The sequence below is a fragment of the Pseudomonas sp. Irchel s3f10 genome (genome assembly GCF_900187515.1).
Taxonomy (GTDB): Bacteria; Pseudomonadota; Gammaproteobacteria; order Pseudomonadales; family Pseudomonadaceae; genus Aquipseudomonas; species Aquipseudomonas tensinigenes.
In genome coordinates this window covers 1-56,887 of sequence record NZ_FYDZ01000010.1, presented here as the reverse complement: position 1 = coordinate 56,887, position 56,887 = coordinate 1, and the positions used below count along the sequence as shown (strand labels likewise).

Genomic DNA, 56,887 nt, shown 5'->3' with positions numbered 1-56,887 from the left:
TCGGTCAGCGAGTACATGAACCGTTCCCAAGCGCTGTGCGATCGCCACAGCGCCAACCAATCCCTGCAAGACAAGAGGTCCGCATGAGATCGATCAAAACCCTGCTCGGCACTTCGCTGCTGGCGTTGAGCCTGAGTGTCGGCGCTGTTTCGGCGGCGGAAAAAACCGCGCCGATCCACTTCGGCGACATCACCTGGGAAAGCGGCAGTTTCATCACCGAAGTGCTGCGCCTGATTGTTGAAAAAGGCTACGGCTACCCGACCGACACCTTGCCCGGCAGCACGGTCAGCCTGGAGGCTGCACTGGCGAAAAACGATATTCAGGTGATCGGCGAGGAATGGGCCGGGCGCAGTCCGGCGTGGGTCAAAGCGGCCGCCGAGGGCAAGGTGTTCGGTTTGGGCGACACGGTCAAAGGGGCCACCGAAGGCTGGTGGGTGCCGGAGTATGTGATCAAAGGCGACCCCGAGCGCGGCATCAAAGCCTTGGCGCCGGAGCTGAAATCGGTGGCCGATCTGCCGCGCTACAAAGACGTGTTCCGCGACCCGGAAGATCCGTCTCGCGGGCGTTTCCTCAACAGCCCGACCGGTTGGACTTCGGAGATCGTCAACAGTCAGAAGCTCAAGGCCTATGCGCTGAACGACAGCTTCGTGAATTTCCGCACCGGTTCCGGTGCGGCACTGGATGCCGAGGTGGCGTCGTCGATCAAGCGGGGCAAACCGGTGCTGTTCTACTACTGGTCGCCGACGCCGCTGCTGGGGCGATTCAAACTGGTGAAACTGGAAGAACCGCCGTTCGATGCCGAGGCCTGGAAGACCTTGGCCGATGCCAACAATCCGAATCCCAAAGGCACCCGTTCGATGCCGGCGAGCCTGGCGATTGGCGTGTCGGCGCCGTTCAAGGCGCAGTATCCGGAGTTGGTGGCGTTCTTCGAGAAAGTCGATTTGCCGATTGATCTGTTGAACCAGACTTTGGCGGGGATGAGTGAAAAACGTTTGCAGCCGAGGTTGGTGGCGGAAGCGTTTTTGCGTGATCAGCCGCAGGTCTGGAAGCCTTGGGTGCCTGCTGAGGTGGCGACCAAGGTGAGTGCAGGTTTGTAGATTTTTCCTGATGTTTTGGTAGTGCGACGACTATTGCTATCGCGAGCAGGCTCACTCCTACATTTGATCGTGTGAACATCGCAGATCAAATGTAGGAGTGAGCCTGCTCGCGATGGCCATCCCCCGATACAACGCCCCGCGCTGAACCGTTTCTTGTGCAAAAAGTGCCAGATACTGGCCGACTAGTGGCCTTGCGCAGGTCTTTGCACTGGCTATGCTTCTCGTAACTAACTATGTCGACCGTCATGTCAAAACATGGCTGAAACACATTGTTGGTCCGTGAATTCATGCTGCCAGAGTGCGCAACCCAAGGCACCGACACTGAACCAACAAGGAGCGTCGCTTACATGGAAGTTCTTCAACGCGTTAGGGCTGGCCCGCGTGCGGGCTATCAAGAGAAGGATGTCTTGATTAGAGCGTTGCTGCATGGACGCTCCGATTGATCATCATTTATCACCTGACAACTTCCTCCCGTGGAGGAATGCGTGTGCCTGTTCTGTGGAACGTAGTGGTGGATCGTGAAAGAACTGAACTTTCATCAAATCAAAAGTCCGCGCGGAAGGTGATACAACCATGTTCAACCTACATCACAAGGCTGACCTGCAGCAGATCGAGCGATTCAGCTGCGCGTTGACCGAGGCCAACGCCAAGCTGGAAGCGATCAACCGTTCGATGGCCATGATCGAGTTCAGCCCTGAGGGCATCGTTCTGGATGCCAATGAAAACTTCTGCAAGACCATGGGCTACAGCGCCGATGAAGTGCGTGGCAAACATCATCGGGTGTTTTGTGAAGAGGCTTTCTATCGCAGTGAGGAGTACGCCAGATTGTGGCGTGACTTGGCGCGCGGTGAGCCGATCAGCGGGACTTTCCTGCGCTTGAACAAGGCCGGCAGGGAAGTCTGGCTCGAAGCCAGTTACATGCCGGTGTATGGCCCGGACAAGCAAGTCCAAAGTGTGATCAAAGTGGCCGCCGACATCACTGCACGGGTGAATAAAGAACACGAAGAAGAAAGCATGCTGGCGGCAATCAGTCGCTCCATGGCGGTAATCGAGTTCACCCCGGAAGGCAATGTCATTACCGCCAACGACAACTTCCTGAAGACCATGCAGTACTCGCTCAACGAAATCGTCGGCCATCATCACAGCCTGTTCTGCCATCGTGCCGAAGCCGAGTCTGCGCAGTACAAGGCATTCTGGGCCTCGCTCAATCGCGGCGAATATCACTCGCATCGTTTCGAACGCAAGAACAAGTCGGGGCAGATGGTTTACCTCGAAGCGTCTTACAACCCGCTGTTCGATGCCAAAGGGCGACTGTACAAAGTGGTCAAGTTCGCCAGCGACATCACCCATCAAATGACCACCTTGCAGAACGCTGCCGAATCGGCCCACAGCACTTCGGTACAAAACGACGCCTGCGCGCAAAAAGGCTCACAAGTCGTGCAGCAAACCGTGCAGATCATTCAGGACATCTCCCGCGACCTCAACGAAGCCGCAGCGAGTATTGATGCGGTGAGCAAACAATCGGACATCATCGGCACCATCGTGCAGACCATTCGCGGGATTGCCGACCAGACCAACCTGCTGGCGCTCAACGCCGCCATCGAAGCGGCGCGGGCCGGTGAACACGGACGCGGTTTTGCCGTGGTAGCGGACGAGGTGCGCAGCCTCGCGGCGCGGACCAGTCAGGCGACCTTGGAGATTGTCGATGTGGTACGCAAGAACCATGACCTGTCGCTGAGCGCGGTGTCGAGTATGCAATCCAGTCTGAGCCGCACTGGGCTCGGGGTTGAGCTGGCGAATGAGGCGGGGGAGGTGATTCTGGAGATTCAGCAGGGCTCGCGGCATGTGGTGGATGCGATCAGTCAGTTCAATGAAACCCTGCAATTGAACTGAAAACGCAGCCAAACCTGTAGGAGTGAGCCTGCTCGCGATAGCGGTATATCAGTGACATCTTCGGTGACTGACTAGCCGCAATCGCGAGCAGGCTCACTCCTACAAGGGATTTTCATTTAGACCCGAGATCACAGCGCAGCGAGAAACTTGTCCGCCTGCTTGTCACTGTCCTTCACGTCGTTGTCTTTCTCCGCCTGTGCCAATTTCATCTTGTCCTGCAAGCGCTCGGCGATCTCCTTGCCGATGGCCTGTTGTTTCTCCGGCGGCATGGCTTTGATGTCATCTTCGGTCAGCCCCATCGACTGCAGGATACTGTCGCGCAGACGCTGTTCCGGCGTCTTGCTCATGTAGTCCTTGAACTCGTCGGTGGCGGATTTTGCCGAGGCCGTGGTGGCATCGGTGGCTTGCAGGTTGACGCGGGTCTTGGCGAACGCTTCGTCGACGTTGTCGCTGATACGCGAGGCTTCGCTGACTTGCTGGGTCGCGATCTGCGTGGCCGAGTCCTGCACCTTGGCGGTGGCTTCGGCGGTTTGCGCCTGGGTCTGGTTTTGCAGGGTTTGCAGCATGGCGCCGTGCAGGCCACCTTGCAGACCGGCCGCAGCGGTGGACGTCGCATCGTCATTCAGCGCTTTGGGCAGATGAATGATTTGCTGTTGTTTGGCACTGATCAACATGATGTGTGGACCTGTAGGTAATTGCTGACTGGCGTAGCGGAGCAATTACCGTGCCTTCTGAATAAATCCTTTTATTTCAATAAGTTGATCGGCGGTCACGTGTTGGCGGCGGTCATCCCTTGCCGATAAGCGGCAGAGGATGACCGTAGCCAGCCTCAGCGATGGGCAATGTTCTCCAGCGCCAGATTGCGTGTGCGTGGGCCGAACCAGCCGATGGTCAGCATCACGATCAGCATGCTGCTGACGATGAACGCCAGTACGCCCGGCGTGCCGAAGTTGTCGAGAAACAGACCGATCAACAGGCTGCTGAATACCGTCGACAAACGACTGAACGAATAGCAGAAACCCACCGCGCGGGCACGGATGTTGGTCGGGAACAGTTCGCTCTGGTACGAGTGATAACTGAAGCTCAGCCAGGCGTTGCAGAAGGTGATCATCACCCCGCAGAAAATCAGCCCGAACGCGCTGGTCTGCAAGGCGAACAAGGTGCCGAAGGTCATCGCGCCGAGGGCCGAGCCGACGATCTGCCACTTGTTCTCGAAACGGTTGGCGAACTTGACGAACAGCAACGGGCCGAGCGGGTAGGCGAGGGTGATGATGAAGGCGTACATCAAACTGTGGGTGACGCTGACGCCCTGGCCGGACAGCAACGCCGGCAACCAGTTGCCGAAACCGAAGAAACCGATCGCCTGGAAAATGTGGAAGACAATCAGCATCAACGCGCGACGACGATACGGCGGCTGCCAGATATCGGCGAAACGACCCTTGCCTTCGACGTCGACCGGTACGGCTTCGGGAGCGTCCAGCGGTTTACCGTGATCCCTCTCGCAACGAGCCTCGATAGTGTCGAGAATTCGGCTGGCCTCATCAAAGCGGCCATGCTGCGCGAGCCAGCGTGGCGATTCCGGCAGACGCTTGCGCAGCCACCAGATAAACAGCGCAAACACCGCGCTGGTCAACACCACCCAACGCCAGCCGGACACGCCGAACGGCGCTTGCGGCACCAGCCACCACGACATCAGCGCCACCGCCGGCACCGACAGGAACTGTATGAAAAACGCGAAGGCAAAGGCCGAGCTGCGCATGCGTTTGGGTACCAGTTCCGAGAGGTAGGCGTCGATGGTCACCAGTTCGATACCCAGACCGATGCCAACCAGAAAGCGCATGCAGATGATGCCCAGCGCTGAGGTTTGAATGCCCATCAACACCGTCGCCACCGTGTACCAGACCAGGGCGAAGGTGAAGATCGCGCGGCGGCCAAAGCGATCGGCCAACGGGCTGAGCAGGCTGGCGCCAAGGAACAGGCCGAGGAACGTCGCCGAAGCAAACGCAGCCTGATCGGAGAAACCGAATACGCCCTGATTGCCAGTGGCAAAGATGCCGTCGCGGATCAGACCGGGGCTGATGTAGGCGGTCTGGAACAGATCGTAGAGTTCGAAAAATCCACCGATCGACAGCAGCGCCACCAGCCGCCAGATTGTCGCGACCGCCGGAAGGCGATCGATGCGGGCGGACACCTGTGCGGCGCGGATCGGGTCGATGCCGTCGCTTTGCGCGGCGGCGGGGGCGTGTGCAGTCATGGGCTGATCCATTTTTTATTGATGGAAAAGCTTAGCCTGCTATCGGAGTTGACGGATTGTGAATATCGGCGGTTTACGCAGTTAAACCGCTGAATTCTCGCAATATCTGCTTACGAATTAACGATTTATGCCGCAGCCGCCGAATCCGGTAGCGCCGAGGCTGGCAGCCCGAAAATCCGGTCAAACAGCCAATTGAAGGCAAACGTGTAGCACGGGATGAAAATGATCAACGCCAGATCCAGCAGGAAGGCTTGCACCAGACTGATGTTCATCCACCACGCAATCAACGGAATCAGGAACACGATCAGCGTCAGTTGAAAGCCGACGGCGTGAGCAATGCGTCGTTTCACCGTGCGGGTGCGCGATTGCTGGCGGCTTTCCCAGTGCTCGAACAACGAGGTGTAAATGAAGTTCCAGGTCACGGCGATGGTGGTGATGATCACTGCCAGCGGCCCGGTGCTGCCCGGGGAGGTGCCGGACAACAGCGCCAGACCGAGGGCGGAGAAGGTCATGCCGATCACTTCGTAGAGCGATACATAGACCAGTTTGCGTTTAACGCCTTGCATGGGGATTTGCCTCTTTCTTGCCGTTTGTTGGCCAGTGGGACTGGCGAAGACGGCGAAAGATAGCTTCAATGGGGCTGACAGAAAAAGTCAGCTACTTTCAGTTCTGGTGATAGGTGTGCGAAGTGAATTTCAACAGCGACAGCATTGAGCTGTTTCTTGCCGTGATCGAACGCGGCTCGTTTTCGGCGGCGGCGCGTGCGTTAGGTCGGGTTCCTTCGGCCGTCAGCATGAGCATTGGCAACCTTGAGGCCGAACTGGGTTATCTGCTGTTCGACCGCAGCCATCGCGAACCGCAACCGACGGCAATGGCGTTGTCGTTGGTGCCGCATGCGCGGCTGATTGCCGAGCAGCTCAAGCAGTTGCAAGTGCATGCCGTGGAATTGTCGTTGGGGTTGGAGAGCAAGTTGTCGATCGGCGTGGTCGCGGACATCGACCGCCGGCGTTTATTGGCTGCGATCAAGGTGATCGCCGAGCGTCATCCGCTGCTCGATATCGAGGTGCTGACCGCGCCGCAGGATGATGTGCTGGCGATGCTGCACAGCGGCCGGGTCAGCGTGTGCCTGGCGTTTGCCGGGCTGAGCATGAATGTGCTGGAGCGTTTTCAGTTTGTCGGCAGCGAACGGATGATCGCCACGCTGGCGGCGGACAGTCCGCTGTTGCAGGGGCAGGATGTGTTTCTCGAAGATCTGGTACATGTGCGGCAGATCATCGTCGCCAGCCGCGACTTGCCGATCAGTGAAACGCGACCGTTGGTGGCGGAGTCGTACTGGCGCACCGACAGCCTTGAGACGGCGATGGAAATGGTCGAGGCTGGATTGGGTTGGGGCAATTTTCCGCTGTCGGTGGTGCAGTCGCGGCTGGACAGCGGACGGCTGAAACGGCTGAATTTCCGCAACATCGAAAACGGTCTGGTGATGCCGGTGCATGCGGTGTGGCTCAAGAGCCAGCCACTACAGAAAGGCGCGCTGGCCCTCGTCGACTTGCTCAGCCACTGAGCCCAACACAAAACCCCTGTAGGAGTGAGCCTGCTCGCGATAGCGGTGTTTCATTCAACACATGCGTCGCCTGGCACACCGCTATCGCGAGCAGGCTCACTCCTACAAGGGTTGTGTTTCAACTCAGCATTTGTGAGCACCACATAAAAACTGTAGGAGCTGCCGAAGGCTGCGATCTTTTGATCTGTTTTTAAGAGCAAAATCAAAAGATCGCAGCCTTCGGCAGCTCCTACGGGGGGCAACAGCGTCAGGTGCTTTCGCGGATCTTCAGTTCAAAGCCCATGTCTTCAACCGGGCGCGCTACGCTGTTACCCGCCATCAACGTCAGCATCTGCTCCGCCGCGCGCCGGCCAATCGCTTCACGCGGGGTGTTGATGCTGCTCAGGCGCGGCACCATGTGTTCGGACATCGGCAAGTCGTTGAAACCGAGAATCGCCACCTGCTCGGGAATCCTGATGCCATTGCGCAGCGCTTCCAGCAACGCGCCCTGCGCCAAATCGTCGTTACCAAAAAAGATTGCATCAACATCCGGATGCGCCGCCAGCAACTGCAAAAACAGTTCCCCGCCCAAGCCCACCGATGAAGAGCGCGGCGTCAGCACTTCCAGATCCGGGTCATAACGCCCGGCCTTCTGCAGCGCTTTGCGAAAACCTTCACCACGCAACAAGGTGCGCTGATCGAGCTGCGCGCCAATGTAAGCCAGACGCTTACGCCCACGGGAGAGCAAATGCTCGGCCGCCGTCTCGCCAGCACTGAGCTGCGAGAACCCGACGCAATTCACCCCGGCGGCACTGTCCAGCTCCATCATGTACACGCAGGGAATATTGCTGGCCTCGATCATCCGCCGCGAACTTTCCGTGCGATCAAACCCGGTCAGCAAAAATCCACGTGGCTGATAGGCCATGTAGTTGCGCAGCAGGTTTTCTTCTTCATCGCGCGAGTAGTGGAAATTGCCGATCAGCACTTCGAAGCCTTTGGGCGTCAATACCCGATGAATGGCTTCCAGCGTATCGATGAACAGCAAGTTGGATAACGAAGGCACCAGAACCACCACCGAATGGCTCTGCGCCGAGGCCAACGCGCGGGCAGCAGGGTTCACCACGTAGTTGAGTTCGAGGGCGGCTTTCTGCACTTTTTCCACCAGTTCGGTGGCGACCGTGCTGACCCCACGCAAGGCGCGAGAAGCGGTAATCGGGCTGACACCGGCCAGGCGGGCAACTTCATTCAGGGTGGGACGGCCGGTGGTGCGGGTATTTTTATCGTTTTTAGGGGTGGTCATCGACGGCTTGCCAAACAAAAATCAAGGCACTAAGGTAGCGCTGTCCTGATGCAGCTGTAAATGCGTAAGCGAGGTCCTGCCTGATCTTCGCTTTTTGGTGTTGGGAACAAACCTGCTGCAACCCAAAAAAACGACAAGAAGGCGTCGGCAACTTCTGCCTGTGCACTAGAGTCATAGCTAGCAAAGGTAGCGCTGTCTGCGCGCTGAGGTGTTATATGAGTCATCCCATCACCGCCCTGGTCATCATGGGCGTTGCCGGTTGCGGCAAGACGTGCGTCAGCGAGGCCTTGTGCCAATTGAGCGGCGCCACTGCCATTGAAGGCGATACTTTCCATCCGGCCGCGAACATCGAAAAGATGAGCGCGGGGATCCCCCTGAACGACGACGACCGTGCCGGCTGGCTCGACAGCCTGTGCGATGAACTGCGTCGCGTTGATGCATCGGGCAAACGCCCGGTGCTGACCTGCTCGGCCCTTAAACACAGTTATCGCGAAGTGTTGCGCAGTGCCTTGCCAGGCCTGGGCTTCGTGTTTCTTGAATTGACCCCTGAAGTTGCCGCTGAGCGTGTGTCCCATCGTCCGGGCCACTTCATGCCGGCCACGTTGATCGAAAGCCAGTTCGCCACCCTCGAATCGCCCAAGGGCGAGCCGTTGACCTTGGCCCTGAATGCTTCGATCCACAGCGTTGAAGAACTGGCGTCCCAGGCTCATGTCTGGTGGCAGGCCCACGGTCTGAAGCAGGCGGTATGAGTGTGTTGAAAGAGATAGCGCTGTCCTCCCGACTTCTGTTTAACCCGCTTTAATAACAACAACAATCCAGGAGACACCCCCAATGTTTGGCATGTCCCATGAGACGTTCCTGCTGCTCGATGCAGTGGTCACGGTAATCGGCCTGATTATCCTGATCACCAAATTCAAGATTCACCCGTTCATTTCCCTGACCATCGCCGCCGCGTTCCTCGGCCTGACGTCGGGCATGCCGATCGGCACCATCATCAAAGCGTTCCAGGACGGCTTCGGTGGCGTGCTCGGTTTCGTCGGCATCATCCTCGCGCTGGGCACCATGCTCGGCAAAATGATGGCCGAGTCGGGCGGGGCGGATCAGATCGCCCAGACCCTGATCCGTGCGTTCGGTAAAGACAAAGTCCAGTGGGCGATGATGTTCGCCGCGTTCCTGGTGGGCATTCCGCTGTTCTTCGAAATCGGCTTCGTGCTCCTGATTCCACTGGTGTTCATCGTTGCGCGTCGCACCGGTGTGTCGATCATCAAGATCGGTATCCCGCTGCTCGCCGGTCTGTCCGCGGTGCACGGTCTGGTGCCACCGCACCCGGGTCCGCTACTGGCCATTGGCGTGTTCGGCGCTGACATCGGCAAGACCATTCTTTATGGTCTGATCGTTGCGCTGCCGACCGCGATCATTGCTGGTCCGATCTTCGGTACGTTCATCGCCAAGCACATTCCGGGTCACCCGAATCAGGAACTGGTCGATCAACTGGCCCGCGAAAATGACGACTCGACCACGCTGCCGAGCTTCAGCATCACCCTGATCACCGTGCTGCTGCCAGTGTTCCTGATGCTGCTGAAAACCTTCGCTGACGTGGCGTTGCCGGACGGTCACTTCTTCCGCACCTGGATGGACATGATCGGTCACCCGATCTCGGCACTGCTGCTGGCGTTGCTGTTGTCGCTGTACACCTTCGGGCACAAGCAGGGTATCGGTTCCCAGCAAATGCTCAAGTGGCTCGACGCAAGCCTGGCGCCAACCGCGGCGATCATTCTGATCATCGGTGCCGGCGGTGGCTTCAAGCAGATGCTGGTCACCAGCGGTGTGGGCGATGTGATCGGCCACATGGCGGTCAGCGCACAGATCTCGCCGATCCTGCTGGCGTGGCTGGTGGCGGCGGTGATCCGTATCGCGACCGGTTCGGCAACTGTGGCGACCATCACTGGCGCGGGCATTGTTGTGCCGGTGGTGGGGATGATTCCGGGCGTTAACCGTGAGCTGCTGGTGCTCGCCACGGGTGCCGGTTCGCTGATCCTGTCGCACGTGAACGACGCCGGTTTCTGGCTGGTGAAGCAGTACTTCAACATGACCGTGGCTGAGACGTTCAAGACCTGGACTGCGATGGAAACCATCCTCTCGGTGGTTGCGTTGGGCTTTATCCTGCTGTTGTCGCTGTTCGTTTAAGCGGCTTCTTTCAGGCACAAAAAAACCGCAGCGATGCGGTTTTTTTGTGGGTGATCGTTCCCACGCTCTGCGTGGGAATGCCTCAATGGACGCTCTGCGTCCGCTTTGGGACGCGGAGCGTCCCGGGCTGCATTCCCACGCGGAGCGTGGGAACGATCAGATAGGTGTCAGGCGGAAGTTTTTGGACTCAGGCCATCCGCCCGGAACATCCCGCGAATCCCGCGTACCGCCTGACGAATCCGGTCCTGGTTTTCGATCAGCGCAAAGCGCACGTGATCATCGCCATACTCACCAAACCCAACCCCCGGCGAAACACAGACCTTGGCCTCAGCCAGCAATTTCTTGGCAAATTCCAGCGAACCCAGATGCGCGTACTGCTCAGGAATCTTCGCCCAGACATACATCGACGCCTTCGGATTCTCGACCATCCAGCCCAGTTCATGCAGGCCTTTGACCAGCACATTACGACGCTGGCGATACTGCTCGGCGATGTCGCGCACGCACTGCTGATCACCTTCCAGCGCAGCAATCGCCGCCACTTGCAGCGGGGTGAAGGTGCCGTAGTCGTGGTAGCTCTTGATCCGCGCCAAGGCGTTGACCAGTTCCGGGTTACCGACCATGAAACCGATACGCCAGCCGGCCATGTTGTAGCTCTTCGACAGGGTGAAAAACTCCACCGCGATGTCCTTGGCGCCCGGCACCTGCATGATCGACGGGGCTTTCCAGCCGTCGTAGACGATGTCGGCGTACGCCAGGTCGTGAATCACCAGCACGTCGTACTGCTTGGCGAGGGCGATCACTCGCTCGAAGAAATCCAGCTCCACGCACTGCGCGGTCGGGTTCGACGGGAAGCCGAGGATCATCATTTTCGGCTTCGGGATCGAGCCGCGGATCGCCCGTTCCAGTTCGTCGAAGAAGTCCACGCCCGGCACCAGCGGTACCGAACGCACCTGGGCGCCGGCAATCACCGCGCCGTAGATGTGAATCGGGTAGCTCGGGTTCGGCACCAGCACGGTGTCGCCCTGATCGAGGGTCGCCAGCATCAAGTGCGCCAGGCCTTCCTTGGAACCGATGGTGACAATGGCTTCGCTTTCCGGGTCGATATCGACCGCGTAGCGATCCTTGTACCAGTTGGAAATCGCCCGGCGCAGGCGCGGAATACCCTTGGACGTCGAGTAACCGTGGGTGTCCTCGCGTTGGGCAACTTGTACGAGTTTTTCGACAATGTGCGGCGGCGTGGCGCCGTCGGGGTTACCCATGCTCAAGTCGATGATGTCTTCACCACGACGACGCGCGGCCATCTTCAGCTCGGCGGTGATGTTGAAAACGTAAGGGGGGAGTCGATCTATGCGCGCAAAGCGGCGCGGCGAACCTTGTTCGGCCATTGTTGCCTCGGATAACGTAAGCGCCCGGAACCGTCCGAGCGACGCTGGTCACTGCGGTGACCTGTGGCGGAAGATAAGGTCAGTGATGGCATACTGTCCAGCCCGTTTGTAAACAATTTTGTCCCAAGGAAATCGGTAGATGGAATTCACCAGCGGCTTCTTGCTGAGCCTTTCGCTGTGCCTGGATATCGGCGTGGCCAACATCGCAATGATCACATTGGCGATGCAGCGCGGTTACTTTCAGGGCTTTGCGCTGGGCCTCGGCACCTGCGTCGGCGACCTGATTTACGCGGTGCTGGCGCTGGCCGGCATGACCGTTTTGCTGCAGTACGAAAGCGTGCGCTGGGTGCTCTGGATCGGTGGTTCGGCGCTGCTGATCTATTTTGCGGCGAAGATGATTTACTCGGCGATCCATCACGAAGCGCAACTGGCCGCGACCGCCGAGGTAGGGCAGAACTCCCATCGCAAGGAATTTTTCCGGGGGATTTTCCTCGCCATGTCGTCGCCGAGTGCGATTCTCTGGTTTGCCGCGGTTGGCGGTACGTTGATCGCCCGTTCCGGTGGCGGTGGGCCGCTGAGTTCGGCGCTGTTCCTTGGCGGTTTCCTTTGCGCCGGGCTGCTGTGGTCGGCCGGTTTGTGCTTCGCCGCAAGCCACGGCGGTAAGCTGCTGGGCGACAAGCTATTGCGCTATTCCTATATGGCATCTGCAGCGATCTTCTGCTATTTCGCGGTGTACGTGATCGTTTCCGGCTATAACGAGTTTGTCGGTTCGGGTGCCGTCGAGCAGCTGCATTCGCTGTAAGCGTGCGAATTGGGTTTGGCTTTCTATACTCCCAGCCGAACCCCTTTCTTGTTCCAGGAGTCGAGTCATGGATGAGCAAACACGCGTCGAAGTGGCTGAACCTCGCTTCGAACATGGACACTTCCTGCTGATTGCAGGCTTTCGCGGTCGATTTACCCAAGACACAGCCAAAGACATTCCGGCGTTGTGGGAAAAGTTCTTGCCGCACCTGGGAAAGATCCAGGGGCAAAAGAACGAAGTGACCTACGGGGTCTGCAGCAACTTCGATGGCAAGGGCGGCTTCGATTACATCGCCGGGGTGGAAATCAGCAAGCTCGATGACCTCGACCAGAAGGTCTACCAATGGGTCGAAGTGCTGCCTCGCCAGTACGCAGTGTTCGAGCACAAAGGACCGCTCGAACAGTTGCCGCAAACCCTGCAATACATCTACAAGACCTGGCTACCGACCTCTCATTACGTGGAGCTCAACGCCCCGGAACTGGAGCGTTACAGCGCCGATTTCAATCCGAAGCTGCACACCGGCAAACTGGAAATCTGCGTGCCGGTCGATACCAAGGCCTGAGCCAACAGACATGAGGCGGATCACTGATCCGCCTCGTGCTTTCAACGCTGTTTACGTCGCGCCCGCAACAGGTCGATGCCCAAAGTGATAAAGCCGAAGGTACTGATGCCCAACACCATCAACAGGCCAATTTCAACGCTGCTCATAAACGGTTTCCCCCAAGGGTAGTCAGAGACACACCTCAGAAATAGCCCGCCGCCTGCACGAAGCAAAGCGCTTATACGCAGGCTTTACGCCGCCCGTGCGCATCGATATGCAGGCCTTATTCCTTTATGCTTTCGGCACTTTCTTCTGCTGATTTCCGAGCCGCCATGAACACCGTTATCCGCAACGTCACCGCCACCGATCTGGACCGCTGCTACGCCATCGAAACCGTTGCTTACGAGGGCGACGAAGCGGCCACTCGCGAGAAGATCGCCACGCGTATTGCCACTTGGCCAGAGGGTTTTATCGTTGCCGAGGTGGACGGTGAGGTCGCAGGCTTCGTCAACTCCGGCGCGGCGTTTGATGTGCAGATGTCGGACGAGGCGTTCAAGGAGTTGATCGGCCACGACCCGCAAGGGCCGAACGTGGTGATCATGTCGGTGGTGGTGCACCCGGATTATCAGGGGCAGGGCTTGGCCAAGCGTTTGATGGGCGAGTTCATTGAACGTATGCGCGGGATGGATAAGGCGACAATTCATCTGATGTGCAAGGAAAAGCACATTCCGCTGTATGCCGGGTTTGGCTTTGCCTACATCAAACCGTCGGAGTCGGATCACGGCGGCATGGCGTGGCACGAGATGATCCTTACCCTCTAACCCCAGCCCGATACTGATCGTTCCCACGCAGAGCGTGGGAACGATCATTTACGGGAGTATCAGTAGAGGGTATCGCTTACCCGTTTCGGGGCTTCGCGGTCGTAGGTTTCGGCATCGAACTCACCATCGTTCAGGCGCTTGTGGAAGGCGCCGGCAGAGGGCAGGGCCGAGCGCGGCAGGTGCGTTTCCGGATTCCACGCATCCGAACGGACGAAGGCTTTCGAACAATGAAAAAACGCCGCCTCCACCGTCACCAGCAACACCGTTTTCGCCGGTTTGCCATTCACCGCAAAGCTTTCCAGCAGTTGCGGATCTGCGCTGATCGTCGCCGTGCCATTGACCCGCAATGTCTCGCCAATCCCCGGAATTATGAACAGCAGCGACACCCGCGAATCCTGCAGCACATTGCGCAGGGTATCGATGCGGTTGTTGCCCGGGCGATCCGGCAGGGCCAGGGTGCGCTCATCGAGGATCCGCACAAACCCGGGCTTGTCCCCGCGCGGCGAGTTGTCGAGGCCATCGGCGCCCACCGAGCTGACAATCACCAGCGGCGAAACCCGCACCATCGCCTGATAATCCTCGTTGAGAAAACCGATCTGCTTGCGCACCGCCCGCTCGTGGGGCAGTCCGTAAATCGCTTCCAGCGCTTCGATTGAATCGATCATCGTGCATCCCTCGATGACTTAGAAAACCAGGCCCATGCGCCGTTCGTAACCGATCCGGCCCTTGTACGCTTCGCCGCTGTCGACATAGCCGTGTTTGGCGTACAGCGCGATCGCCGCGTCATTGTCTGCGTCCACCGACAATTCCAGCCCTTTGATCTCCGGCCAGGCCTGACGCGCGACTTCGGGGAGCGATTGCAGACACGCCTTGCCGAAACCTTTGCCCTGCGCCCGGTGATCAACCTGCAACGCATGCAATGTTGCACTGTGCTCATTGGCCCAGGCTGGCAACACCGGCGGGCGCTTGAGCAGCAGAAACGCCACCGGTACCTCATCCGCCAACAGCGCGAAACCTTTCACGCCGGGGCCGGGTTTCGACAGCAGCGTGTGCAAGGCACCGTGGATATCACCGGAGAACTTGATCTGCTCGGCATGGATTTCAATCGCCTCGACTTGCTGACGCTGCAAGGCGTTCAGGCTGTCGTACGGCACGAGTTGGGCTGACACGGGAATTTCCTTTTTCCTACAAAGATGAGCCTCGGATTCTAGCGATTTTGGCCTCAGTGGAAATTTTTTGTTTCGACTGTCGATCTACCCGATTGCCGAACGACTAAGGGTGTCTTCACAACAAAAACCACGGAGAACAGCATGAGCGCACAATCTGAAATCCAGACCCTGATCAACACCTACCGCGAAGCCGTCATGACCAAGGACGTGGAGAAAGTCATGGCGTTGTACGCCGATGACATCGTCTCCTTCGACGCGATCAAGGCCCTGCAATTCAAGGGCAAAGCCGCCTACCGCGCGCACTGGGTGGCGTGTATGGAAATGTGCCCCGGCCCGCACGTCTTCGAGTTCCAGGAAATCGCCATCGAAAGCGCCGATAACATCGCTTTCGCCCACTGGGTGGCGAACTGCGGCGGCACCAATGACAAGGGCGAAACCCAGAGCTGCTGGATGCGCGTCACCGCTTGCTATCGGCAGGTTGGCGGGACATGGAAAATCGTCCACGAACATTGGTCGGCGCCGTTCGATCCGATGAGCGGCGCGACCCTGTTTGATGTGACTCCCTGATCTTCAGCCATAGTTGAACCGTCCGATTCAGGAGAATGCCATGAAGTATTTATGCCTGGTCTACAGCGATGAACGCCTGCTGCATTCATCGCCCGACAGCCCGGAAGACGCCGAGTGCTGGGCTTATGCCGAGTCGATTCAGGGCAGCGGGCGGATGGTCGCCGCTGAGGCGCTGGAGTCGGTGCAGACCGCCACGACCGTCAGGATGCGCAACGGCAAACTGTCGATCACCGATGGCCCGTTCGCCGAAACCAAAGAGCAATTGGCCGGTTTCTACCTGATTGACGCCAAGGATCTCAACGAAGCGCTTCAGGTCGCCGGCAACATTCCGGCGGCGCGGGTCGGCAGCGTTGAAGTACGCCCTGTACGGCAGTTGAATGTCTGAGGTTCGGGCGCGGGTCGAGCAGGTCTATCGCGAAGACTCGCGACGGATTCTGGCGACGCTGATTCGCCTGTTGGGTGATTTCGACCTCGCCGAAGAAGCCTTGCATGAGGCGTTCTTCGTCGCGGTCGAGCGCTGGCAACGCGACGGCGTGCCGGACAATCCGCGTACCTGGCTGGTCTCGACCGGGCGCTTCAAGGCGATTGATGTGTTGCGCCGCCGTGCACGGTTCAAGGCCTCGCAACCCTTGCTGTTGGCGCAACTGGAAGAACTCGAACAGGCGGACTGGAGTGGCGAAGACGTGGAAGACGATCGTCTGCGGCTGATCTTCACCTGCTGTCACCCGGCGCTGGCGGCGGATGCGCAAGTGCCGCTGACCTTGCGCGAAGTCTGCGACCTGACCACCGAGGAAATCGCTCGCGCCTTTCTCTCGGCGCCAGCGGCGATAGCCCAGCGCATCGTGCGGGCCAAAGCCAAGATCCGTGACGCGAAAATCCCCTATCAAGTACCGAGCCTGAGCGAATTGCCCGAACGCCTCGACAGCGTGTTGCGGGTGATTTATCTGGTGTTCAACGAAGGGTATTCGGCGTCGGGCGGGGCTGAATTGACGCGTGAAGATCTGACGCGTGAGGCGATCAGGTTGGGGCGGCTGTTGATGGAATTGCTGCCGGAGCCGGAGGTGATGGGGTTGCTGGCGATGATGCTGTTGCACGAATCGCGACGCTCGGCGCGCACTTCGCCGAGTGGTGAACTGGTGCTGCTGGATGATCAGGATCGTTCATTGTGGGATAGCGAGTTGATAGCCGAAGGTTGTGCGCTGGTTGAGCGTGCGCTGACCACGCGGCGGTTTGGGCCTTATTGTCTGCAAGCGGCGATTGCCGCAGTGCATGCCGAGGCGCCGTCCGCGGCAGAAACCGATTGGGAGCAGATCGTCGGCTTGTATGACGTGCTGTTGCGCGCGATGCCTTCGCCAGTGATCGAGCTGAACCGGGCGGTGGCGGTGGCCAAGCGTGATGGCGCGTTGGCAGGGTTGAATCTGATTGAAGGGATTTTGGCCCGGGGTGAGTTGCAGGATTATCACTTGGCGCATTCGGCGCGGGCGGAGTTTTGTCGGCAGTTGGGCAGGGTGGAAGAGGCGAGGGCGGCGTATTTGCGGGCGTTGGAGCTTACGCGGCAAGAGCCGGAGCGGCGGTTTATTCAAGGGCGGCTCATGGCGCTGGAATTGCCCTCACCCTAGCCCTCTCCCAGGGGGAGAGGGGACCGATTGGGGGATATTGGAGAGTTTCACCGACTTGAACGATCGGTATTGAATCCACAATCGACTCGGTCTCAGGTCGATGTCTGACGCAAGACACCTCGGTCGGCTCCCTCTCCCTCCGGGAGAGGGCTGGGGTGAGGGGCTTTTGAACTCATATCCAATGAATCCACAATCGACTCGGTCTTTCAGGTCGATGTCTTACGCAAGACACCTCGGTCGGCTCCCTCTCCCTCCGGGAGAGGGCTGGGGTGAGGGGCTTTTGAGCTCATATCCAATGAATCCACAATCGACTCGGTCTCTCAGGTCGATGTATGACGCAAGACACCTCGGTCGGCTCCCTCTCCCTCCGGGAGAGGGCTGGGGTGAGGGGCTTTTGAGCTCATATCCAATGAATCCATAATCGACTCGGTCTTTCAGGTCGATGTCTGACGCAAGACACCTCGGTCGGCTCCCTCTCCCTCCGGGAGAGGGCTGGGGTGAGGGGCTTTTGGCTTCATGCCGGCTAGCGATTGGGCGCGAAGTTATTCCAACATCTTGCTCAACAACCAACTCCCCGCCGGCCCCGGTGGATAGAGCCGCGACCACAACGCATCAACAAACACCGGCTTAGGCCAGCCGCGCACCTTCAACTCGACCAGCAAATCATTGCCAAAGCGCTGCGCCAGCCAGCGCGGCAAAGGCGCCCAGCCAAAACCTTTCTCGGCCATTTCCAGCAACATCAGATAACTCGGTGCCGACCACACCCGACCTTTGCCGCGACTGTCATAAGGATTGACGATGGTCGCCAGACGCAGCTCACGATGCTGCTCGAGGATCTGCTGATCAATGTGATCAAGCTTGGCCAACGCGTGGTCACGATTGACGAACAGGGCGATTTCCGTACGCTCGGCCACCGTCGACGTGACCAGATCCGGCGGATAGTTCTCTTGCATTTCGGCGAACGCCAGATGCGCGCGACCGCGCTGTACCAGCTCGATCAGGTCATCGCACTCAGCGATCAGGCATTCCAGTTCCAGATCCGGATAACGCTGCTCAAACCCGACCAACGCCGCTTCAAACCGGTCCGACTGATAGGTGTCGGAAATCGCCACGGTCAGCTTCGGTTCGACGCCTTGGGAAAGTTGCCGCGCAGTCATCTCGAGGCGACTGCTGGCCGCCAGAATCGCCTCGGCACGTTGCAGCATCACATGCCCGGCCGGGGTCAGCGTCGGTTTGCGGCTGCTGCGATCAAACAGCTGCAGATCCAGATCGATCTCGAGACTGGCCACCGCCGCACTGATCGTCGACTGACTGCGCCCGAGTTTACGCGCGGCCGCCGAAAACGAACCTTGCGTGGCCGCCTGGACAAACGCCAACAGCACTTCCTGAGAAATCATCAACTATCGCCTTGATCGATGGTTATTGATTATGAAGTATCGGTTTGGGGATGGATCATGGCAACCATCTTCACTCAAGGAGTCAGGCCATGACTGCCCACAAATCCATCACTGAACGTATTTTCCAGGCCGTTGGTTTCGAACTGCTGGCGATCCTGATCTGCACGCCGTTGCTGGCGTGGATCATGCAAAAACCGATGCTTGAAATGGGCGCCGTGACGGTGTTGATCGCCCTGTTGGCGCTGGGTTGGAACGTGGTGTTCAACCGCTTCTTCGACCGTATGCTGGCGCGCATGAACGTCGTGCATAACGCCAGGGTGCGTGTGGTGCATGCGCTGCTGTTCGAGGGTGGTTTGATCGTGATGGGTGTGCCGCTGATTGCCTGGTGGTTGTCGGTCAGCCTGTGGCAGGCGTTTTTGCTCGACATCGGTGTGCTGCTGTTTTTCCTGCCGTACACCTACGTGTATCACTGGGGCTATGACGTAGTGCGCGAGCGCTTCATGACCCGCAACGCTTGCCAGAACTAACCTCGATCCCCGTGTAGGAGCTGCCGAAGGCTGCGATCTTTTGATCTTGATTTTTAACAGCAAGATCAAAAGATCGCAGCCTTCGGCAGCTCCTACAGGAGGTAAGTGTTTTCAGTAAGAGTTAAAGGAACATGCCGCCGGATGCCTCGACCCGTTGGCCATTGATCCACTGTCCACCCGGCGACAGCAGCAGCGCCAACGCTCCGCCAATATCATCCGGCTGCCCGGCGCGTCCCAGCGCGGTGTTGCTGGCGACCATCGCATTCACCGCCGAGTTATCGCGTACGGCGCCACCACCGAAGTCAGTTTCGATAGCGCCCGGCGCGAGAATGTTCACGCCAATCTGCCGCGCACCCAACTCCTTGGCCTGATAACGGGTCAGCACCTCCATCGCGCCTTTCATCGCCGCATAAGCGCCGTAACCCGGCAGACTGAAACGGGTCAGGCCGCTGGAAATATTGATGATGCGCCCGCCGTCGTTAATCAGTGGCAGCAACTGCTGAGTCAGAAAGAACGGCCCTTTCAGCTGGATATTCATCAGCAAATCGAACTGCTCCGGCGTGGTTTCGGCGAACAGCGCGTGTACTCCAATCCCAGCGTTGTTGATCAGGAAATCAAAACGCTGACGGTCGAAAGTCTGCTGCAACGCCTGCTCAACGTGTTTACCGAAATCGGCAAAGCTTTCGCTGCGACCGACGTCCAGTTGCAACATCACGGCTTTGCCGCCAAGTGCTTGCACTTCGGTCACCAGCGCCTGAGCTTCATCAGCACGGCTGTGGTAAGTGCCGATAACGTCGATGCCCTGAGCGGCCAAGTGCAGCGCTGCGTTTTTGCCCAGGCCACGACTGGCGCCGGTGATCAATGCGATTTTGCGGTTCATGGAGGCTTCCTCGATTGCGGTGAGTGGTGATGGGATGAAGTTTATTTATCCGCCCTGAGGTGATAAACAGACTGAATCCGGAATCACTGATCGGCTCAGCCGAACAATCGACAGGTGCCTAATGAACAAACTGGAACTGCTGCGCACCTTCGTCCGGGTCAGCGAACTGTCGAGTTTTACCCTCGCCGGGGAAAGTCTCGGACTGCCCCGCTCAACGGTGTCCGAACACGTGCAAGCGCTGGAAGCCCTGCTCGGCACACGCCTGCTGCAACGCACCACGCGCAAGGTGCAGGCGACGCAGGACGGTCTGGTGTTGTACGAGCGCAGCAAGGATCTGCTCTCGCACATGGACGAAATCGAGGGTTTGTTTCTGCAGGACGAGGCTTCGCTGACCGGGCGCATTCGTGTCGACCTGCCGAACATTCTCGCTCGGCGTCTGATCATGCCGCGCTTGCCGCAGTTCATGGATCGCCACCCGAATCTGGAGCTGGAAATCAGCAGCACCGATCGCCGCGTCGATCTGCTCAGCGAAGGTTTCGACTGCGTGGTGAGGATTGGCGCGCAGCCGGATCAATCGGTGGTCGCGCGGCACCTCGGTGATTTTCCCATGGTCAACTGCGCCAGCCCCGCGTACCTCGAGCGCTACGGCGTGCCGGAGTCGCTTGAAGATCTCGCGCACCATCGACTGGTGCATTACGTCGGCGTATTGGGTTCGCGTTCGGAAGGGTTCGTGTACGAGGAGGGCGGTCAGGTTAAACGCTTGCCGATGGCGGGCAGCATTACGGTCAACAGTACTGACGCTTACGAGTCGGCGTGCCTCGGTGGCTTCGGTCTTACTCAGGTGCCGCGTACCGGCATGCAGCCGCATCTGGAAAACGGCGAACTGGTGACCGTGTTGCCGCAGTTCACTGCGCCGGCGATGGGGATTTCATTGTTGTATGCGCGGCAGCGGCATTTGCCGTTGCGGGTGCGGGTGTTCATGGATTGGCTGGGCGATCTGATTCGCTCCGCGCTCTGAACCTGAACACCGGTCAAAACTGTAGGAGTGAGCCTGCTCGCGATAGCGGTGTGTCAGTTTAATCAATGTTGACTGATACACCGCTATCGCGAGCAGGCTCACTCCTACAGGGGACTTTCTTCGGTCAGAAGATCTGGGTGAACAGCCAGTAAAGACTGCCTGACAGCAGGATCGCCGCCGGCAACGTCAGCACCCACGCCATCAACAGATTGCGGATGGTCTTCATCTGTAACCCACCACCGTTGGCAACCATGGTCCCGGCCACGCCCGAGGACAACACATGCGTGGTCGATACCGGCAAACCAAACATATCCGCCGCACCAATGGTCAGCATCGCCACGGTTTCCGCCGAGGCACCCTGCGCATAGGTCAGGTGGGTCTTGCCGATCTTCTCGCCGACCGTCACCACAATGCGCTTCCAGCCAACCATGGTGCCCAGCCCCAGCGCGATGGCCACGGCGATCTTCACCCACAGCGGAATAAATCGCGTGGCGTTGTCGATCTGCTGTTTGAACAACTGCAGCTTGCCGCTGGTGTCGGCGTCGAAATTGCCGACCTTGTTTTTGTCCATCAGGCGAATGCTTTCGCTGGCCAGGTACATGTCGTTACGCACGTTGCCCATGGCTTCAGCCGGGACTTTTGCCAGCGAACCGTAGCCTTTGACCTCTTCGCCGATGTGCCCGGTGAGGGCGGCGAGGGCCGGGATCAGTTGCGGCGTGGCGTCCTTGCTGCGCACGTAATCGGAAAGGACCGCACGCGGATCGGCGGGAGTTGGTAGCGGTGCACTTTTCACTAGCGCTTGCTGGGTGACTTGCGCCACGGCGGCAAACTGCAACGACTGTTCTTCCGGCATCGTACGGTTCAAGGCATAGGCCATTGGCAGTGTGCCGACCAGAATCAACATGATCAGGCCCATGCCTTTCTGCCCGTCGTTGGAGCCGTGGGCGAAGGACACGCCGGTGCAGGTCAGAATCAGCAAACCGCGAATCCACCATGGCGGCGGCGTGTTGCCTTCCGGCGCTTTATACAGCGAACGATTTTTCACGAACGCGCGCAGCGCCAGCAGCAACAGCGCCGCACAACCGAACCCCACCAGCGGCGACAGCAGCAACGCATAACCGATCTTGGTCGCCTGCGCCCAATCGACGCCGCTGGTGCCGTCGCGGCCATGCATCAACGCATTGGCCACGCCGACGCCGATGATCGAGCCGATCAGCGTGTGCGATGACGACGCTGGCAAACCCAGCCACCAAGTGCCGAGGTTCCACAGGATCGCCGCGATCAGCAGAGCAAAGATCATCGAGAAACCGGCAGACGAACCGACCTGCAGAATCAATTCCACCGGCAGCAAAGCGATGATGCCGAACGCCACTGCGCCGCTCGAAAGCAGCACGCCGAGGAAGTTGAAGAAACCCGACCAGACCACGGCCACATTCGGCGGCAGCGAGTGGGTGTAGATCACCGTCGCCACGGCATTGGCAGTGTCATGGAAACCGTTGACGAACTCAAAGCCCAGCGCAATCAACAGCGCCACACCGAGCAGCAGGAACGGCGTCCAGGTGGTGACCACCGTGCCGAGTTCGTGCATGTCGTGCATCAGGCTGTAGGCGGTGAACAGCATCCCCATGGCCAGCACGGCGAAAAAGATCACGTAGGTGAACGGACCGGTTTTCTTGTCGAGGGCCGGCCTGCCGCTGGCGGCGGAGGTGGGGCTGGCGGTCAGGGAGGGAGTAGCCATGGCAGGACAATCCTGAGCGAGGGAAGGAATGTCGCCCATGATCGTTGCAGAATGTTACAGAGAGACTGCGCCATGTCAGTGTTTGGCTGATTAACCCAACCGTCGGTCTTCTGCTCGTTCCCACGCTCTGCGTGGGAATGACGCCCGGGACGCTCCGCGTCCCTGTGACGCAGAGCGTCACTTGATGCATTCCCACGCAGAGCGTGGGAACGAGCGTTCAGGCGTCAGTAATCTCCGCGCTTGCGAAACGCCCAACGCCCGGCAATCACGGTGAACGTCGCCACCAGTGCAACCAAAATCCAGAACCCTTCCGGATCCTGCGACAACGGCACGCCACCGACATTCATTCCGAAAAAACCGGCAATGATGTTGATCGGCAACGCCAGCACCGTCACTACGGTCAAAGTAAACAGCGTGCGGTTGCTCTGTTCGTTGAGGTTGGCGGCGATCTCTTCCTGGAGCAGTTTGATCCGCTCGCCGAGGGCGGTGAGGTCGTTGATGATCAGCGCAAACTCCTCGGTGGATTTGCGCAACTCCTTGACGTCCTCTTTCTGCAACCACGGCGGCGGCCGGTTGAGCAGACGCAGCAGCGAACCCGGCTCCAGCGCCAGCAGCCGCTGCAAACGCACCAGCACGCGGCGATTGGCACCCAGTTCGGCACGGTTGGTCGACAACCGCGAGGAAAGCAATTCGTCCTCGACCTGATCAACGCTCAGGCTGGTCTTGCGCACGATCTGCGTCAGCACTTCGCCCTGATCGCGCAGCAGATGCACAAGCAACTCCGAGGGCGAACGAAAGCGTTCGCCAGCCTTCACCGATGAGCGCAATTTGTCCACCGAGTGCAGCGGTTGCAAACGCGCACTGACGATCAGTTTGCTGCGCACACAAACCCACAGCGTCGACACGTCCGAGGAGACCATGCTGCTGAGGTTGAACACCACATCGTTGACCACCGCCAGCAATGCCGAATCGACATGCTCGATACGCGTCGAACGCGAGCCTTCGTGCAGCGCCTCGAAAAACTCTTCGGGCAATTGCAGATGACTTTTCATCCAGCGTTCGCACGCCGCATGCGCCAGATTGAGGTGCAGCCAAAGGAATTCGCCGCTGTCGCTATCGTCCTGCAAACAGCGCAGTGCCGTGGCCGAATCGACTTCGCGGCCACGTTCGCCGGGCAGGAAACGGAAGCCGTAGAGCAGGCCAAACAGATCAGGATCGCGATGACTGATATCGAGGCTGTGGTTCATGAAGGCTCGCTGCGAGGAGGGCATCCGGGGCGGGTTTTACAGATTCACCTGAGCCGCATCATCGCAATGTCACATGACGTTTGTGTGACAGCAAAGTGACGTCAAATCAGCGACTTACCGACGGTCGGATTTTCTTCAAGAAGCGCTCTGGCGCGCCGATCACAGGTGCGTTAGGTTGCGCGCCATTGGCCATGAACCAAGGCTCGCCGACATGGATGTCCGGCAAAATTTCACGCCTTACCGGGCGTGCCTCATCCCTGTCCTGAGTATCTTTCGATGCTGCAAAAATCCCTGAGAGCGCAAATCCTCGCCCTGCTGAGCGGCAGCCTTCTGGCGGTGCTGTTGATCGCGCTGGCCTGTTTTCATTTCCTGTCCAACGGCGTGCAAAGTTACAGCCAATTGATCGCCGGCCCGTTGCACACGTCGCAATTGATCGACGAGGCCAACCTGCAATTCAAGGTGCAAGTGCAGGAGTGGAAAAACGTCCTGCTGCGCGGCAAGCAACCGGCGGATCTGGCCAAGTATTGGGGCCAGTTCGAAGACCGTCAGCGCGATGTGCAGAAGATCCTTGGTGAACTGGCCGGCCAGAAAGGCATAGAGCCCAGCCTGAAATCGCGCATTGAACGTTTGCGTGAAGAACACCGCCAGTTGGGTAGCGCTTATCAGAAGGGACGCGATGCCTACGTGGCTGCCGGTGGTGATCCGGCGGCCGGTGACGCGGCGGTCAAAGGCGTCGACCGTGCCGCCAGTGATCAGATGAGCGAACTGGTCACTGAGTTGCGCAAGCAAGGCACCGCGCAGTCGGCGCTGATCAGTGCCGAGGCTGATCGCACCGTATGGCTGGGGCTGCTGGTGATGCTCGCGTCGGGTCTGCTGATCGGTTTGTTGAGCCTGTGGCTGGTCAACCGCAACCTGGTCGAGCCGATCCGCAAACTCATCGATTACGTCACCCAGTTGAGCCGCGGCAAACTGGCCGAGCGTGTGGTCAGCGACCGTCAGGATGAGTTGGGCAACCTCGCCGCAGCGGCCAACACCTTGCGTGATTTCCTCGCCGAAACCTTCACCCGTCTGCAGCGCAGCGCGAGTGATCTGGACAGCGCCAGCGGTGAGTTGAACGCGATCGCCACGATCATGGCCGGCGGCACCAACGAGCAGTTCAACCGCACCGATCAAGTGGCCACGGCGATGAACGAAATGTCCGCCACTGCGCAGGAAGTGGCGCGTCACGCTGCCGATGCCGCGCGTGCTGCCGACGATGCTGACCAGTCTGCCCAACAGGGTGAAAAGGTCATGCAGAGCACCATCCACTCGATCACCCAGATGCGCGGTGAAATCGCCAATACCGCCACGGTGATCCGTCGTCTGGAAGCTGATAGCGGCCGTATCGGCAAGGTGCTGGAAGTGATTCGCGGCATCGCCGAGCAGACCAATCTGCTGGCGCTCAACGCTGCGATTGAAGCGGCGCGGGCCGGTGAGGCCGGGCGTGGTTTTGCCGTGGTCGCCGATGAAGTGCGCAACCTCGCACAGCGTACGGCGGAGTCGATCATCGAGATCAACCAGATCATTCAGAGCGTGCAGACCGGTGCGGTGGACGCGGCGCAGGCCATCGACAGCGGCCAGACGCGCAGCGATGAAAGTGTCGAGCAAGTGACTCAGGCCGGCGCGATGCTGGAGCGCATTACTCACGCGGTGGAAGCGATCCGCGACATGAACCGTCAGATCGCTACCGCAGCGGAAGAGCAGACCTCGGTGGCCGAAGACATCTCGCGCAACCTCACCGAGATCACTTCGATCGCCAGCACCAACCTCGACAACGTGCAGCGCACCGAAAGCGCCAGCCAGAACCTGCATGGTCTGTCCGGGCAACTGAACGAAGTCACCGCGCGCCTGAGCGCCTGACACGATTGAATGTGTACCGGTTCGGATACCGAGTCGGTACACAGTCGATCTCAAATTGAGGCGGCCGTGGTCGATGACCGGTTATCTATAACCGGCATTGGAGCCTTTCCATGGTCAGCATCACTTCTGTTTCGATCAATCAGACCGTCAGCGCACAGACCAGCAAAACGTCGATCAGTGACGTTGGTGACGACACGTCTACCTCAGCAACCGCCAGCACGGGCGCTACGCCCGATACCGGTAAAGTCGCCGCTGGTGGTGGGGCCGCTCCGGCGGGTGACAGCAGTTCCAGCAGCAGCGAAGAAACGGATTCGGTGAAAGAACTGCGCAAGCAGATTGCCGAGTTGCAGAAGCAATTGCAGGAAGAGCAGCAGGCATTGCAAGCGGCGCAGGCGAAGCAGGAAAACTCTGATGCGAAGGTCGCCGAAGTGGCTGCCGCACAAGCGCAGATCACCGCCACCTCGGCCTCCCTGTCCACCGCCACAGCCTCGCTGTTGCAGGCGTTGCAGGATTCTGACAGCAGCACTTCCGGTTCGCTGGTCAGCACCTCGGCGTGATGCCCTTTTCCCTCACCCTAACCCTCTCCCAGAGGGAGAGGGTACTGACCGTGATGACTATTAGAGGTACGCCGACCTGAAATATCGAGGCGCACTCAGGTCTTGAAAAAGCCCCAGATCGGCTGCCCTTCACCCCTTCCCTCAAAGGGAAAGAGCACTGACTGCAATGATTGTTGGAGTTACGCCGACCTGAAATATCGAGTCGAACTCAGGCCTTGAATAGCCCGCGGTCTGCTCCCTTTCCCCCTCGCCCCCTTGGGGGAGAGGGCTGGGGTGAGGGGGAGAAAATCTCACTGACAACACATCAACCATGCCAAACACCAGACACAAAAAAGCCGCACGATCTTTCAATCGTGCGGCTTTTGGTGGTGCGTTCAATCAAGTGTCTTGCTTGTTGCTCAACACCTTGCCGGTCGTTGCATCAAAGTCCACATCGAACTCTTTGCCATCAGCAGTTTTCAATTCAACTTCATACTCATAACCGTTGAAGTGGTTATCCAGATCCGTGTCAGTGATAGTCGCACCCGGATGCAGTTTCAGTGCTTCGGCGTTCATCGACTCCAGCGACTTGATCTTGCCCGACTTAACCAGTTCAGGAATCTGGTCAACGCGAACATCAGCCTGGGCCAGGCCAGCGGTGAGAGTCAGGGCAGCGGCGGTAAACAGGGCAGTCAAAGTTTTCATCGGTTCGTTCCTTGGGGTGATTCGTTTAAGTGGCCTCAGGTTAACCGGCACAACTTAACTCACCCTTAAAACCATGCAGCCAAACAATACGGGCAAGCCATGCACCGGCACAGAACCTGTGGGAGCGTAGCTTGCCCGCGATGAAGGCGCCTCGATTTCAGATCAGAAACCGTTGTTCTTCAACACCTGATCAACACTGCCAGCCGCCGGGCGTTTGTAGAACTTCAGCAGTTCGCTGGCGCGGTTAGTGAAGATACCGTCGACACCCGCCGCCATGACTTTCTCGAAGTCCACCGGCTCATCGACGGTGTAGACGTGCACCAGCAGGCCCTGGTCGTGGGTGTATTTATTCATCCACGGTTGCACCAGATCCGAGTAGCTCTGGTCGCCGCCCTTGGTCAACTTCGCCGAAGGCCCGGTGCCGATCGCACCCTGGGCCTTGGCGTAATCCACCCATTGTTTGAATTCGGCTTCGGACTTCGGCTCTTGCTTGCCGTAGAAAACGTTTTTGTCTTTCTCGCCGGATTCGGCAAACGTCACTTTCGATTTCGGCTCGATGCTGCCTTCGCCCACCCACAACAGGAGGATTTTCGGCACTTGCGGCATTTCTTTTTCCAGCAGTTCGAGGCTGTTTTTCTCGAATGTTTGCAGGATCACTTTGCCTTTACCCTGACCAACACCCAACGCACTTTTCGCCAGTTTCGAACCGGCCGGGCTCAGCCAGCCACGATCCTGGAGTTTTTCCTTGAGGTCTTTCTCGATCCCGGGAAACAGCTGCGGCTCTTTGGTCTCGATGTACAGGCCCGGTTTGTGTTGCGGGTTGGCCTGGGCGATGTCGATGATTTCATCGAGGGTCAGAATTTTCAGTCCGGCGTAGGACGGGCGGGCGCGATCCGGGTACTTGGCGTTGAACCAGCTGCCGGCATCGAGGGTTTTCAGTTCGGCCATGGTAAACGCGGTGGCCGAACTGTCTTTACGCTCCGGAAACTTGGTGGCGACGTCGGTAGTGCGTTGCAGATTGTCGTCGTGCAGGGCGAACAGCACGCCGTCCTTGCTGCGCTGCAAGTCCATTTCCAGGTAATCGGCGCCCAGGTCGCGAGCCAGTTTGTAGGAGGCAGCGGTGGATTCCGGTGCATCGAAAGACGCGCCACGGTGGGCGATCACCGCCGGGTGCGGGATGCCGTTGGCAGCAGCGAGCGCTTTCGGATCGGTTTGGCTGGCGGCGTGCGCCTGACCGAGGCCGAGCAGCAGGCTCAGGACCAGAGCGCTTTTGGTGAAAGTAGCGGGCATGTTCGAGTTCCTTTCGCAGGGCATTTTCAAAGACGTATCTTTTAACAACTGAATCGCTCGGGTGCTATCGCAGGACCGACATAAACGTATTAAAAGCGATTTTTCCTGCACTTTTGTGGCGCGGTTTGCAGTACGCTTGCCAACGGCAGACGCTCCGGCAGAGGGCGCGCCGTGCAGTTGCCCTGCGTGTAAACCATCGATCATTTTTCGTGAGGTTTACCATGCGCATCACCTCCCAACTCATCTGCCAGGCCGCCGACGATCTCAAGGGTTTTGTCGGCCTCAACCGCAAAACCGGTCAGTACATCGTCAGATTCAGCGAAGATTCGTTCGGCATGGACGTGGCGGATGACGGCATTATTCCTGTGAACGAATTCGTCTGGGCGCCGGCGACAGCGCAGACCATGACTCTTAAACGCGAGTTGATTCAGTTGTTGCTGGATCAGAATATTGATGACCGGATCAACATCACCGAGCCGTTGCGCGTTTATATGAGCAAGGTTGACGTGCCGGAGATTGTCGCGGTGCGCAGCCTGGTGGGGGGCTGAAGATTTGCTGTGAGGGTGGTGGCCTCTTCGCGAGCAGGCTCGCTCCCACATTGGATCTGCGTCGATCACAAATCCCCTGTGGGAGCGAGCCTGCTCGCGAAAGCGGCCGTCAACGCGCCGCCATTTTATGGCCCGAACCGATACTCGCGTTCAACCTTGCACACCCGCGTATGAAATGCCGAATACCATTGCGAACGACCACGCGCCTGAATCTCCCGATGCTCAGGATGCTGCCGCCACGCCAGAATCGCCGCTTCGCTCTGCCAATACGACACCGTAATCCCGAAGCCACCCGCCCCTCGAACCGACTCCACCCCAAGAAACCCCGGCTGTTCACGCACCAACAAATCCATGCGCTCAGCCGCCTCGGCATAGCCGTTGTCACCCTCGGTGCGAGTCGACGTAAAAATCACCGCAAAGCAGACAGTCATCAACGTGTCTCCGCGCAAGCTTCGACAAACGCGCGCACCAGCGGCGGCATCTGCCCTTTGAGCGCGGCACGTTCTGGCTGGAACAACGTAGCGACAAAGAACCGGTGATCCTTGAGTTCTATCGCGCGTAGATCACCTGACGAATCATGCCCCACTGCCTGTAGCCGATCGTTCAACAGTTCCCGTTCGAACAGCGGATTCACACCGAACCGGCAGCGATAACCTTCACGAATCTGCGACGTTTCGTACGCCTTGGCGATCAACGAACCGGGCACCAAATGAATACTGTCCACCGCTTCGACCAGCGAACAGGTCAACGGCGTGAGTACCGCGCGTTCAGAGTCGGGCGATGTTTCACCGTGTTCCGCATCCTCCCAACCCAACACGTTGCGGGAAAATTCCAGCACTGCATGCTGAAAACCACCGCAGGTGCCGAGGAAAGGGCGCTGCTGTTCGCGGGCAAAACGGATCGCCCGCAGTGCGCCGGCTTCACTTTTGTAAGGGCTGGCGGGTACACACCAGAAACCGTCGAACCGCTCGAGTGGCGTATCGGCGTGGATCTGCTCGGTGGGCAACCATTCGAATTGCACGTTGCGGTTGAGGTGTTCGGCGACCAGCCCAAGGGCGACGGGAATGGCTTGGTGGGCGGTGACCTGCGGGTCGTAATCGCCAATCAGGGCGATACGGATGGCGCTGTTTTCCATGGGGGTTCCCTGCGCTTGTTGATTGATGGCACTCACTATAGATTGGCGTTCACGCACTCAATATGGGCGTTTACCCAAGTGATCAATGCAGCGACGCACTATCGGCTCGATTACCCCGATCTGGACCTGATTCTGGCCTTGGTGCGCGGCGGCTCTCTGGCCCGCGCTTCGCAGCTGTTGAAGGTCGACGTGTCGACGGTGTTTCGCGCCGTGCGCCGTCTCGAAGCTGCTCTCGGTCAGCAACTGTTCGAAAAAAGCCGCGCCGGTTATCTGCCGACAACGTTGGCACAAACACTGGCCGAGCAAGCCGAACGCGCCGAACAGGCACTGGACGCCGCGCGCATTGGCGTGGAGCAGGGCGGCGAAGTGGTCAGCGGCACCGTGCGCCTGACCTGCACCGATTCCGTCTTGCAAGGTTTGCTGCTGCCGGCGCTGGCGCAGTTCATGCCCAATTACCCGGCACTGACCATTGAGCTAAGCACCTCCAACGATTTCGCCAACCTCAGCCGCCGCGATGCCGACATCGCCCTGCGCCTCACGCGCACACCGCCGGAGCATCTGGTCGGACGGCAACTGGCGAAGATTTCCTACCGGGTCTGCGCCAGTTCGCGCTATCTGCAGAATGTCGATGCGTCGGATCTGGCCGCGCTGACCTGGATCGCTCCGGACGACTTTCTGCCCGATCACCCAACCATCGCCTGGCGTCGTCAGCATCTACCCGGCGTGACCCCGAGCTATCGTTGCAACAGCATATTGTCGGTAACCGAACTGGTCCGCGCAGGCCTCGGCGTGGCGGCGTTACCGGACTTTCTGATCACCGAGGGTGTGCAGGCGTTGAGCGAGCCGCTGCAGGGTTATGACACCGCGCTGTGGCTGCTGACCCGCCCGGATTGCCGGGCGTTGCGCTCGGTGGTGACGTTGTTCGATGAATTGGGGCGGGCGCTGCGTTTGCCGTGATCAGCGCTGCGGATTCTGGCGCATGTGATCGTGCAACTCGCTGGTCAGGCTGGCGATGCGTTCGGTGAGGTTTTTGGTCATCTCGGTGAGGCGGGTGTTCTGCTCCAGCAGCTCAAGCAGTTGCGCGGTGTTCTTCGCTGCTTGGGCCTGACGCTCGGTATTGGCCAGTGCCAGGTCTTCACGATGTAGTGCGTCAGCATCGGCCTGCGCCTTGTCGCGGGCAGCCTGACGGGTTTGTGCCAGCAGAATCAGCGGCGCGGCGTAGGCCGATTGCAGGCTGAAGGCGAGGTTCAACAGGATAAACGGGTAGACGTCGAAGGTGGTCACGCCAAACACGTTGAGGCAGACCCAAAACAGCACAATCAGGGTTTGCGCGCCGAGAAACATCGGCGTGCCGAAGAACCGCGCAAACGCCTCGGCGCGCAGGGCGAACGTGTCGTTACCGAAGGTGGTGCTGAGGTGGGCGTGGGGGCGGTGGAAGCGCAGGTGATCGACGGGAGCTGTTTCAGGCGATGCGGGTTTTTCAGTGGTCATGATGCACTCGGCAGGGCGTGGGGCGTGTAGTTACTATAGCCCTGCGTTGTGGCGACCGGCCCTTTCGCGAGCAGGCTCGCTCCCACATTGGAATGCGTTTCCCTGTGGGAGCGAGCCTGCTCGCGAAGGCCGCGCCTCGGTCTACTGACTCTGCATCGATTACCCCGGCGCCCGTTCATTGGCAAACATGCTCACCGCATCCACCGCCTCGCTGGCGCCATCGCGAATCTGCAGAATCACTGTCCCTGCCTGATTCGCCAACTCGACACCTTCCGCCGCACGGCCACGGGTGCCTTCCATGCTCTTGATGGCTTGGCGGGTCTCGTTCTGGATCAGCCCGATCATGCTGGAAATCTCCGCGGTCGAGCCGCTGGTTCGAGCCGCCAATTGCCGCACTTCGTCAGCGACCACGGCAAAACCGCGACCCTGTTCACCGGCGCGCGCTGCTTCGATCGCAGCGTTGAGCGCCAGCAGGTTGGTCTGATCGGCAATCGCGCGGATCGTGTTGACGATGGCGGTGATCTGCTCGGAGCGTTCCCCCAGTTGTGCAATCAGCGTTGAAGACTCGGCAATGTCCTCGGCGATTTCGCGCATTTCGCTGGCGGCCTGCTGGATCACTTGCGTACCTTGCTCGGCGACTTTTCGCGTCGCCACCGAGATGTGATACGCCGCGCTGGCACTGCGTGCGTCCTGCTCGTGTTGCTCGACGCGCGCGGTCACATCAGAGGCGAACTTCACCACTTTGCACAAGCGCCCGGCAGCGTCATAAACCGGGTTGTAGTTGGCTTCGAGCCATACGGTTTGCCCGCGTTTATCGACGCGTTCGAACTGACCCTGGAAAAGCTCGCCCTGGTTCAAGCGCCGCCAGAAATCTTCGTAGGCGCTGCTGTTGACCAGTGCCGACGTGCAGAACAAGCGGTGATGTTTACCTTTCAGCTCGGCGAGGGTGTAACCCATGCGCGTCAGAAAATTCTGATTGGCCGTGAGAATACTGCCGTCGAGGTTGAATTCGATGACCGCCATGGCCCGGTCAATCGCCTGCAACTTGGCGTTGGCTTCGCTTTCCTGCTGCACCTTGGCGGTCACGTCCATCGCGTACTTGACCACTTTTACTACGCGCCCCGAGGCATCCTTGATCGGGTTGTAACTGGCTTCCAGCCAGATTGGCTGGCCCTTGCCGTCGACCCGCTCAAACGTACCGGACTGAAACTGGCCATTTTTCAGGCGTGACCACAAATCCGTGTACTGAGCACTACGGCCGAACTCTGGCGTGCAAAAGCGCCGATGCGGTTGGCCGATCGCTTGTTCGGCGGTGTAACCCATGGTCTTGAGAAAGTTGTCATTGGCACGCAGCACCACGCCATCGAGGTCGAACTCGATCACCGCCATCGAGCGATTGATCGCATCGAGCAGGCCGGCTTGTTCGGTGAGGGTGCGCTGAAGATCGTCGATGACGGATTTGTGGCGATTGAAGAACATGTTCGCACTACTCTGGAAGTGGGGAGGATCGAGGATTCAGTCCCTATTTCCGCGCCGGCAGACCGAATGCGCGGACGGCATTCGGCAATGACTGCTCAATGCCAGTATTCCTTGGCTGGCAGATGGCTACTTATACAAAACTTCATAAACTTATACAAGAGAGTAATTATTTGTAATTTTGTATAACTTTTCGGGCGTCTGTGTTGTCCTTCGCGCCCTTGCTCAAGGCAACGCTGATGGTGTTGAGGCCCTTGTTTTTAGAGGTTTAGAGCGCTTTGTCGACATCGTTCAACCAGTCGAGGGCATCCTTGTACAAGGATTTATAGCGCGCCAAACCGATACTAAGGCCCACTCGCAACTCTGGCGCCTGCGGATGACAGCATGAATTCAATGCTTGACCCATCGCGCCATCAACCCTCCAGGCCTCATGCAGCGGCAACTGGCAGGGTCACGCAGAGCGGGTTACAGGAGACGGGCGGATTAGCGTTGATAGCAGGCGAGAAACATTTTCAGTGCCGATTCGGCGACGGTGTTCTGCATCTCGACATCAAGGGCTGCGCGGCCCATCGACATCTGTGGCCAGAAACCAAAGGTTTTGAGCAACCCTTGGACCTGATGCGCGGCGAACTCCGGATCGACCGCTTTCAGTCGACCGTCAGCCTGCGCGGCGCGAATCCACACGGTCAGGCCTTCCTCGCGTTCACCCATTCGCTCGACCATGTTCTGCGCGCGCTCCGGCGAATGAATGGTCGCAGCAATTGCCACTCGGGCCAGGGTCAGAAAGTTTTCGTCGGCCATCAACTGCACTTTGGCATGGAGCATTTGCTGCAACTGATCACGTAGAGGCTGATCGCGGTTATAGACGACCGATTGCTCGGCGCTGATTCGTGCCCACAACTGGTTGAGAATTTCGGCGAACAGCTCTTCTTTGCTGGGGAAATGGTTGTACACCGTGCGCTTGGATACACCGGCGGTGGCCGCGATTTTGTCCATGCTGGTGACTTCGAAACCGTTGGCACGGAATTCGGTAATCGCCGCTTGAATAATGGCTTCGCGTTTACGGTCGGTGAGGCGCTGTGGAGCTGTCATAAGTACGCTTTGGCAGAGAAAAGGTGAAATTACACTTGGCAGTTTACTTGTCATCCGCTTTGATGCAACCTAGAAACTACACCGATCAGTGTAATGTTGCGTTAATCCTCGCAACTTAAAAAGCAGGAGTTCGGCCTATGCGTGCAGCTTTGGCCATTTATCGTCCCACCGTGAAAAACCGCGAATAGCGCGGTATTTCTGGAGTCATTCAGTCATGGCCAATCCAGTTTCGATCCCGGATCACACATCCACGCCTGAAGCCTCGCGGCAGCATCAGGGGCTGTTTCGCAATCACGCACCCGTGCAGCGCGAAGGCGTACGCAAAATGCTGCGGATCATGTGGAACATGATTTTCCACAAACCGCGCAACACCCGGCCCGCAGCGCCGATCCCGGTGCAAGCGTTGACTCGAGAAGAGCTGCTGGCAGCGCCCAATCACAGCGTCTATCGCCTCGGTCACTCGACCCTGCTGCTGAAGCTGCGCGACAAATTCTTCATCACCGACCCTGTCTTCGCCGAGCGCGCATCGCCGGTGCAGTGGGCCGGCCCGAAACGCTTCCACCAGCCACCGATCAGTATCGACCAGTTGCCGCCGATCGAAGCGGTGATCCTGTCGCACAACCATTACGACCACCTCGATTATCAGGCCGTGCTCAGACTGGCGGCCAAAACCAACCTCTTTCTGACTCCGCTGGGCGTCGGCGACACCCTGATCAAATGGGGTGTCGACGCCAGCAAAGTCCGCCAGTACGACTGGTGGCAGGGCGCAGAGATTGCCGGCATCCGCTTCGTCGCCACACCGTCGCAGCACTTCTCCGGCCGTGGTCTGTTCGATGGCAACAGCTCACTGTGGGCGTCATGGGTAATGATCGACGACGACACGCGGATCTTCTTCAGTGGCGACAGCGGCTACTTCGACGGCTTCAAACGCATCGGCGAACAGTACGGCCCCTTCGACCTGACCCTGATGGAAACCGGCGCTTACAACGTCGAATGGCCGCACGTGCACATGCAGCCCGAAGAAACCCTGCAAGCGCACATCGACCTAAAGGGCCGCTGGCTCTTCCCGATCCACAACGGCACGTTCGACCTGGCGATGCACGCCTGGCATGAACCGTTCGACCGGATTCTGGCACTGGCGTGGGAACGCAGTATTTCCATTACCACGCCGCAGATGGGTGAGGCGTTTAACATCGCTCAACCGCAACGCGGGGAGGCTTGGTGGTTGGCGGTTGAAGGGGAGAGTGAGGCGGTGGTGCAGAGCGCCTGATAGATCTTCGCCAGTTCGCCCCTTCGGGGGCGATTGTCTTACTCAGCCATCGCAAAATCCCCACGCCCCATCGCTTCCGACGACACGCCCTGAACACTCGCACTACGCCCCGGTGCAAACCCGGGAAAGAACACCAGCCCCTGCGCCTCGAACCGGTAAGCCAACGCCAGTCGCGCCGCATCCGCGACATCCTGCTGCGCTTCAAAGCGTTGAATGTCTTCAACCGAAACCTCAGCCTCCCGCGATAGCTGTTCCACGCTCCAGCCCAGCATTGCTCGGGCCTGGATGCAGTGCGTCGGGGTGAACTGGAAAAGGGCAATGCGTTCGAGGATGTGGTTCATCGCAAGAGAGGCCATGGTGTGCTCCGGGCTCAAGAGTGCTGATTGAAAATGTACTGTGTTTTTGTACAGTTGTTTTCGGCCGGGATCAAACGCATTTTTTGATTTGCGCTAATTCGCCGCCTGCAACCAGACGGACGGTGCCTGCCCGAGGATCCGCCGGAACATCGTCGAGAACGCCGCCGGGCTTTCATAACCGAAGTCCAGCGCGATTCGTGTCACCGCTTCACCCGCGGCCAGTCGCGCCAGCGCAAGGACCACGCAGGCCTGCTGTCGCCATTGCCTGAAACTCAATCCGGTCTGTTGCCGAAACATCCTGTTGAAGGTGCGCAAGCTTATGTGTAACTGCTCGGCCCACTGCTGTGGAGATTGATGGGCGTACGGCTGATGCAGAAAGTTCTGACACAGGGATAGGAGCTTTCCGTCAGTCGGTAGCGGAATGTGCAACGGCAGCGGCGCACTGCGCGTCAGTTCATGCAGCAACAGATCGATCAACACGCCATCGCGCCCGTCCAGGTCGTAGGCCAGCGGCACCTCCACCGCCTCCATCAGCAAATGCCGCATCAACGGCGACACACTGATCACCTGGCAGCGCTCGCCCAAATCCACCGCGCCCGGTTCGATATACACACTGCGAGTGCTGACCCCGAGCATCAACACCTCATGCGCCACCCCCGGCGGAATCCACACCGCCCGCTGCGGCGGCACTACCCAGTTACCGTCATGGGTGCTGACCTGCATCACACCGGTCGCGCCGTACAACAACTGCGCCCGCCGATGCGTGTGAAAGGGCAGCAAGTGACCGTCGGAATAATCCGTACCGATCGCCACCACCGCGCGCGGCGTGTCATCCAGCATATTGATCGAAACATTGCGCATCTGGCGTTTCCCGGTAGTTGGCGTAAACGCAAGTATTATTGGCTGACTTGCTGAAGCAGGCCAAGCGATGCCGTTCTATCGTCGACCGCTCTCCCACCACGGACGCCTCGACATGTTCTATTTACTGCTGACCCTCTTCGGCTGCCTGACCGGCATTACCGCCGTGCTGTTCGGCTTCGGCGGCGGCTTCGTCGTTGTGCCGCTGCTGTATCGGATGCTCAGCGCCAGCCACGGCGCCGACGACCCGATCGGCCAATCGGCGATGCACATCGCCGTCGCCACTTCGACCTGCGTGATGATCGTCAACGCCCTGATCGCCACCAACGAACACCGTCGCGCCGGCAATCTCATCCGTCATTACCTGTGGCCGCTGGGCGGGTTCATCGGGTTGGGCGCGGTCGTTGGCGCAATAGCGGCGGTGTGGGTCAGCGGCGAAGTGATTCGCTACGCGTTCATTGGTTACCTCGGCGTGACCATTGTCGATTGCCTGCTGCGACGCGGCTTTCTCACTCAGAACGCAGACGTCATCCCACGCCGACTTGGCGCGACGGAAACTTCCGCAGGTGGTGTAGGCATTGGCGCCATCGCGACGTTTCTCGGTGTAGGAGGCAGCGTCATGACCGTGCCGTTGTTGCGCCGGTGTGGCCTGAGCATGTCGCAAGCGACGTCCATGGCCAATCCACTGAGCGTGCCGGTGGCAGTGGCCGGGACGCTGACGTACATGGCGTTGGCCGGGTTCAGTCAGGCTGACTTGGGCGCGTGGTTTGTCGGGTATGTGGATTTGCTGGCGTTTGCGGTGCTGACGGTGGGGGCGCTCATCGGGATTCGATTGGCTGCGCCATGGATTGGACGGATACCGGATCGGGTGCATGCCTGGGTCTATATCGGGTTGCTGATTATTGTGCTGCTGTGCATTTCGCTTAAATGAACCATTGCCAGGCGACAGCGGAAGAAATCAAAATCGATGACCGAGCGTTGTCCTCCAGCAATAACCAGAGAACCAGGATGTTGATCTTCAATTGCACCGAAGCCGCCAGCAAATTCTTCAGCCGTGTCCACAAAGGCAAAAAGATCACGCCGGTGGATGCTAATCCGCCGTCCGCAATCATTGAAGATGATGAGCTGAGCGGCGCTGACGAGCAGTGGCTGGTGCACGCGATAACGGTACAACGCAAGCATGTGTTGCTGGTCATTCACGTTCAAACCCGCTATTGCCTGATTTTCGCTGATGCGAAAAAGGCTGACACAGAAGACTTTGTTGATCGATTTGTGGATCGTTGGGTCAAGGGGATAGTGATCAACGCACATCATCATGACCTCGGGCAGTGGCTTAACCCGGAGTTGATGTTGGCGCGGCTGAAACAGACTTGTGAACATCAACGTTTCTATCGGCGTAGTCATCGCAGCGCGCAAAAACACATTGATGAGATTGCATGGAATTTCCAGGACAAGGTCGCCCATACGGGATCTTTGCCACCGGATGAAATCACAGCGATGGTATTTGACGAGCAAATGAATGACACGCCGAGGAACAGCAAGGGCGCCAAGTCCTACTACTTTCCGGATGAGGAAATGGCGCTTCACTGGCTGCGTCATTACTGCTTTCTTGATGACGTCCAGCTTCATGCTGCCAAGGAACGGCGCCAACAAATGGCTCGGAAAATTGCGGCGCTGGAGCACGAAGCCTGGCTTAAAAAGTACGAGCAAGAAAACTCGAATAGTTAAGCTGTCCCCGCCATAATCCGCAGCGTATTTTTCAGCGCCGGCGCCTGTGTGCCGACGCGTTCTCCGACTCCTTCAAGGATTGATTCATGCTCAAGGGACTGATGCGCCTGGCGCCATATGCCGCGGCGCTGTTCACACTGATTTCCACTGCTCATGCCGAAGATGGCCGGCGCGTTTTTACCGGCACATTGGGCAAGACGGCGATTGTTGTTGAACTCAACACCACACAGCAGGACGAAGTCACCGGCCGCTATTTCTACGAGAAATATCACCGTGATCTAGCCCTCAGCGGTTCGCTGCAGGACAGCACGCTGAGCCTCGTCGAAGGCAATAACCGCTACGGTGACGACAAGCCGCTGCCAACCTTGAAGCTGAAAGAAACCGGCAGCGGCTGGCAGGGCGAGTGGCAAAGTCCGCAGGGCAAAAAGCTGCCGGTGAAACTCACCGAGGCCAGACTTCCCGCGCCCACCTCAGCAACTTTGCCGTTCATTGCCGCACTGCCATACGGCGAGCCTTACGAGTATTTGCGCCTGCAGGGACTCAAGCTCAAACCGGCAAAGAAAGAAAACTTCATGGGCTATGACCTGCAATGGTGGACCGAGCCTGAGACAAAGATTTCGCTGTTCAGCGTGGAGTCCGGATTGCCGAAAGATGATCAGCATCGGGTTAACCAGCAGTTGCTCGGGCGCCTCTGGAGTGAAGTCATCAGCTATCACGGCTGCCAATTACAGGGCGGCGAAAACGTCGAATTCATGCAACAGGCAGAACCGAAAATGATCTCGCCTGCCGTGGTCAGCCTGAACATCTCGACCAGCTATTACTGCGGCGGCGCGCATCCCGACTTCGGCGATTCCCCGCTCAATATCGACGTGAAAACCGGCCACCCGCTGTCCCTCGAAGATGTGCTGTGGGTCGGAGAGGGCAAACCGCTGCTACATGCCGAGCGCGACAGCCTAGGCGACAAACCGCTGAGCGAGGCCGAAAGTAACGCGCGCTATCAGTACGTAAGCAAAGAGTTGGTACCTTGGGTGATCAAGCAATTCACCGCGCTGTACCCCACAGAAATGAAGGCACCGACGGGAGATGACGACTGCAACTTCCAGGATGAGAGCATCTGGGGCACTTCACCTTGGTACTTTACCGAGAAGGGCTTGTACCTCGGCGCCTACTTCGCTCGCGTACAACGCTCTTGCGATAGACCCGACTGGTCGATCCTGCCGTACTCCGTCGTCAAACAACACCCCGGCGCCGTCAAACTGCAACTGCCCCAAGGCTAACCGTCACTCCAGCCCCGGCGCTTCACGAATAATGAAGTGATCCAGATTCTCGATATTGGCATTGAAGACCTCGAAAGGCTTTTCGGGGTTCTTCTTGCCGGGCACCTGCTTCAACTCCGGCGTCACCCCATAGAAGAAACAGAACAACGCCTTATCGCTATCCACCGCGTGCTTGATCTCTTCCAGAAACGCCTTGCGCTTGCGGTAGTTGTCGATCAGCTTCTTGTTCAGATAAACGCTGACCGGATACGGCTTCTTCTTACTGTCCTCGGGCTTCTTAAACCAGACCTTGTCTTCGAAGTCGATGCGAAAACTGGCACTGTGGAAGTCCTCGATCTTCTTGATCCGCCCCCAGTAAATCAGCCCCTTGTTGTCCGTCAGATACTCAACCTTCTTGAAGAACGAACTGTACGGCGCCGTATGCTCGCCGACCTTCAACGGCATCCGCTTAAGCAACTCCTTGTCCGCGAAGTTGGAAACAAAACACTCCACCGGATGTGCAAACACACTGGTCTTGTCCGGCGCCGATTCACGACCCGCCGACTCTTTCCCACTGTCCGCCGCCACCCGCACCGGATCATCCCGCAACACATCCGCCGCCCCCGCTGGCGCGACAGGCTTGCGCACATACTCACGCCGCGTCAGCAACAACTCGGATGGAAAATGCTCCTCACGCCCGTCATCCACCTCGCCATCCGCCGTCTCAACGCCAGACGCTGAAGCCTTCAAGCTCACATACGGACAACCCGCCACATGCTGCGTAGTGGGCAGATTCTTGAAGTGCGGCGTGCGCACGTAATTCACGTTCTTGGCGTTGAACGTACCCAACTCATTGGAAGCCTCGAACGCCGAACGACAGGCATCGTTGGGGCACTGGAAGTGTTCCTTCGCGGAATCGAACGCCACCGTCTCATCGAAATTGAGATCGCGAACGTCATAGATCGACAACTTGTCGTCGAGGCTGAGGCAGTAGGCGAGATCGAATTTCATGGTGGGGCTCGGATCCTTGAGTGGGGGAGGGGTATCAATAGCGGGAGGTGGTGCGGGTTACCAGTAATGGATCTCGCCACCCAGCATCAACAGAACAGCCATAAAACCGAGCTTGCCAAACAGGAAGGGCAGAATGGTAATGACGATTTGAATCACTATCGCGATTTTAAAGCCGACGGACAGGCCATAGCGCTTCCAGTAAATTACATGCAGCACCATGGTTAGCGTATTTGCGACCCAGACTGCTCCAACGGCCATGATTTCGTTCTTTTGAGCGATACGTAAGGCCATAAGCAGTAGGCCGAAAAAGGCGATTAGAAATGAGGCGGTCAGGAGTCGGGATTGACCCGGGGTGGTTGAATTTTGGGTTGGTGGCTGCATGTGATGTTCGTCCATGTGCATTTTCGACAGTGCCCTCGGTCACGGTAAGCGTTGTTCAGCAGCACACAAAAACTGTGTCGAGGGAGCTTGCTCCCGCTGGGCTGCGAAGCTGCCCCAAACCAGCAAATGCGGTAAGCAAGGCAAGGGGCAATTATTCCTTTTCTAGTCTTCCAACGTTGTCATAAAGCCAAGCAGTGAATTCCGCTCTGTCGTCCGAATGATGGCAACGTTGGTGACAGTTGGGACACAACGCCACAACATTCGTGTCAAGGTCCGACCCCTTTTGCGACAGGTGCTTGACGTGATGCACTTCTAAAAACGGTTTCCCATCCTTTTCAAATGGCGCTGCTTTGCCACAACCTTCGCACTTTCCATCGGCTTGCTGACGAACCCAGCCCCTCAATTCAGGGTCGCGAAAGTAAACCTTTCTAGTCGAAGTCGTTTGGATAGGTGTTTTTATCCCTTTGGGGACGTAATCAAATTGCTTTTGCTCAAATTTAGCCGCGCGTTGCTCGAGCAATTCTTCGTCCGCCGTTGGCTCAGAATCTTCAAGTGTCAGAACGGTAGAAGCGTCAAGTGCCTTACGGATGCTACGCGCCACATTCGCACCAACATTCTTGGCAGGTTTGTAGCCTTCAATACGCTTTCTATCCATTTCGACCAACACGGTAGAAATGTTCTGCATCCGGAACTCGACAGAGCCTTTAGTCCGACCGGCTAACGGGCCTTCACGCAGGATTCGATTTTCTTCAGTCTTGACGAATTTCTGGCCGCTCTGCTCGCGTGCAAGCATCTTGAGATAGGCGTCGACTGCCGCCTGAATCTCGACCTCACTCCAATCGCTGTTACTTTTATCCGAGTCCATACAATCGCCGAGGGTTGAAAACCCTCGGACGATACTGAGTGGCCATCACATCTGTCTACGAAAAATCCTACAGAAAAAAGCGACAGATCCTGCGCGATCCTACAAACCCATCCCTAGCCCATCGAGTGCTTCGAGAACTGAAACACCTGCGCAACCCGTCGCCACCAGGGTTTCTCTAGAGACGCTCGTCGTGGCTTCTGATCGTTCAACAGGTAAGGCATATCCCTTAGCCGAATCCACCCCTCATCCTGCCAATGCAGCAAACTCAAAGACATCTCCGGCCAACCCAACAAGCTCAACATTGGCCGATTGGAATTTCCCGAGTCCGCAGCATCGCGCAAGCTCGGCACGACTTCGTTGGTCAACCACTCACGCAACAACCGATTCCCCGGAACGTAGTGATACACCAACAGTGCATACACCCCGGACTCACTGAGCATCAACTGTTGTTCTGGTTCTCGAAAGTACTCAATCCACATGACGCGGCGTTGATCGATATCTAGCTTGTTGACCACTCGATCATTCAGATGGAAACCCATCAAACGGCCAACATCGCGGGCGGAAAACCATGGCTGGTTTTCGAGTAGAAGGGCATGGAGAGAAAGATTGTGGCGAGAGAAGACGGTTACCGAGCATGCATCAGACATATCTATGGCCTCTACGGTTAGATTTTGGGAGGGCCTGACCCCAACGTAGAGCGGACTTAAGAAATCCCAACGAGCAGAGCAGTTGCCACCGACGAATTACACGTCTGTGTCACTGACCAAGCTTTCTACGTTGGGCGTTTCTTAGGCACCTGCGATAGAGCTTAGTAGTGCTCGTGGCAGGCTTCAATGGGAAGAGGCTGTAAGTGCTGTAGGAGATTGGGCGCTGTGATGTGGGCGAAAAAAGGCTTACCTATCGACCATAAAAAACCACTGATCAGGTCAAGGGTTTTAGCTTTTTTGACTGAAGTGGCAATCGACAAATGGTGGCGAGAACCCTGATCGTCGGTGGCTGCCGTCGCGTGGTTTAACAAAAATCCGAATTATGCGCAGCGCGGTTCAAAATCCCATTTGCCCTTCTGGTGATCGACTCCACGTTTTCAATGTGTGGCGACCGTTCATTGTGCTTCCCATATAGTCCTGGCGGGCATGAACCGAGTTGAATGTCTTCGCGACGTCCTGGCGATGTTCTTCGAAGGAGCCGTGCGCTAACGCTTGGCGTCAGCCCAGCGATTCCCACCCCTTCACACGTGAGTCCTCTGGGGTGTCAGCGAGCAGCTGTTCCAGAGTCAGCTTTTGCGAACCGGCCTCACGATCAGAGTGTCCGGATCGACCATTGAGCACTCCACGACCGAGCCCACTGTCAGGCGATTCTGCGCAACAAATTCATTTGGCAAGGTAAGGGTCAGTGCACCTTTGAAGCGACGAAGTACAAGCGTATTCATCGGTGTGTCCTCAGGCTCAAAATCGATGGATGCCGAATCAGCCAACCAACTGCACGTGACGACATCGACAGAGTCTGCGTAAACCTGTTGTTTGCGTAAACCTCACGGGTTTATGCAAACAACAGGTTTACACAGAGCTAGTTCGACGGGGACGACGTCACTCGACTCACGCCGCAGCAGCGATCCAGCGTACACGGAAGCATCAACTACCATCCCTGTCGACAGCAACTGAATCGAAACGGATTGCTTGCTCGATCCAGTCAGGCTCGGTAATGCCTGGGATGTGAAAGGGCTGCATAGCGCTAGAGTTTGCCATCCTGCCTTTAACCAAAACCCTGTTATGCGCACAGCGGTTCGACTGACCACGACCCAGCCCTGGCTGAATCGCATTGACCGTCAAGCGGCGCGTTTCACAGTCATTGCCGATTGACATTCGCCCGCTGGGAAATCTTATTGGTCGCGGCTGGGCTGCCGCATCTACCGAATACCTAAACCCAATCCGTAATAAAAATTTACCGCTGAGTGCGATGGAGGCATAGTGGCATCATGGTTCACCCGCTACGCAGGGGTTGCTCAACTGGGCCGATTTTGCTGCCAACAACTATTATTCAGTCGTTGGTGGATCCAGCAGGCTTAAGGTTACTGATGGCGTTGAGTGGGCACGTGATCTCTCACGTTCTCTGCACGCCCCCCATTCAAGGAGCGATACACCGCAATGACCACACAAGGATTTGGCGCTCAACTGCTGACGCTGCCGAGCATCTTTTCGGATCGGCTTTTCACCATTCCGGATTATCAGCGTGGCTACGCGTGGGACAAAAAGCAGGTCGATGAACTGCTCAAGGACGTCGATCATCTGATGCAGGATGGTGCTGCGTTACGTCATTACACCGGCACACTCGTCCTCAGTCGTCCGAGAAATGCGACAGACAACGCCTTCCACGTCGTGGATGGTCAGCAGCGGCTGACCACGCTTGCCATTTTTCTGTACCTGCTGTGTGAGTCGCTGCCTATCGAAGAACGGGCTGCGTTTTCCGCGCTGTATTTACGCCGTGGTGAGCTTGGCAATGATCGCGCTGTCTTGCGCTTGAACTCGGATACACGGTTGTTTTTCGAACGTGTGGTGATGGCTGAAGGTAACCTCGATAACAGTCCGATTAAACTTGAGGCGCACCAACGATTACTCGGCGCCAGAGGTTCGATTAAGAAGTGGCTTGAGGACAAAATCGCTTTGGGAATTGAGCCACAGCGGATCAGGGAAATCCTTGAGTCCCGGCTCGGATTTCTGGTGTTCGCGCCTGAAGAAGATGCTGAAACGGGGATCATGTTCGAGGTCATCAACAACAGGGGGAAACCGCTTAGTGAGTTGGAGAAGGTTAAAAACTATTTGATTTACTGCTGTGTGAAGCTTTCTGCGGCTTCGCTCAGGGACACAATCGATCAGGATTGGTCAGAAATCCTAAGGGCCTTGAACATCGCTGGCAAAACCTCAGCCGGCGACGAAAGTGCATTCCTTCGTTACTGCCTAGTCGTCCATTTCAAATTGAACAAAACCGATAGCCAATACGGTTATGAAGAGATGAAAAAGCGAGTAAACCTCGACAGCTGTCTGGCTGAGGATTTACCCCGCGAGCCGGTGATCAAAAAAATTGCCGCCTTTGTGCAGTTTATGAAAACCGCCGCGCTCTGGTATCAACGTCTGTATGGGCGTGATCACGCAGGTTTAGAGCCTGTGATGGTGGTGCTTCTTGATCAAATCCGCGCGCAGGCCCGTCATGCGTCGGTTATGCCGCTGTTCCTGGCGATGGTGATCAAATTGCAGGGCTCGGGCGAGCGCCTGCATAAACTGCTTCGGTTGTTGGAGATCCTCAATTTTCGGGTCTACATGGCGCGGAACATGACGTCACGTAATGACACTGGACAAGGTGATCTCTATTGGTACGCGGCACATTATTACCACTCTGGGCTTTTGGCCGCGCTTCAGCCTGAAGAGCTTAAGGTCGGGCGTATCCATTTGGAAACCGATGAGGAGGCGTTGGAATACCGGCTCGTTAATTTTATCAATTGGCTAGCGGCGGATCACCGGTTTATTAAGTCCTTCTCTCTGGACCCTGACAGCCCCGACGATTTTTACAAATGGCGTGGCTTGCGGTACTTCCTCATGAACTACGAGGCGAAGCTCCAACCGAGAAAAACGATTCAAATTGATAAAATTCTTCTCGGGGTTTCGGAAGGTAAAACCTCAGACTATTACTCGGTGGAGCACCTCTGGGCTACTGAAAATAGAAATGGTGAGGGGGAAAACAACCGTAAACAGGATAACTATCAACGGCGCCGGCTAGGCAATTTTGTCTTACTGGAACTGCGTCTGAACATTCAGGGAAACAACGATGACCTGGAAGACAAGCTTCCACGCTACTGCGAGGGACTGGGGGAAGAGCCGCCTACAGAACTTCATCAAGTTCGAAAAATGGCATTCGACACGCATTCGCTGATCGAAAGTTTCGATGGCAGAAGGCGGACGATCAACTTTTATCACGACCTTCATGGCGAGCTAAATGACCATCAAGAGCAACGGTTCATCAAGTTCGCCCAAGCACGTTGGTCGCTGAAGCCTTTCATTGGGTACGCGCAAATTCAGCGGGAAGCGGCCGCCGCGAGCGAAGAAAGCTGAGGGTTGCGTTCGAATGAGCCGAAGGGGGGCGTGACAGCTGAAGTAGAGGCCTAGGCCTAAAGAAATTCGACGTACACCTTATTTTCGAGTGCCTTTAAAGACAGAAAAGTGGTGTCCACTTAATCTTAAGTGGACACCGCTCTCTGGCTCTCTGGCTCTCTGGCTCTCTGGCTCATTGGGTACTTGGCTTAGCTCACGAGCAGGCTCATGTAAGTGGGCCAATCACCGCTAGGACACATTTGCGCCATTTTATATTTCTCCAGCATTTGTAGCGCTTGGCTCTCGTGGTTAGCACGGAAGTCAAACCCCATCTGGTCGCGATACGGCATTCTACCTCGCCAGTATCCCATTCCTTGATCAAGGAAAACTTTGCTGCGCTTACCTGATACCCAATCTACTGTTATCACTCTCGCGTGTTGAAGCTCCCGGCTTCGTTCTTTGATTTCAATTTCAGGTGAGATGGAGAACTGGCTACCCAACCAAAGCTTAAGAAGTGCTTCTTGATCAAGTTGAAACCTCCAGTCATGACTAATTTGATTGCTGGACTGATCGCCACTGGATGCTAGTGTTTGAATTTGAAGTGACTCAAGTTTTTCATTTTTGAAAAGTTCAAGAAAACCGCTTAACAACATTAACGACCATGGAGATTTCAAATACCGGTCGGAATAGCTGACCACTGCTGCTTGGTCCGTGGCAATCAACTCAGTCAGTTCGGGGGCGTGTTTCTCAATGAGAGTAGCGAGACGTCTATGCAAGCTGCTGATAGGCCCGTCCAGTTCGTGAGTGATTTCGATGACCCGTGCACCGTGCTCAAACTGGCGCCAGGCCTGGACGTCGATAGACTGACCACCGCAAGCAGAAACACAGTCGCTTCCAGCCCATACTATTCCATCGTTGCTACTCAGCCATCCGGCTCCTGGAGTCGCAGCGGAGGCATCGCTGCTGAAAAGACTCTTGATGCCCGACTTGGAACGAATTTGAGCCACCAGGTAAGGCTTGATCAGTGGTGGGGAGTTGTCCATATCCTCAATCACAACCCCAAGACTAGCCAGGTCAAAGACGGTGTTCTTCTGTTCTTTGCTTAACAACGCTCCTGAGGGAATTGCCAGTTTTACCTTGAGTTTGTCAGCGATTGCCCAAGTGAGGATTTTTTCACGGAAGTAAGGGTGATCTAGGTCCCAGTCCTCTGCATCTCCCCTCATCACCAAGCAAATAGAGGTGTCGTTTTCACTGCGATCCGCCGAATTGATCGCTGAGGACAAATAGCGGATCGGGCCGGTCGAGCAATAACTAGCCCCCACCACAGTTTCAAACTCGCTGGGCAAGTCTAAATGTTCGATTAGGCCCGACACAGTCAGCCACTCCATGGCGCGTCCACGATCTAGCTCCTCTCGCTCCACTCGACTGTCTTGACCTGCAAGACAGTGCGAGCAGACGTTTTCGCAGTTAACCGGGCAATGCAGCTTCCCTAACGTTTTACGTAATAGCTCGGTTGTATTCGCTAAGCCAGCCAGGACAAACCCGGCTCCTCCGCTGACTTCATCGAACAGCTGAATGACCGTTCGCCCTTGTCCACTTTCGATATCGCGATCAAGACGGAAACCAAAGCCCATTTCTGTGCTGGCAATACCTAAGAGTTCGGCGATTACATCGCGTAGCGCAACGGCAAGAGTCGTGGCTATGGTTTGCTCTGCCAGACTATCTCCGAGCCACAGGCCTGTCTGGGGACTTCTTAAGTAAAGCTCCATGACGTCAGTGCGAATTTGATAGCCCAAGAACAGGTTAGGCTTAACTGCCGTGCCGGGGCAGTCGAACTCTTTACGACTGCCTGTGATCCCGCCCACTGGCCGGTGTAGCTGATCTGGGAGCAGATTTTTCGGAATGTCACCGGAGGCGAGCATTGAATCCGCACGTCCGCAGGTTAGGCACACGGCGTAACCTTTTTCGTGTTCACCGGATGAATGATGGAACACACTGCCGTCGTGACCAAATCGTACGAAACCACACCGCTTGTCGGGCAGCGAGATCGTCTCGCCAGTCAGTTGGATGCGCGGTCGTTCGACTCGGATGAACTTCTGAGAAGTGATGTCGTTTGTTGTGGACTCATAGAAGTCGGTTACAAAGCCGCCAGGGCGAAGGACGGTTCGGCGCTCGTTTGGTTGAATTGCGTGCATGCAGTGTGAGCACGTTAGCTCGGAGCTGTTGGTGTAGGCGTTTTCGATTACGCCTGTCGCGCCGCAATTTGAGCATCGCCAGGCGATATCAAATTTTTGGGCTTCGTTTACTTGGCCTGATGCATGCCATTGCAAACTGATTCCTGCCGAACGATAGACTCGCCCATCGATTACCACTTGTGACCCAGGTGCATACTCTCGGATCGCAATGTTTAAACCGCGAGACGGTAGCTCTTTGTTGTTGAAAATGCTGTCTTCACGACTGTCAGGATGAGTTCGCTGGTGCTTGAAGTCCTCAATGTTGTAGGTATTGAGTGTCACGACATCGGTAGGGAATCCATATCCTGGAAGGAACGCACGGGACGCGAGATCGCGAAGCAAGTACTCACCGTCGTGACGTTTTTTCTCCAGCTCTAGCGCTTTCTTGTACGGCAAATCTGTCGCCGCTTGCAGCTTAGCGTTGAGCTTTTGAGATTCTTCAAGCCACCGGTCCTCCAGAATACGTACGCTTTCCTGAGTCTCGGCTGAGATTGTGCTGAGCAGGCAGCCATCTAAGCACGTTCCGCTGACAAGGCGTTTGATTGGGTCTGCGAATTCTGTCTGACTACTAATCAGCCAGCTTTTGAATTGCTGGCAGGGTGAGTCGTCCCCGCCAAAAAACCATTGAAGGGTCAGCCTGGTTCGGTCACCGTCACTACTGGTTTTTGATTTTAGGAAAATAGACAAGAGCAGCGAATTGACGTGCCTCTGAACAATGCGAGAAGAGCTTAAAGTAATGGTAGGAGCGGGAATGGCGGTAATGAATGGCCACTTAGGCTGTGCAAACGCACGCTGGTTATGAGGGTCCGCTTTACATAAGGTGTAGGCTATCGCGCGTGCCTCACTACGGCGTCCGGCGCGTCCCGCCCGTTGCAAATAGTTGGCAGGGTGGGGCGGCAGATTGTTCATCACTACAGCAGAGATGCCCCCAATATCTACGCCCATCTCCATAGTCGTGGAGCAGTTGAGTACGTTGATATCACCCTTCTTAAACAGATCAACATAGTCATCGAGTCTCTGGGCCGACTGCTGAGCCGAATGTTCTGCGGTTCGATAGTAAAATCCGCCTTCCACGGTACGGTCGCTGATATCGGTCCAGAGATTCTCAGACCGAAGGTGTTGGATGACCGGGTCTTGTAAGACCTGCGCACGAATCTGCAATTGCTTGGCCACGGCGCTACCATCTATCTGGAGGTTAGCTAGCGAGGCGAGTTGGATTTTCTGGCAACGATAGTCTTGCGGACGCAACTTTATGGGTAAATAGGGGGTTAGCCCACGAAAAGTCGAATCAAAAATTCGGTGCGTTATCGGGCAGAGCCACCCCTCTTCTAATAGCGAAAAGGTCAGTGTTTCTAGCTTGAGGCGATGCCCTGGGTCTGCGGGCTCCAGGATGAGAGCCTGTGTCAGAGCAGACCATGCGGCTTCTAGCCAAGCATTGATTTTGTCCGCATCTGTAGCGACCGTCCGATTCAATCCGGTGGCTTGTTCCAGTAGCTTTACTAACCGATGCGGATTTCCAGATTTTACTTGAGGCCATTTTTTTACGGTTGTGCTTTCTTCCATCTCGGTTTTTGGAGAGAACAGCGATTTGGGGGTGAACCTGCTGCCCATCCAGGATTGCATGTCGCGATCCATGTTTATAAAAGTGTTCTCGCGTACGTAAAAATCAAGTGCAACTTTAAGGTAGTCGTGCCAATCCTCTAGAGTTAAGCGAGTTTCAGGCGCCGAAAATGCTCCTGTCGCCGGTACCGCGTTTGTTTCCGTCCACATCGGCGGTGTAGAGCTAATTTCTTTGAGACCTCGGTAGGTTACTTTTACGATGCCGAGAGTCTCCGTACTGTTTTGATTTTTGGGGCGTCGGGAAAATTCCCGAGCTAAAAGTAAGCGAGCCATAGTTGCGCCACCTTGGCTCCCGTCAAAAAGGACAGGGTTGGCGTAGCGGTTGTAGCGCAGGATTGACTGTTCAACATCTTTGGAGGCTGCTAGCTCATACACCATGCTCGCCCAATCGACGTTGACGATTCGTCTTTGTGGGGCGCTGCCGGATCGTAGCGCGGCCGCTAGTCTGCGTAGCTCTGCCGCCATTACACCCATTCCCGACTGTTCTAAGCCTTCTGCCTGGTGCATCAGCAGATCATAGTTGCCAGTAGGAACGTCTTTAGGTCCCGCATCAGCTTTGGCCTGAACGTTCCGAAGCGTTTCAAATACTAAGCCACGCAACCGCGAACGCTCGGCTTCTTGTTGCATGCGTACAGCCATACGTGCGGTACCTTGACGGCTATCGGTGAACGTAATTAGCTTGCGACCCCGGCCGGGTAATTCTTCTGGGGAGCGCTCATTGCTGTCTTTTTTGTCGGCATCTGGGCAAAACTCCAGCACCGTCGGGACGGCATTCGCAACATAGAATGGAGCGCCCAGGTACGCTTTTCTCAGAAAGCTTTTTTTGTTTGGAAGTTCGTGGTCGCAGTGACTACAGCAAGCCGCTTTCTCTTCAGCGATAGTAATGTTGATAGGGCGCGCTGAGTTAGTAGCACATAAGCCGTGGGTGTCTAGATCGAGGCTGACGCTGAAAAAGGGATCTTGTGCGACCTGCAACCCGGCAATTACCAAACGTTGTGCATAAGTACGACTAGTAGTGGGGCCGGTTACCTCACGTTCAGGCGACGTCTCTTCTTCGCCGCTTTCGTAGCTCAGAGAAAACTCATCTCCTGCGTACGGGCTCAATTGGTGAAGAACCCCATTGCGATCCTCTGCAATCAAATGCGGAGTTTTACAGTCATCGCAAAACCCTAATTCGTACACTGGCCCGTTGCATTCGCAGCGTGCACGTTGATGAACGTAGACGTTGCCAAATGGCCATTCATTCAGACTGGCAGATTTGGCAGTGCAATTGGGGTCTATGCAGGACCATAGTCCATGAAGCATTCGTTGAAAAAGATGGGTCCGTAGCTTAAGAAACGGCGGTTCGTCCTTATGGCGTTGGGTGCCAGTTGATACATCGAGCCAACCTAACACTTCCCGTTGCTGCTGCAGCCGCGAGCCAGGCATTAATTCGGATTTCAGTATCGTCAGTAATTCATTTAAATCTAACGGTTTCGTCGAGTTAACAATCGCATGCCTTAACGAGCGTGCTATTGAATTGCGTCCTAAAGCATCAAAACGGGACGGTGATATTTCTTGTTCATTCTCGATAGACTGCACGACCTCCAGCGAGGCCTTTTCGACTTTCGAGTCGAACAAGATATCCGGCCAAACACGAGATCCTCCAATGACGTCGACTTGTTCTAGCCGCACTCCTGCGAGGTCTGCAAGGTACCGTTTCAACTTTTCTTCGGCCTCCCCCCCGGCGATGGTGGCCGATGTCGCGACAAAACGAATCTCTTCAGGATTTTTACCGAAGGCTTGAACGACGCGGCGCAGCAGGAGGGACATTTCTGCGGCTTGAGAACCAACGTAAGTGTGTGCCTCGTCGAGGACAATCCAGCGTAGAGACTGCTGCTGATTTGAAATCTCCAGGATAGGATTGTCTACCTGACGAACCAGCATGTATTCAAGCATTGTCGCGTTGGTCATTAATATTGGCGCGGGTTCTTTGCGCAAAAGCTCACGTGACAAAACCTGGTTGGGTTTCTGTTCTTGAATCTTACGAATGACCCCTTCGCGTTCTTCGGTTTTACCGTTGTATAAACAAAACCGAATATCTTTACCGTACGCACGGGTCCATGCATCTAATCGCTCCTGTTGAGAGTTGATTAGGGCGTTGAGAGGATAGAGAAATAGCGCTCTCACCCCAATCAAGGATGACTGATTTCGCTCACGCTCCCGGATTAGATCTTCAAGGATAGGCACCATGAAACATTCTGTTTTTCCCGAGCCGGTGCCACTGGTAATGATGGCAGATCGAGGTTTCTCGTTAAGCAACGTTCGCCAAGCCTGAAGCTGGTGCGTATAGGGATGGGCTTCTCTTGGAAAGTCATACGCATGGGCGTTTTGTAATGTATTGAGCAGGCTTTTGGAGAGCAATGACCCCTCTAAGTCGAGAAGGCGTTTTTCCGACTCTTTCCAACCAAACGTATGTTCGAAAACCGGCGGAGCCAAAAAGCAGCCATCGGCCCCCAATTCATCAACCATTTTTTCGTTCAGATGACGGCGAAGCCCTGGTTCGTTAACTCCTAGGACACCTAGGGTTGCTTCCCGCGTGCGGTTAAGGCTTTGCTCAATTAAATCCGTGAAAAAACGCATCGGAACTCCTTATGCCTCGTCTTCGGAGGCTAGCAAATACGAAACCATCAGTGCGTGAGTAGGTGCGAACCATCCCTGACGGTCAAAATCAGAAACCAATCGAATGGCGAATTTTAGGTACGCCATCGGCACAGGAAGATCATTTAGGGTGGCTTTGCCTGCCGTCACATACGCCAAAAAAATTGGTAAGTAAGAAACCGCTTTAGTGAAACCAACAGGGGTAATCTCTCTCAAGAATGCAGGTATCGGATTCTGAAGGAGCCAGCTAGTCAACTCCGCAGTAAGATCGGTAGGCCACTGTCTGTCGGTAGCGTGTTGTTGGCGTAAGGCTTGATTCCAGCCTGGCACCACCAATTGGGGAGGGATTTTGGTCAGACTGCTTTTATTGCCAGTACTTAGGTAGTCGCCCAAATAATCAAAGCCGGAAACCACAAGTCGCAACACGGCCGCGCGATTCGTTTCAAGGTTTTTGATAAGAATCTCCGGCAAGCCACATGCGATCAGCCCTTGTAAAAATCGTGCATGCGCTTCGAACCAAATGGGTAGAGGAATTGCTTCCCAGATCACCGCCAATTCATCGCGAATTCGAGCGCAGAACGCTTCGTCCATTTCTAGTCGGAGCACGGCGAATGCCAGCGCGTCTGGTTGCTTTGACAGTGCCTTCCAGCTTTCAAATGAGGACAACGGCAGGTGCGCGTAATGTTGCTTCAAATCCGCTAAATATTGCCAACCACTGTGTCCGAACTCTTTTGCCATGACGGTGATTTGTTGGCTGATGGCGTTTGGGTTGGTTTTTGGATGGAAAATCTGTGTCGCTCTGTGCAGGGAAAAAACTTCAGTTTGAATTTCAGTAATCGACGAAGCTGACACGAACAGTGCAGGGCGAAATTGAGTTTTACTATCTTTGGCTGGATAGATTAGCCATGGACCATCACGTTGCATTGTGTTGGGTAAAATAAATCGCCCGGTGCCAACATCCTGGCTCTTGAGTTCCTCAATTTTGACTGGCGCTTGTTTAGGATCAGAAAGCAACATTGCTTCAACTTCGGTGTCATTCAAAATTGTCGCGTTACTTATTTCGCAGATCGTGAATGTGTCTCGACTTTCCCATTGTAAGCGGCCGTTGTACCGTCTGATATTCAGGCTGAGCGCACGCTTTTCGGTTTCTAGGGTGAGTCTGATAAACGCATCTTGTTCGTCGACTGCTCCTAGCATTTGCAGCATGTCATTTTGGTAGCTAAATAAATTTAGCAGCGTGGGCGATGAGCCTACTTTGATCTCATAGTGCCGTTTTGGATGTGGCAGCGCCTCGCACACCAGTTCCAGTTGCATGTAGAAACTTTGCCCTTGAGTTTGCCCTGAGGTCAATGCGATGCGATGGCCTATCAGCTCAGGTAACGTAAGTTCGTGCGCTCGTGAGGGCCGGTCGTCTGGTCCAATAAGCCGGGCTCCTTGATACGGGTACGGGAGGCGAAGTCGTAGTGGCTGATTGCTGTTTTTCTGGTCGATCTCCAGCGTAAAACCAGCAGGAGGTGTATCGGTTCGATGAATAAGGCTGAAAGTGGTTGCGGAGTGATCAGACTCCAATCGCTTGGCCATTAGCAGCGAGCTGTCGATTTTTAAGTCAAGCGGGAGCGCACCTTTGACCTGCAATCGAGCAGGTTTTTCAGTGGTTGCGGGAAGCAACGAGGTACTGAATTCTTTGGGTAGGACGGCAAAGCGTCGTGTTAAAAGCGTTTTTCCCGTGCGGTTTTTCAAGGTGTAACGAACGACACCGAAGGGCCCGGTACGGCGAAGAGTGTCCAGGGGTTGCCCATTGGCAAACTCTAGAATATCGCCCAAACCAAACTCATAGCCTTCGGGCAACTCCAGTCGTGGCCAGCCCAAATATACAACACCTGGGTTACTGTCATAGAGCCCCTGAACACCGGCCAGAGCGGGTTTTCGGTTTTCGTTTTGATTCTGATTTAATTCGATTCGATAGAGGTCAGGGCCGTTTTGGAGCGACACATCGGCTCGTAGATCCAGCCACTGGCCGTTCTCTTTGTCGGTAGTCAGCAGCGATGGTGCGAGGCCGTCTGACGAAAAACTAAATTTGGTCGGAATGCGAATACGTGCGGACTCACCAGCGACACTGCAAGAAGATGTTCCGACCAATTGCCAGCAATCAGCCCGCTGTTCAAAAACTAACGGCGTTTCTTCGTAATCCAACTCGCTGCCGTCGAATTGGTAACATTGAACAACTCGTCCATTGTCGAGTAAGCGCAGCGTGACAGGTTCGCCTACCCGGCGACGTTCTATTGATATTGAGGGATTGGAGAAGCGGATCGTCAGACGCGACTCGTTCAGCTGGGCATACACCGCAGGCCCACGAGCTAATATGTGCTCACCTTCGTAATAGGCTTGATCGAGCCGAGTGCTACCCAACTGCTGGGCATCAATGTCAAATGAGTGTTCCTTTGGCAAGGCCAGCTCTGTCCTAATCCTCCAGTCCGGCAGTGTGCCTAATAGAAAATGCTCACAGGTGAATGCTCTGGCTTGAATTAGGGCCTCTTGTCTATCAAGCCGCTGCTTGCCAGCATCATGTAGCCAATCATTGATCAGGCCTCTAGCGTTAGTTTCATCGAGAGGGATTGGAAAGGCTTCTGTCCACTCAGGAGCGACTTTATCCAGGTAGGCAGCAGGGTCTTTCTGATCCTTAAGCGGATATTGCCCCGCCAGATGCATCAACTGTTCAACAATGCCGGCAAGCAGCTGCCTGGTTTCTAGATTTCGAAAGGAAATTGGCAATTCATCTTCGTGCGCCGCTATTAGGTCCGCCGTTGTTCGGTGGCTGCTCCCTGCGCTGAAGAGATTAATGCCTCGATTGACGGCCTTGCCGAAGCCATGTGATTCCTTTTGAACTAGGGGCCAAGGTAACCCACCTTCCGCGAAAAGGGACCCTAGCCAGTCCCTACCGTTTTCACGGTACCGAATAGGGCGTTTCCAGTATTCCAGTCCTTTACTGGTCAAGGTTGCATGTTGGCTGTGTGAAAGTGAGACGGCTAACTCGCTCTCAGCGCCTGACCAGGACCATGAGCTGTTGTAATTTCTACGGTACTGCTCACTGACGAATAAACAAAAACACGCTCCCAGGTGTATGACCTGAACTGGGCTGGACGCTAGGCGAAGGTACTTTTGAAGTAAATCGCGTAAGGATGCGTACTCGTGTTCGGATAATTGGTAGCTGTACAGAGGCTTGCCGTTAGGTCCTTTGAATAGCTCGCGGGTGAGCAAAAACTCGCTGAGCCAGGCTTTTATGGGATTTACAGCAGGAGTGAACGCGGTCATTGACGCAAATCCTTATGCTGAAGATTCAAAAGCATGAAACGCGGCACAGACCCTCGACGACGTCTACAGCTGCACCACCTCAGTTTTTTAGGCGTGTGTCACTGTGCCATCTTCGCGAAACGCCGTCGACATTTGTATCTTGATGAAGTTGAAAGTGAATTCGATGCTCATTCTCGCAAAACGCCTCGTGGGATATTTCGAGGTTCAAACAGCCGGTGGGAGAAAAATTGACCACTTGCCCGCAGCCAGCTGTGTAGAAATTTCCTACATTCGTGTCTGTAGCCATGTTGCTACTTATCTAGGAGACGAATCATGCAAAAGCCCCACCTCGGAATCATCCGCCACATGGCAAAGGGGACTGCGAACAACCCGTCCAGTGGCGACGCGAAAGGCGGCGCGCGTCCAACGGGTATTAACCAATTTCTAGGAGGGAACTGGCCCAGTAAGGACCATGGTGGACAATCCGGTCGCAATCGTGGTCAGGGATCCAAGGCATAACGACTGTATGGACTATCTTTCGCAAGGATGCGAACAGTTAAACATTCACCTGATGGAATCTCTGCCAATGGCCAGCAACCACTCGCCACAACCACCGTACCCACGACTCGGCGAATGCTATCGGTTACTTGCGAGAGCATTAGACACAAAATCTGGTAGCCGTCAGATTGATCGTCTGGCGAGGGAGGGGGATTTCGACTGGCAACTTATCCCTCAGCTTCGTGAAGACTTCATATGGAATCCCCTATCAAAACGAGCCGGAGAAACCTTTGCGCACTTCATCATGGCGGCTGTGATACATGCTGAGGCCGGTAATGACAGGCGGGGCCCTCTCAATAGCGGGCTTTGACACCGTCCGGAATACGACCCTGAGTAATCGGTCACTTCCTACGAAATGAACATAAATCTCTGAAGAATAAAAAAGGGCTGCCATTTGGCTAATGCCGATCAGTTAAGCCTTCTCGCTTGACCTTTGGCCGCAAGAAATCAAAATCTGATGCCTGTACTGGCATCGGATTTTTTTATGCGTCTCGCTCGGGCACTGGAACTGACCCACAACATCGCCTCTACCCCCAACGCCATCGAGGGATTGGATGCTTTGCTCGATCCTTCTTTGGTCGAA

General features: G+C 56.6%; 48 protein-coding genes and 3 pseudogenes (1 of these 51 cut by a window edge). 24 read left to right on the top strand and 27 right to left on the bottom strand.

The features are described 5' to 3' along the window. The 4 genes and pseudogenes from CKW17_RS20390 to CKW17_RS30840 all read left to right on the top strand — a co-directional run. Positions 1-87, top strand: partial view of a sigma-70 family RNA polymerase sigma factor gene (locus tag CKW17_RS20390; protein ID WP_095121265.1) — the final stretch only. 441 nt of this gene lie to the left of the window's left edge; 87 of the gene's 528 nt are visible here — the last part of the coding sequence; the start codon falls outside the window, past its left edge; its stop codon occupies positions 85-87. Continuing rightward, positions 84-1,097, top strand: coding sequence for an ABC transporter substrate-binding protein (locus CKW17_RS20385; RefSeq protein WP_095121263.1), 1,014 nt, complete (start codon positions 84-86; stop codon positions 1,095-1,097). The genes CKW17_RS20390 and CKW17_RS20385 overlap by 4 nt, the downstream gene beginning before the upstream one ends. A 573-nt stretch (positions 1,098-1,670) precedes the next feature. Continuing rightward, positions 1,671-2,447, top strand: a pseudogene (locus CKW17_RS30845) (PAS domain-containing protein); the annotation flags it as partial. Between the two features lie 3 nt (positions 2,448-2,450). Further along, positions 2,451-2,990, top strand: a complete 540-nt coding sequence (locus CKW17_RS30840; protein ID WP_224789345.1) for a methyl-accepting chemotaxis protein — start codon at positions 2,451-2,453, stop codon at positions 2,988-2,990. Between the two features lie 128 nt (positions 2,991-3,118). On the opposite strand, the gene CKW17_RS20370 is transcribed toward CKW17_RS30840, so the two are convergent. The 3 genes from CKW17_RS20370 to CKW17_RS20360 form a co-directional block, all read right to left on the bottom strand. Further along, entirely contained in the window at positions 3,119-3,664 is a 546-nt protein-coding gene (locus CKW17_RS20370; RefSeq protein WP_095121259.1) for a hypothetical protein, read from the bottom strand. A 155-nt stretch (positions 3,665-3,819) separates the two neighbouring features. Continuing rightward, positions 3,820-5,244 (bottom strand): MFS transporter, encoded by a 1,425-nt coding sequence (locus CKW17_RS20365; RefSeq protein WP_095121257.1) that lies wholly within the window; start codon positions 5,242-5,244, stop codon positions 3,820-3,822. A gap of 125 nt (positions 5,245-5,369) precedes the next feature. Next, positions 5,370-5,810, bottom strand: a complete 441-nt coding sequence (locus tag CKW17_RS20360) for a PACE efflux transporter (protein ID WP_034153370.1) — start codon at positions 5,808-5,810, stop codon at positions 5,370-5,372. A gap of 122 nt (positions 5,811-5,932) precedes the next feature. Between CKW17_RS20360 and CKW17_RS20355 the strand changes: the two genes are divergently transcribed. Continuing rightward, positions 5,933-6,805, top strand: coding sequence for a LysR family transcriptional regulator (locus CKW17_RS20355; RefSeq protein WP_095121256.1), 873 nt, complete (start codon positions 5,933-5,935; stop codon positions 6,803-6,805). 247 nt (positions 6,806-7,052) lie between these two features. On the opposite strand, the gene CKW17_RS20350 is transcribed toward CKW17_RS20355, so the two are convergent. Beyond that, positions 7,053-8,084, bottom strand: coding sequence for a LacI family DNA-binding transcriptional regulator (locus tag CKW17_RS20350; protein ID WP_095121388.1), 1,032 nt, complete (start codon positions 8,082-8,084; stop codon positions 7,053-7,055). 215 nt (positions 8,085-8,299) lie between these two features. Here CKW17_RS20350 and CKW17_RS20345 point away from each other — a divergent pair, with 215 nt between their 5' ends. Then, positions 8,300-8,833, top strand: a complete 534-nt coding sequence (locus tag CKW17_RS20345) for a gluconokinase (RefSeq protein ID WP_007917804.1) — start codon at positions 8,300-8,302, stop codon at positions 8,831-8,833. An 82-nt stretch (positions 8,834-8,915) separates the two neighbouring features. Then, positions 8,916-10,271 (top strand): GntP family permease, encoded by a 1,356-nt coding sequence (locus CKW17_RS20340; RefSeq protein WP_008082018.1) that lies wholly within the window; start codon positions 8,916-8,918, stop codon positions 10,269-10,271. A gap of 167 nt (positions 10,272-10,438) precedes the next feature. Here the strand turns inward: CKW17_RS20340 and alaC are convergent, their stop codons facing one another. Further along, positions 10,439-11,656, bottom strand: coding sequence for an alanine transaminase (gene alaC, locus CKW17_RS20335; protein ID WP_095121254.1), 1,218 nt, complete (start codon positions 11,654-11,656; stop codon positions 10,439-10,441). Between the two features lie 139 nt (positions 11,657-11,795). On the opposite strand from alaC, the gene CKW17_RS20330 reads away from it, so the two are divergent. The 3 genes from CKW17_RS20330 (at position 11,796) to CKW17_RS20320 (ending at position 13,820) form a co-directional block, all read left to right on the top strand. Further along, a complete protein-coding gene (locus CKW17_RS20330; RefSeq protein ID WP_095121253.1) occupies positions 11,796-12,458 on the top strand; it encodes a LysE family translocator in 663 nt (220 codons plus the stop codon). A gap of 67 nt (positions 12,459-12,525) precedes the next feature. Next, positions 12,526-13,020, top strand: coding sequence for a GyrI-like domain-containing protein (locus CKW17_RS20325; protein WP_095121252.1), 495 nt, complete (start codon positions 12,526-12,528; stop codon positions 13,018-13,020). 311 nt (positions 13,021-13,331) lie between these two features. After that, positions 13,332-13,820, top strand: coding sequence for a GNAT family N-acetyltransferase (locus CKW17_RS20320; protein ID WP_095121250.1), 489 nt, complete (start codon positions 13,332-13,334; stop codon positions 13,818-13,820). A 59-nt stretch (positions 13,821-13,879) separates the two neighbouring features. Here the strand turns inward: CKW17_RS20320 and CKW17_RS20315 are convergent, their stop codons facing one another. Next, a complete protein-coding gene (locus CKW17_RS20315) occupies positions 13,880-14,485 on the bottom strand; it encodes a pyridoxamine 5'-phosphate oxidase family protein (RefSeq protein ID WP_095121248.1) in 606 nt (201 codons plus the stop codon). An 18-nt stretch (positions 14,486-14,503) separates the two neighbouring features. After that, positions 14,504-14,989: an N-acetyltransferase gene (locus CKW17_RS20310; protein ID WP_095121247.1), complete on the bottom strand. Its 486-nt coding sequence runs from the start codon at positions 14,987-14,989 to the stop codon at positions 14,504-14,506. A gap of 141 nt (positions 14,990-15,130) precedes the next feature. On the opposite strand from CKW17_RS20310, the gene CKW17_RS20305 reads away from it, so the two are divergent. From CKW17_RS20305 to CKW17_RS20295, 3 genes are read left to right on the top strand one after another with little or no spacing between them, the layout of a single operon-like run. Beyond that, a complete protein-coding gene (locus tag CKW17_RS20305) occupies positions 15,131-15,556 on the top strand; it encodes a nuclear transport factor 2 family protein (RefSeq protein WP_095121245.1) in 426 nt (141 codons plus the stop codon). Positions 15,557-15,596: 40 nt separating this feature from the next. Then, positions 15,597-15,941, top strand: a complete 345-nt coding sequence (locus CKW17_RS20300; RefSeq protein ID WP_077574226.1) for a YciI family protein — start codon at positions 15,597-15,599, stop codon at positions 15,939-15,941. After that, the gene (locus CKW17_RS20295) at positions 15,934-17,175 is read left to right on the top strand and encodes an RNA polymerase sigma factor (RefSeq protein ID WP_095121244.1); all 1,242 of its coding nucleotides are present in this window, start codon (positions 15,934-15,936) and stop codon (positions 17,173-17,175) included. The genes CKW17_RS20300 and CKW17_RS20295 overlap by 8 nt, the downstream gene beginning before the upstream one ends. Positions 17,176-17,717: 542 nt before the next feature. Here CKW17_RS20295 and CKW17_RS20290 read toward each other — a convergent pair. Next, a complete protein-coding gene (locus CKW17_RS20290) occupies positions 17,718-18,572 on the bottom strand; it encodes a LysR family transcriptional regulator (protein ID WP_016984800.1) in 855 nt (284 codons plus the stop codon). An 89-nt stretch (positions 18,573-18,661) separates the two neighbouring features. Between CKW17_RS20290 and CKW17_RS20285 the strand changes: the two genes are divergently transcribed. Beyond that, positions 18,662-19,099, top strand: coding sequence for a multidrug/biocide efflux PACE transporter (locus CKW17_RS20285; protein WP_095121243.1), 438 nt, complete (start codon positions 18,662-18,664; stop codon positions 19,097-19,099). A gap of 121 nt (positions 19,100-19,220) precedes the next feature. Here CKW17_RS20285 and CKW17_RS20280 read toward each other — a convergent pair whose 3' ends face one another. Further along, positions 19,221-19,979: an SDR family NAD(P)-dependent oxidoreductase gene (locus tag CKW17_RS20280; protein WP_095121241.1), complete on the bottom strand. Its 759-nt coding sequence runs from the start codon at positions 19,977-19,979 to the stop codon at positions 19,221-19,223. A 121-nt stretch (positions 19,980-20,100) separates the two neighbouring features. On the opposite strand from CKW17_RS20280, the gene CKW17_RS20275 reads away from it, so the two are divergent. Further along, positions 20,101-20,997, top strand: a complete 897-nt coding sequence (locus CKW17_RS20275) for a LysR family transcriptional regulator (RefSeq protein WP_095121240.1) — start codon at positions 20,101-20,103, stop codon at positions 20,995-20,997. A gap of 124 nt (positions 20,998-21,121) precedes the next feature. Here CKW17_RS20275 and CKW17_RS20270 read toward each other — a convergent pair whose 3' ends face one another. Beyond that, on the bottom strand, positions 21,122-22,735 hold the full coding sequence (locus tag CKW17_RS20270) for an inorganic phosphate transporter (RefSeq protein ID WP_095121238.1): 1,614 nt from the start codon (positions 22,733-22,735) through the stop codon (positions 21,122-21,124). 224 nt (positions 22,736-22,959) lie between these two features. Beyond that, positions 22,960-23,982, bottom strand: coding sequence for a transporter (locus CKW17_RS20265; protein ID WP_095121237.1), 1,023 nt, complete (start codon positions 23,980-23,982; stop codon positions 22,960-22,962). A gap of 276 nt (positions 23,983-24,258) precedes the next feature. Here CKW17_RS20265 and CKW17_RS20260 point away from each other — a divergent pair, with 276 nt between their 5' ends. Continuing rightward, the gene (locus CKW17_RS20260; protein ID WP_095121235.1) at positions 24,259-25,881 is read left to right on the top strand and encodes a methyl-accepting chemotaxis protein; all 1,623 of its coding nucleotides are present in this window, start codon (positions 24,259-24,261) and stop codon (positions 25,879-25,881) included. A 110-nt stretch (positions 25,882-25,991) separates the two neighbouring features. Continuing rightward, positions 25,992-26,438, top strand: a complete 447-nt coding sequence (locus tag CKW17_RS20255) for a hypothetical protein (RefSeq protein WP_095121234.1) — start codon at positions 25,992-25,994, stop codon at positions 26,436-26,438. A 378-nt stretch (positions 26,439-26,816) separates the two neighbouring features. Here CKW17_RS20255 and CKW17_RS20250 read toward each other — a convergent pair whose 3' ends face one another. Next, positions 26,817-27,122, bottom strand: a complete 306-nt coding sequence (locus tag CKW17_RS20250) for a PepSY domain-containing protein (RefSeq protein ID WP_007917758.1) — start codon at positions 27,120-27,122, stop codon at positions 26,817-26,819. Positions 27,123-27,284: 162 nt separating this feature from the next. Continuing rightward, positions 27,285-28,412: a glycerophosphodiester phosphodiesterase gene (locus tag CKW17_RS20245; protein WP_095121232.1), complete on the bottom strand. Its 1,128-nt coding sequence runs from the start codon at positions 28,410-28,412 to the stop codon at positions 27,285-27,287. 221 nt (positions 28,413-28,633) lie between these two features. On the opposite strand from CKW17_RS20245, the gene CKW17_RS20240 reads away from it, so the two are divergent. Next, on the top strand, positions 28,634-28,960 hold the full coding sequence (locus tag CKW17_RS20240; RefSeq protein WP_095121231.1) for a DUF2025 family protein: 327 nt from the start codon (positions 28,634-28,636) through the stop codon (positions 28,958-28,960). Between the two features lie 125 nt (positions 28,961-29,085). Here the strand turns inward: CKW17_RS20240 and CKW17_RS20235 are convergent, their stop codons facing one another. Further along, a complete protein-coding gene (locus CKW17_RS20235) occupies positions 29,086-29,391 on the bottom strand; it encodes an antibiotic biosynthesis monooxygenase (RefSeq protein ID WP_095121229.1) in 306 nt (101 codons plus the stop codon). After that, positions 29,391-30,095 (bottom strand): CTP synthase, encoded by a 705-nt coding sequence (locus CKW17_RS20230; protein ID WP_095121228.1) that lies wholly within the window; start codon positions 30,093-30,095, stop codon positions 29,391-29,393. Before CKW17_RS20230 ends, CKW17_RS20235 begins: the two co-directional genes overlap by 1 nt. A gap of 15 nt (positions 30,096-30,110) precedes the next feature. On the opposite strand from CKW17_RS20230, the gene CKW17_RS20225 reads away from it, so the two are divergent. Further along, entirely contained in the window at positions 30,111-31,052 is a 942-nt protein-coding gene (locus tag CKW17_RS20225) for a LysR family transcriptional regulator (RefSeq protein WP_095121387.1), read from the top strand. Here the strand turns inward: CKW17_RS20225 and CKW17_RS20220 are convergent, their stop codons facing one another. The 4 genes and pseudogenes from CKW17_RS20220 to CKW17_RS20210 all read right to left on the bottom strand — a co-directional run bounded on the left by CKW17_RS20220 (position 31,053) and on the right by CKW17_RS20210 (position 34,154). Further along, positions 31,053-31,586: a DUF1003 domain-containing protein gene (locus tag CKW17_RS20220; RefSeq protein WP_095121226.1), complete on the bottom strand. Its 534-nt coding sequence runs from the start codon at positions 31,584-31,586 to the stop codon at positions 31,053-31,055. Between the two features lie 159 nt (positions 31,587-31,745). After that, positions 31,746-32,183, bottom strand: a pseudogene (locus CKW17_RS30835) (methyl-accepting chemotaxis protein); the annotation flags it as partial. 108 nt (positions 32,184-32,291) lie between these two features. Beyond that, a pseudogene (locus CKW17_RS30830) lies at positions 32,292-32,975 on the bottom strand (PAS domain-containing protein); the annotation flags it as partial. Between the two features lie 570 nt (positions 32,976-33,545). Beyond that, the gene (locus tag CKW17_RS20210) at positions 33,546-34,154 is read right to left on the bottom strand and encodes a TetR/AcrR family transcriptional regulator (RefSeq protein ID WP_095121223.1); all 609 of its coding nucleotides are present in this window, start codon (positions 34,152-34,154) and stop codon (positions 33,546-33,548) included. 214 nt (positions 34,155-34,368) lie between these two features. On the opposite strand from CKW17_RS20210, the gene CKW17_RS20205 reads away from it, so the two are divergent. After that, on the top strand, positions 34,369-35,424 hold the full coding sequence (locus CKW17_RS20205; RefSeq protein ID WP_095121222.1) for an MBL fold metallo-hydrolase: 1,056 nt from the start codon (positions 34,369-34,371) through the stop codon (positions 35,422-35,424). Between the two features lie 38 nt (positions 35,425-35,462). Here the strand turns inward: CKW17_RS20205 and CKW17_RS20200 are convergent, their stop codons facing one another. Next, complete coding sequence (locus CKW17_RS20200) at positions 35,463-35,780, bottom strand: hypothetical protein (protein WP_095121221.1); 318 nt, start codon at positions 35,778-35,780, stop codon at positions 35,463-35,465. 93 nt (positions 35,781-35,873) lie between these two features. Continuing rightward, positions 35,874-36,641: a helix-turn-helix domain-containing protein gene (locus tag CKW17_RS20195; RefSeq protein WP_095121220.1), complete on the bottom strand. Its 768-nt coding sequence runs from the start codon at positions 36,639-36,641 to the stop codon at positions 35,874-35,876. A gap of 112 nt (positions 36,642-36,753) precedes the next feature. Here CKW17_RS20195 and CKW17_RS20190 point away from each other — a divergent pair, with 112 nt between their 5' ends. The 3 genes from CKW17_RS20190 to CKW17_RS20180 all read left to right on the top strand — a co-directional run bounded on the left by CKW17_RS20190 (position 36,754) and on the right by CKW17_RS20180 (position 39,643). After that, a complete protein-coding gene (locus CKW17_RS20190; RefSeq protein WP_095121218.1) occupies positions 36,754-37,569 on the top strand; it encodes a sulfite exporter TauE/SafE family protein in 816 nt (271 codons plus the stop codon). A 77-nt stretch (positions 37,570-37,646) separates the two neighbouring features. Further along, positions 37,647-38,366 carry a hypothetical protein gene (locus tag CKW17_RS20185; RefSeq protein WP_095121216.1) on the top strand — a complete coding sequence of 240 codons (720 nt, stop codon included), beginning with the start codon at positions 37,647-37,649 and terminating at the stop codon, positions 38,364-38,366. 86 nt (positions 38,367-38,452) lie between these two features. Beyond that, entirely contained in the window at positions 38,453-39,643 is a 1,191-nt protein-coding gene (locus tag CKW17_RS20180; protein WP_095121215.1) for a hypothetical protein, read from the top strand. 3 nt (positions 39,644-39,646) lie between these two features. Here the strand turns inward: CKW17_RS20180 and CKW17_RS20175 are convergent, their stop codons facing one another. From CKW17_RS20175 to CKW17_RS20160, 4 genes are all read right to left on the bottom strand, one after another. Beyond that, a complete protein-coding gene (locus tag CKW17_RS20175) occupies positions 39,647-40,633 on the bottom strand; it encodes a hypothetical protein (RefSeq protein ID WP_095121213.1) in 987 nt (328 codons plus the stop codon). A gap of 57 nt (positions 40,634-40,690) precedes the next feature. Then, complete coding sequence (locus CKW17_RS20170; protein ID WP_256586268.1) at positions 40,691-41,029, bottom strand: hypothetical protein; 339 nt, start codon at positions 41,027-41,029, stop codon at positions 40,691-40,693. A 136-nt stretch (positions 41,030-41,165) separates the two neighbouring features. Further along, positions 41,166-41,879, bottom strand: coding sequence for an HNH endonuclease signature motif containing protein (locus tag CKW17_RS20165; protein ID WP_095121211.1), 714 nt, complete (start codon positions 41,877-41,879; stop codon positions 41,166-41,168). Positions 41,880-41,992: 113 nt separating this feature from the next. Further along, positions 41,993-42,526 carry a Bro-N domain-containing protein gene (locus CKW17_RS20160; protein WP_095121209.1) on the bottom strand — a complete coding sequence of 178 codons (534 nt, stop codon included), beginning with the start codon at positions 42,524-42,526 and terminating at the stop codon, positions 41,993-41,995. A 1,497-nt stretch (positions 42,527-44,023) separates the two neighbouring features. On the opposite strand from CKW17_RS20160, the gene CKW17_RS20155 reads away from it, so the two are divergent. Then, positions 44,024-45,982, top strand: a complete 1,959-nt coding sequence (locus CKW17_RS20155) for a DUF262 domain-containing protein (protein WP_095121207.1) — start codon at positions 44,024-44,026, stop codon at positions 45,980-45,982. Positions 45,983-46,170: 188 nt separating this feature from the next. On the opposite strand, the gene CKW17_RS20150 is transcribed toward CKW17_RS20155, so the two are convergent. Beyond that, a complete protein-coding gene (locus tag CKW17_RS20150; RefSeq protein WP_095121205.1) occupies positions 46,171-52,437 on the bottom strand; it encodes a DEAD/DEAH box helicase in 6,267 nt (2,088 codons plus the stop codon). A gap of 9 nt (positions 52,438-52,446) precedes the next feature. Further along, positions 52,447-55,767, bottom strand: coding sequence for an STY4851/ECs_5259 family protein (locus CKW17_RS20145; protein WP_095121203.1), 3,321 nt, complete (start codon positions 55,765-55,767; stop codon positions 52,447-52,449). Between the last annotated feature and the right edge of the window lie 1,120 nt (positions 55,768-56,887).

What these genes read in the sequence shown, in the direction of transcription:
- CKW17_RS20365 (WP_095121257.1), bottom strand. Translation starts at nt 5,244, where the DNA reads ATGACTGCACACGCCCCCGCCGCCGCGCAAAGCGACGGCATCGACCCG.
- CKW17_RS20250 (WP_007917758.1), bottom strand. Translation starts at nt 27,122, where the DNA reads ATGAAAACTTTGACTGCCCTGTTTACCGCCGCTGCCCTGACTCTCACC.
- CKW17_RS20190 (WP_095121218.1), top strand. Translation starts at nt 36,754, where the DNA reads ATGTTCTATTTACTGCTGACCCTCTTCGGCTGCCTGACCGGCATTACC.
- CKW17_RS20165 (WP_095121211.1), bottom strand. Translation starts at nt 41,879, where the DNA reads ATGGACTCGGATAAAAGTAACAGCGATTGGAGTGAGGTCGAGATTCAG.
- CKW17_RS20265 (WP_095121237.1), bottom strand. Translation starts at nt 23,982, where the DNA reads ATGAACCACAGCCTCGATATCAGTCATCGCGATCCTGATCTGTTTGGC.
- CKW17_RS20360 (WP_034153370.1), bottom strand. Translation starts at nt 5,810, where the DNA reads ATGCAAGGCGTTAAACGCAAACTGGTCTATGTATCGCTCTACGAAGTG.
- CKW17_RS20205 (WP_095121222.1), top strand. Translation starts at nt 34,369, where the DNA reads ATGGCCAATCCAGTTTCGATCCCGGATCACACATCCACGCCTGAAGCC.
- CKW17_RS20180 (WP_095121215.1), top strand. Translation starts at nt 38,453, where the DNA reads ATGCTCAAGGGACTGATGCGCCTGGCGCCATATGCCGCGGCGCTGTTC.
- CKW17_RS20255 (WP_095121234.1), top strand. Translation starts at nt 25,992, where the DNA reads ATGGTCAGCATCACTTCTGTTTCGATCAATCAGACCGTCAGCGCACAG.
- CKW17_RS20175 (WP_095121213.1), bottom strand. Translation starts at nt 40,633, where the DNA reads ATGAAATTCGATCTCGCCTACTGCCTCAGCCTCGACGACAAGTTGTCG.
- CKW17_RS30840 (WP_224789345.1), top strand. Translation starts at nt 2,451, where the DNA reads ATGACCACCTTGCAGAACGCTGCCGAATCGGCCCACAGCACTTCGGTA.
- CKW17_RS20285 (WP_095121243.1), top strand. Translation starts at nt 18,662, where the DNA reads ATGACTGCCCACAAATCCATCACTGAACGTATTTTCCAGGCCGTTGGT.
- CKW17_RS20155 (WP_095121207.1), top strand. Translation starts at nt 44,024, where the DNA reads ATGACCACACAAGGATTTGGCGCTCAACTGCTGACGCTGCCGAGCATC.
- CKW17_RS20305 (WP_095121245.1), top strand. Translation starts at nt 15,131, where the DNA reads ATGAGCGCACAATCTGAAATCCAGACCCTGATCAACACCTACCGCGAA.
- CKW17_RS20245 (WP_095121232.1), bottom strand. Translation starts at nt 28,412, where the DNA reads ATGCCCGCTACTTTCACCAAAAGCGCTCTGGTCCTGAGCCTGCTGCTC.
- alaC (WP_095121254.1), bottom strand. Translation starts at nt 11,656, where the DNA reads ATGGCCGAACAAGGTTCGCCGCGCCGCTTTGCGCGCATAGATCGACTC.
- CKW17_RS20330 (WP_095121253.1), top strand. Translation starts at nt 11,796, where the DNA reads ATGGAATTCACCAGCGGCTTCTTGCTGAGCCTTTCGCTGTGCCTGGAT.
- CKW17_RS20300 (WP_077574226.1), top strand. Translation starts at nt 15,597, where the DNA reads ATGAAGTATTTATGCCTGGTCTACAGCGATGAACGCCTGCTGCATTCA.
- CKW17_RS20170 (WP_256586268.1), bottom strand. Translation starts at nt 41,029, where the DNA reads ATGGACGAACATCACATGCAGCCACCAACCCAAAATTCAACCACCCCG.
- CKW17_RS20195 (WP_095121220.1), bottom strand. Translation starts at nt 36,641, where the DNA reads ATGCGCAATGTTTCGATCAATATGCTGGATGACACGCCGCGCGCGGTG.
- CKW17_RS20320 (WP_095121250.1), top strand. Translation starts at nt 13,332, where the DNA reads ATGAACACCGTTATCCGCAACGTCACCGCCACCGATCTGGACCGCTGC.
- CKW17_RS20160 (WP_095121209.1), bottom strand. Translation starts at nt 42,526, where the DNA reads ATGTCTGATGCATGCTCGGTAACCGTCTTCTCTCGCCACAATCTTTCT.
- CKW17_RS20210 (WP_095121223.1), bottom strand. Translation starts at nt 34,154, where the DNA reads ATGACAGCTCCACAGCGCCTCACCGACCGTAAACGCGAAGCCATTATT.
- CKW17_RS20295 (WP_095121244.1), top strand. Translation starts at nt 15,934, where the DNA reads ATGTCTGAGGTTCGGGCGCGGGTCGAGCAGGTCTATCGCGAAGACTCG.
- CKW17_RS20200 (WP_095121221.1), bottom strand. Translation starts at nt 35,780, where the DNA reads ATGGCCTCTCTTGCGATGAACCACATCCTCGAACGCATTGCCCTTTTC.
- CKW17_RS20325 (WP_095121252.1), top strand. Translation starts at nt 12,526, where the DNA reads ATGGATGAGCAAACACGCGTCGAAGTGGCTGAACCTCGCTTCGAACAT.
- CKW17_RS20350 (WP_095121388.1), bottom strand. Translation starts at nt 8,084, where the DNA reads ATGACCACCCCTAAAAACGATAAAAATACCCGCACCACCGGCCGTCCC.
- CKW17_RS20340 (WP_008082018.1), top strand. Translation starts at nt 8,916, where the DNA reads ATGTTTGGCATGTCCCATGAGACGTTCCTGCTGCTCGATGCAGTGGTC.
- CKW17_RS20260 (WP_095121235.1), top strand. Translation starts at nt 24,259, where the DNA reads ATGCTGCAAAAATCCCTGAGAGCGCAAATCCTCGCCCTGCTGAGCGGC.
- CKW17_RS20280 (WP_095121241.1), bottom strand. Translation starts at nt 19,979, where the DNA reads ATGAACCGCAAAATCGCATTGATCACCGGCGCCAGTCGTGGCCTGGGC.
- CKW17_RS20230 (WP_095121228.1), bottom strand. Translation starts at nt 30,095, where the DNA reads ATGGAAAACAGCGCCATCCGTATCGCCCTGATTGGCGATTACGACCCG.
- CKW17_RS20185 (WP_095121216.1), top strand. Translation starts at nt 37,647, where the DNA reads ATGTTGATCTTCAATTGCACCGAAGCCGCCAGCAAATTCTTCAGCCGT.
- CKW17_RS20150 (WP_095121205.1), bottom strand. Translation starts at nt 52,437, where the DNA reads ATGCGTTTTTTCACGGATTTAATTGAGCAAAGCCTTAACCGCACGCGG.
- CKW17_RS20290 (WP_016984800.1), bottom strand. Translation starts at nt 18,572, where the DNA reads ATGATTTCTCAGGAAGTGCTGTTGGCGTTTGTCCAGGCGGCCACGCAA.
- CKW17_RS20145 (WP_095121203.1), bottom strand. Translation starts at nt 55,767, where the DNA reads ATGACCGCGTTCACTCCTGCTGTAAATCCCATAAAAGCCTGGCTCAGC.
- CKW17_RS20275 (WP_095121240.1), top strand. Translation starts at nt 20,101, where the DNA reads ATGAACAAACTGGAACTGCTGCGCACCTTCGTCCGGGTCAGCGAACTG.
- CKW17_RS20235 (WP_095121229.1), bottom strand. Translation starts at nt 29,391, where the DNA reads ATGACTGTCTGCTTTGCGGTGATTTTTACGTCGACTCGCACCGAGGGT.
- CKW17_RS20240 (WP_095121231.1), top strand. Translation starts at nt 28,634, where the DNA reads ATGCGCATCACCTCCCAACTCATCTGCCAGGCCGCCGACGATCTCAAG.
- CKW17_RS20345 (WP_007917804.1), top strand. Translation starts at nt 8,300, where the DNA reads ATGAGTCATCCCATCACCGCCCTGGTCATCATGGGCGTTGCCGGTTGC.
- CKW17_RS20315 (WP_095121248.1), bottom strand. Translation starts at nt 14,485, where the DNA reads ATGATCGATTCAATCGAAGCGCTGGAAGCGATTTACGGACTGCCCCAC.
- CKW17_RS20385 (WP_095121263.1), top strand. Translation starts at nt 84, where the DNA reads ATGAGATCGATCAAAACCCTGCTCGGCACTTCGCTGCTGGCGTTGAGC.
- CKW17_RS20220 (WP_095121226.1), bottom strand. Translation starts at nt 31,586, where the DNA reads ATGACCACTGAAAAACCCGCATCGCCTGAAACAGCTCCCGTCGATCAC.
- CKW17_RS20370 (WP_095121259.1), bottom strand. Translation starts at nt 3,664, where the DNA reads ATGTTGATCAGTGCCAAACAACAGCAAATCATTCATCTGCCCAAAGCG.
- CKW17_RS20270 (WP_095121238.1), bottom strand. Translation starts at nt 22,735, where the DNA reads ATGGCTACTCCCTCCCTGACCGCCAGCCCCACCTCCGCCGCCAGCGGC.